At 75.7% G+C, this 56266-nt stretch carries 52 protein-coding genes and 3 pseudogenes (2 of these 55 only partly in view); 30 read left to right on the plus strand and 25 right to left on the minus strand.

Annotation, left to right across the window (positions count from 1 at the left end):
- On the minus strand, positions 1 to 211 hold the start of the coding sequence (locus ACQPX6_RS10885) for a sensor histidine kinase (RefSeq protein WP_433787314.1). The gene continues 947 nt to the left of window position 1, outside the view; only the first 211 of its 1158 coding nucleotides appear in the window; the start codon lies at positions 209 to 211; its stop codon lies beyond the left edge, outside the window.
- Positions 212 to 380: 169 nt separating this feature from the next.
- Between ACQPX6_RS10885 and ACQPX6_RS10890 the strand changes: the two genes are divergently transcribed.
- Both ACQPX6_RS10890 and ACQPX6_RS10895 read left to right on the plus strand, forming a co-directional pair.
- Positions 381 to 926: a hypothetical protein gene (locus tag ACQPX6_RS10890; protein ID WP_433787315.1), complete on the plus strand. Its 546-nt coding sequence runs from the start codon at positions 381 to 383 to the stop codon at positions 924 to 926.
- A complete protein-coding gene (locus ACQPX6_RS10895) occupies positions 923 to 2038 on the plus strand; it encodes an alpha/beta-hydrolase family protein (protein WP_433787316.1) in 1116 nt (371 codons plus the stop codon). The genes ACQPX6_RS10890 and ACQPX6_RS10895 overlap by 4 nt, the downstream gene beginning before the upstream one ends.
- A 450-nt stretch (positions 2039 to 2488) precedes the next feature.
- Here ACQPX6_RS10895 and ACQPX6_RS10900 read toward each other — a convergent pair.
- Positions 2489 to 3130: pseudogene (locus ACQPX6_RS10900) on the minus strand (NAD-dependent epimerase/dehydratase family protein); the annotation flags it as partial.
- Here ACQPX6_RS10900 and ACQPX6_RS10905 point away from each other — a divergent pair.
- Positions 3123 to 3317: a response regulator transcription factor gene (locus tag ACQPX6_RS10905; RefSeq protein WP_433787317.1), complete on the plus strand. Its 195-nt coding sequence runs from the start codon at positions 3123 to 3125 to the stop codon at positions 3315 to 3317. The pseudogene ACQPX6_RS10900 and the gene ACQPX6_RS10905 sit on opposite strands and share 8 nt — an antisense overlap.
- Here the strand turns inward: ACQPX6_RS10905 and ACQPX6_RS10910 are convergent.
- Positions 3314 to 3835 carry an amino-acid N-acetyltransferase gene (locus ACQPX6_RS10910; protein ID WP_433787318.1) on the minus strand — a complete coding sequence of 174 codons (522 nt, stop codon included), beginning with the start codon at positions 3833 to 3835 and terminating at the stop codon, positions 3314 to 3316. The two genes, ACQPX6_RS10905 and ACQPX6_RS10910, sit on opposite strands and share 4 nt — an antisense overlap.
- A gap of 114 nt (positions 3836 to 3949) precedes the next feature.
- On the opposite strand from ACQPX6_RS10910, the gene ACQPX6_RS10915 reads away from it, so the two are divergent.
- The 4 genes and pseudogenes from ACQPX6_RS10915 (at position 3950) to ACQPX6_RS10930 (ending at position 7837) form a co-directional block, all read left to right on the plus strand.
- Positions 3950 to 5449, plus strand: coding sequence for a MiaB/RimO family radical SAM methylthiotransferase (locus ACQPX6_RS10915; protein ID WP_433787319.1), 1500 nt, complete (start codon positions 3950 to 3952; stop codon positions 5447 to 5449).
- Complete coding sequence (gene pgsA / locus ACQPX6_RS10920; RefSeq protein ID WP_433787320.1) at positions 5443 to 6081, plus strand: CDP-diacylglycerol--glycerol-3-phosphate 3-phosphatidyltransferase; 639 nt, start codon at positions 5443 to 5445, stop codon at positions 6079 to 6081. Before ACQPX6_RS10915 ends, pgsA begins: the two co-directional genes overlap by 7 nt.
- 180 nt (positions 6082 to 6261) lie before the next feature.
- A pseudogene (locus ACQPX6_RS10925) lies at positions 6262 to 6478 on the plus strand (helix-turn-helix domain-containing protein); the annotation flags it as partial.
- Positions 6479 to 7003: 525 nt separating this feature from the next.
- Positions 7004 to 7837, plus strand: coding sequence for a PspA/IM30 family protein (locus ACQPX6_RS10930; RefSeq protein WP_433787321.1), 834 nt, complete (start codon positions 7004 to 7006; stop codon positions 7835 to 7837).
- A 73-nt stretch (positions 7838 to 7910) separates the two neighbouring features.
- On the opposite strand, the pseudogene ACQPX6_RS10935 reads toward ACQPX6_RS10930, so the two are convergent.
- Positions 7911 to 8744, minus strand: a pseudogene (locus tag ACQPX6_RS10935) (helix-turn-helix domain-containing protein).
- 50 nt (positions 8745 to 8794) lie between these two features.
- On the opposite strand from ACQPX6_RS10935, the gene ACQPX6_RS10940 reads away from it, so the two are divergent.
- A complete protein-coding gene (locus tag ACQPX6_RS10940) occupies positions 8795 to 9211 on the plus strand; it encodes a DUF2000 family protein (RefSeq protein ID WP_433787322.1) in 417 nt (138 codons plus the stop codon).
- Between the two features lie 102 nt (positions 9212 to 9313).
- Here the strand turns inward: ACQPX6_RS10940 and ACQPX6_RS10945 are convergent, their stop codons facing one another.
- The 5 genes from ACQPX6_RS10945 to ACQPX6_RS10965 all read right to left on the minus strand — a co-directional run bounded on the left by ACQPX6_RS10945 (position 9314) and on the right by ACQPX6_RS10965 (position 15869).
- A complete protein-coding gene (locus ACQPX6_RS10945; RefSeq protein ID WP_433787323.1) occupies positions 9314 to 9952 on the minus strand; it encodes a hypothetical protein in 639 nt (212 codons plus the stop codon).
- A 95-nt stretch (positions 9953 to 10047) separates the two neighbouring features.
- Complete coding sequence (locus tag ACQPX6_RS10950) at positions 10048 to 12780, minus strand: AAA family ATPase (RefSeq protein WP_433787324.1); 2733 nt, start codon at positions 12778 to 12780, stop codon at positions 10048 to 10050.
- 26 nt (positions 12781 to 12806) lie between these two features.
- The gene (locus tag ACQPX6_RS10955; RefSeq protein WP_433787325.1) at positions 12807 to 13703 is read right to left on the minus strand and encodes a DNA-formamidopyrimidine glycosylase family protein; all 897 of its coding nucleotides are present in this window, start codon (positions 13701 to 13703) and stop codon (positions 12807 to 12809) included.
- 50 nt (positions 13704 to 13753) lie between these two features.
- Entirely contained in the window at positions 13754 to 14083 is a 330-nt protein-coding gene (locus ACQPX6_RS10960) for a hypothetical protein (RefSeq protein WP_433787326.1), read from the minus strand.
- A 73-nt stretch (positions 14084 to 14156) separates the two neighbouring features.
- Positions 14157 to 15869: an MFS transporter gene (locus tag ACQPX6_RS10965; protein ID WP_433787327.1), complete on the minus strand. Its 1713-nt coding sequence runs from the start codon at positions 15867 to 15869 to the stop codon at positions 14157 to 14159.
- 117 nt (positions 15870 to 15986) lie between these two features.
- Here ACQPX6_RS10965 and ACQPX6_RS10970 point away from each other — a divergent pair, with 117 nt between their 5' ends.
- The 3 genes from ACQPX6_RS10970 (at position 15987) to ACQPX6_RS10980 (ending at position 19905) form a co-directional block, all read left to right on the plus strand.
- Entirely contained in the window at positions 15987 to 17489 is a 1503-nt protein-coding gene (locus tag ACQPX6_RS10970) for a M28 family peptidase (RefSeq protein ID WP_433787328.1), read from the plus strand.
- A gap of 90 nt (positions 17490 to 17579) precedes the next feature.
- A complete protein-coding gene (locus tag ACQPX6_RS10975) occupies positions 17580 to 18404 on the plus strand; it encodes an IclR family transcriptional regulator (protein WP_433787329.1) in 825 nt (274 codons plus the stop codon).
- Between the two features lie 40 nt (positions 18405 to 18444).
- Positions 18445 to 19905, plus strand: a complete 1461-nt coding sequence (locus ACQPX6_RS10980) for an amino acid permease (protein WP_433787330.1) — start codon at positions 18445 to 18447, stop codon at positions 19903 to 19905.
- On the opposite strand, the gene ACQPX6_RS10985 is transcribed toward ACQPX6_RS10980, so the two are convergent.
- Entirely contained in the window at positions 19880 to 20854 is a 975-nt protein-coding gene (locus ACQPX6_RS10985) for a hypothetical protein (protein ID WP_433787331.1), read from the minus strand. The genes ACQPX6_RS10980 and ACQPX6_RS10985 overlap by 26 nt on opposite strands.
- A gap of 76 nt (positions 20855 to 20930) precedes the next feature.
- Positions 20931 to 25754 (minus strand): ATP-dependent helicase, encoded by a 4824-nt coding sequence (locus tag ACQPX6_RS10990; protein WP_433787332.1) that lies wholly within the window; start codon positions 25752 to 25754, stop codon positions 20931 to 20933.
- A gap of 73 nt (positions 25755 to 25827) precedes the next feature.
- On the opposite strand from ACQPX6_RS10990, the gene ACQPX6_RS10995 reads away from it, so the two are divergent.
- A complete protein-coding gene (locus tag ACQPX6_RS10995) occupies positions 25828 to 27084 on the plus strand; it encodes a patatin-like phospholipase family protein (protein ID WP_433787333.1) in 1257 nt (418 codons plus the stop codon).
- Positions 27081 to 27752, plus strand: coding sequence for a GAP family protein (locus ACQPX6_RS11000; protein ID WP_433787334.1), 672 nt, complete (start codon positions 27081 to 27083; stop codon positions 27750 to 27752). The genes ACQPX6_RS10995 and ACQPX6_RS11000 overlap by 4 nt, the downstream gene beginning before the upstream one ends.
- A 14-nt stretch (positions 27753 to 27766) precedes the next feature.
- Here ACQPX6_RS11000 and ACQPX6_RS11005 read toward each other — a convergent pair whose 3' ends face one another.
- Complete coding sequence (locus tag ACQPX6_RS11005) at positions 27767 to 27895, minus strand: hypothetical protein (protein ID WP_433787335.1); 129 nt, start codon at positions 27893 to 27895, stop codon at positions 27767 to 27769.
- Positions 27896 to 27918: 23 nt separating this feature from the next.
- Between ACQPX6_RS11005 and ACQPX6_RS11010 the strand changes: the two genes are divergently transcribed.
- From ACQPX6_RS11010 to ACQPX6_RS11035, 6 genes are all read left to right on the plus strand, one after another.
- Positions 27919 to 28113, plus strand: coding sequence for a DUF3046 domain-containing protein (locus ACQPX6_RS11010; protein WP_433787336.1), 195 nt, complete (start codon positions 27919 to 27921; stop codon positions 28111 to 28113).
- Between the two features lie 226 nt (positions 28114 to 28339).
- Entirely contained in the window at positions 28340 to 29380 is a 1041-nt protein-coding gene (gene recA / locus ACQPX6_RS11015) for a recombinase RecA (RefSeq protein WP_274193531.1), read from the plus strand.
- An 89-nt stretch (positions 29381 to 29469) separates the two neighbouring features.
- Positions 29470 to 30012, plus strand: coding sequence for a regulatory protein RecX (locus ACQPX6_RS11020; protein ID WP_433787337.1), 543 nt, complete (start codon positions 29470 to 29472; stop codon positions 30010 to 30012).
- Positions 30013 to 30214: 202 nt separating this feature from the next.
- The gene (locus ACQPX6_RS11025) at positions 30215 to 31051 is read left to right on the plus strand and encodes a hypothetical protein (protein ID WP_433787338.1); all 837 of its coding nucleotides are present in this window, start codon (positions 30215 to 30217) and stop codon (positions 31049 to 31051) included.
- Positions 31052 to 31140: 89 nt separating this feature from the next.
- Positions 31141 to 33141: a fumarate reductase/succinate dehydrogenase flavoprotein subunit gene (locus ACQPX6_RS11030; RefSeq protein WP_433788245.1), complete on the plus strand. Its 2001-nt coding sequence runs from the start codon at positions 31141 to 31143 to the stop codon at positions 33139 to 33141.
- A 2-nt stretch (positions 33142 to 33143) separates the two neighbouring features.
- Positions 33144 to 34013, plus strand: a complete 870-nt coding sequence (locus ACQPX6_RS11035) for a succinate dehydrogenase/fumarate reductase iron-sulfur subunit (RefSeq protein ID WP_433787339.1) — start codon at positions 33144 to 33146, stop codon at positions 34011 to 34013.
- Positions 34014 to 34080: 67 nt separating this feature from the next.
- On the opposite strand, the gene ACQPX6_RS11040 is transcribed toward ACQPX6_RS11035, so the two are convergent.
- The 6 genes from ACQPX6_RS11040 to ACQPX6_RS11065 form a co-directional block, all read right to left on the minus strand.
- Positions 34081 to 34524 (minus strand): nuclear transport factor 2 family protein, encoded by a 444-nt coding sequence (locus ACQPX6_RS11040; RefSeq protein WP_433787340.1) that lies wholly within the window; start codon positions 34522 to 34524, stop codon positions 34081 to 34083.
- A 59-nt stretch (positions 34525 to 34583) separates the two neighbouring features.
- A complete protein-coding gene (locus ACQPX6_RS11045) occupies positions 34584 to 35096 on the minus strand; it encodes a GNAT family N-acetyltransferase (RefSeq protein WP_433787341.1) in 513 nt (170 codons plus the stop codon).
- On the minus strand, positions 35093 to 35947 hold the full coding sequence (locus ACQPX6_RS11050) for an amino acid ABC transporter permease (protein ID WP_433787342.1): 855 nt from the start codon (positions 35945 to 35947) through the stop codon (positions 35093 to 35095). The genes ACQPX6_RS11045 and ACQPX6_RS11050 overlap by 4 nt, the downstream gene beginning before the upstream one ends.
- On the minus strand, positions 35944 to 36588 hold the full coding sequence (locus tag ACQPX6_RS11055) for an amino acid ABC transporter permease (RefSeq protein WP_433787343.1): 645 nt from the start codon (positions 36586 to 36588) through the stop codon (positions 35944 to 35946). Before ACQPX6_RS11055 ends, ACQPX6_RS11050 begins: the two co-directional genes overlap by 4 nt.
- Positions 36589 to 36669: 81 nt before the next feature.
- The gene (locus ACQPX6_RS11060; RefSeq protein WP_433787344.1) at positions 36670 to 37566 is read right to left on the minus strand and encodes a glutamate ABC transporter substrate-binding protein; all 897 of its coding nucleotides are present in this window, start codon (positions 37564 to 37566) and stop codon (positions 36670 to 36672) included.
- A 13-nt stretch (positions 37567 to 37579) separates the two neighbouring features.
- A complete protein-coding gene (locus tag ACQPX6_RS11065; protein WP_433788246.1) occupies positions 37580 to 38308 on the minus strand; it encodes an amino acid ABC transporter ATP-binding protein in 729 nt (242 codons plus the stop codon).
- A gap of 160 nt (positions 38309 to 38468) precedes the next feature.
- On the opposite strand from ACQPX6_RS11065, the gene ACQPX6_RS11070 reads away from it, so the two are divergent.
- Both ACQPX6_RS11070 and ACQPX6_RS11075 read left to right on the plus strand, forming a co-directional pair.
- On the plus strand, positions 38469 to 39155 hold the full coding sequence (locus ACQPX6_RS11070; protein ID WP_433787345.1) for a response regulator transcription factor: 687 nt from the start codon (positions 38469 to 38471) through the stop codon (positions 39153 to 39155).
- A 4-nt stretch (positions 39156 to 39159) separates the two neighbouring features.
- Positions 39160 to 40650: a sensor histidine kinase gene (locus tag ACQPX6_RS11075; protein WP_433787346.1), complete on the plus strand. Its 1491-nt coding sequence runs from the start codon at positions 39160 to 39162 to the stop codon at positions 40648 to 40650.
- Here the strand turns inward: ACQPX6_RS11075 and ACQPX6_RS11080 are convergent.
- Complete coding sequence (locus ACQPX6_RS11080) at positions 40626 to 41582, minus strand: TAXI family TRAP transporter solute-binding subunit (RefSeq protein WP_433787347.1); 957 nt, start codon at positions 41580 to 41582, stop codon at positions 40626 to 40628. The two genes, ACQPX6_RS11075 and ACQPX6_RS11080, sit on opposite strands and share 25 nt — an antisense overlap.
- Positions 41583 to 41614: 32 nt before the next feature.
- Between ACQPX6_RS11080 and miaB the strand changes: the two genes are divergently transcribed.
- Positions 41615 to 43171 (plus strand): tRNA (N6-isopentenyl adenosine(37)-C2)-methylthiotransferase MiaB, encoded by a 1557-nt coding sequence (gene miaB, locus ACQPX6_RS11085; RefSeq protein ID WP_433787348.1) that lies wholly within the window; start codon positions 41615 to 41617, stop codon positions 43169 to 43171.
- Positions 43168 to 43620 carry an Rv2732c family membrane protein gene (locus tag ACQPX6_RS11090; protein ID WP_433787349.1) on the plus strand — a complete coding sequence of 151 codons (453 nt, stop codon included), beginning with the start codon at positions 43168 to 43170 and terminating at the stop codon, positions 43618 to 43620. The genes miaB and ACQPX6_RS11090 overlap by 4 nt, the downstream gene beginning before the upstream one ends.
- Here ACQPX6_RS11090 and ACQPX6_RS11095 read toward each other — a convergent pair.
- Positions 43617 to 44969 carry a DUF349 domain-containing protein gene (locus ACQPX6_RS11095; RefSeq protein ID WP_433787350.1) on the minus strand — a complete coding sequence of 451 codons (1353 nt, stop codon included), beginning with the start codon at positions 44967 to 44969 and terminating at the stop codon, positions 43617 to 43619. The two genes, ACQPX6_RS11090 and ACQPX6_RS11095, sit on opposite strands and share 4 nt — an antisense overlap.
- Positions 44970 to 45083: 114 nt before the next feature.
- Between ACQPX6_RS11095 and ACQPX6_RS11100 the strand changes: the two genes are divergently transcribed.
- Positions 45084 to 45797, plus strand: a complete 714-nt coding sequence (locus ACQPX6_RS11100; RefSeq protein WP_433787351.1) for a hypothetical protein — start codon at positions 45084 to 45086, stop codon at positions 45795 to 45797.
- Between the two features lie 2 nt (positions 45798 to 45799).
- Complete coding sequence (gene miaA / locus ACQPX6_RS11105) at positions 45800 to 46741, plus strand: tRNA (adenosine(37)-N6)-dimethylallyltransferase MiaA (RefSeq protein ID WP_433787352.1); 942 nt, start codon at positions 45800 to 45802, stop codon at positions 46739 to 46741.
- On the opposite strand, the gene ACQPX6_RS11110 is transcribed toward miaA, so the two are convergent.
- A complete protein-coding gene (locus ACQPX6_RS11110; RefSeq protein WP_433787353.1) occupies positions 46720 to 48606 on the minus strand; it encodes an MFS transporter in 1887 nt (628 codons plus the stop codon). The two genes, miaA and ACQPX6_RS11110, sit on opposite strands and share 22 nt — an antisense overlap.
- A gap of 53 nt (positions 48607 to 48659) precedes the next feature.
- Positions 48660 to 49265 carry a TetR family transcriptional regulator gene (locus tag ACQPX6_RS11115; protein WP_433787354.1) on the minus strand — a complete coding sequence of 202 codons (606 nt, stop codon included), beginning with the start codon at positions 49263 to 49265 and terminating at the stop codon, positions 48660 to 48662.
- A 98-nt stretch (positions 49266 to 49363) separates the two neighbouring features.
- Here ACQPX6_RS11115 and dapF point away from each other — a divergent pair, with 98 nt between their 5' ends.
- The 3 genes from dapF to ACQPX6_RS11130 are packed head-to-tail and all read left to right on the plus strand — an operon-like array spanning position 49364 to position 52847.
- On the plus strand, positions 49364 to 50203 hold the full coding sequence (dapF, locus tag ACQPX6_RS11120; protein WP_433787355.1) for a diaminopimelate epimerase: 840 nt from the start codon (positions 49364 to 49366) through the stop codon (positions 50201 to 50203).
- Between the two features lie 56 nt (positions 50204 to 50259).
- The gene (hflX, locus tag ACQPX6_RS11125; RefSeq protein WP_433787356.1) at positions 50260 to 51819 is read left to right on the plus strand and encodes a GTPase HflX; all 1560 of its coding nucleotides are present in this window, start codon (positions 50260 to 50262) and stop codon (positions 51817 to 51819) included.
- Between the two features lie 29 nt (positions 51820 to 51848).
- Positions 51849 to 52847: a hypothetical protein gene (locus ACQPX6_RS11130; protein ID WP_433787357.1), complete on the plus strand. Its 999-nt coding sequence runs from the start codon at positions 51849 to 51851 to the stop codon at positions 52845 to 52847.
- A 48-nt stretch (positions 52848 to 52895) separates the two neighbouring features.
- On the opposite strand, the gene ACQPX6_RS11135 is transcribed toward ACQPX6_RS11130, so the two are convergent.
- Both ACQPX6_RS11135 and ACQPX6_RS11140 read right to left on the minus strand, forming a co-directional pair.
- Complete coding sequence (locus tag ACQPX6_RS11135) at positions 52896 to 54071, minus strand: MFS transporter (RefSeq protein ID WP_433787358.1); 1176 nt, start codon at positions 54069 to 54071, stop codon at positions 52896 to 52898.
- Positions 54068 to 54727, minus strand: coding sequence for a FadR/GntR family transcriptional regulator (locus tag ACQPX6_RS11140; protein WP_433787359.1), 660 nt, complete (start codon positions 54725 to 54727; stop codon positions 54068 to 54070). Before ACQPX6_RS11140 ends, ACQPX6_RS11135 begins: the two co-directional genes overlap by 4 nt.
- Positions 54728 to 55121: 394 nt before the next feature.
- Between ACQPX6_RS11140 and ACQPX6_RS11145 the strand changes: the two genes are divergently transcribed.
- Both ACQPX6_RS11145 and ACQPX6_RS11150 read left to right on the plus strand, forming a co-directional pair.
- Positions 55122 to 55250: a hypothetical protein gene (locus ACQPX6_RS11145; RefSeq protein ID WP_433787360.1), complete on the plus strand. Its 129-nt coding sequence runs from the start codon at positions 55122 to 55124 to the stop codon at positions 55248 to 55250.
- A gap of 63 nt (positions 55251 to 55313) precedes the next feature.
- Positions 55314 to 55607, plus strand: a complete 294-nt coding sequence (locus ACQPX6_RS11150; RefSeq protein ID WP_433787361.1) for a hypothetical protein — start codon at positions 55314 to 55316, stop codon at positions 55605 to 55607.
- On the opposite strand, the gene lexA is transcribed toward ACQPX6_RS11150, so the two are convergent.
- A protein-coding gene (gene lexA / locus ACQPX6_RS11155) for a transcriptional repressor LexA (protein WP_433787362.1) crosses the window boundary here: on the minus strand, positions 55538 to 56266 show its 3' portion. 51 nt of this gene lie beyond the right edge of the window; only the last 729 of its 780 coding nucleotides appear in the window; its start codon lies off the right edge, out of view; the stop codon is at positions 55538 to 55540. The genes ACQPX6_RS11150 and lexA overlap by 70 nt on opposite strands.

Below are 56266 nucleotides of genomic sequence, written 5' to 3' on the forward strand. Positions count from 1 at the left end.
GGACGCCGCCGAGGGCCGAGGCCGCCCAGGCGCGCAGCGGGTGCTCGGGGGCGACGAGCACGGGCAGGCACGCGACGAGGGCGACGGGCAGGGCCGTCGCGGGGCTGACGGCCAGCTCGGCGAGCGACGTCGGCCAGGCGATCGCGAGCAGGACGCCGGCCAGGGCGATCCGCCCCGTCAGCGACCACCGGGTCGTCGCGCGCGCAGCCATGGCACCGGAGGTTAGGAGCCGGTGGGCCCCGTGTCGTCACTCCACGGTCCCGGGTGGGGCCTCCCCCCGGGGTACGACGCGGGGCCCGCGGCACCTCCCGGGGTGCGCGACGACGACGGCTCCGCGGCACGACGCCCGGCGACGCCCCCGGCCGCGAGCGTTCCGGCCCGTGACCAGCACCGACGGGCGCCGCCGCGTCCTCGCCGCCCTGACGGGCACCGTCGCCGCGATCCTGCTGCTCAGCGGGGCCGGGCGGCCCACCGTCGCCCAGCACGGCCCCGAGGACCCGGGGTCGGCCCGCGCGGTCGCGGAACTCACCGGCCCCGACCGGGCCGAGGCGACCCTGCCCGCCACGTTCCTCGCCCGGCACCGGGTCGCGCGGGTCGGCGGCAGGCTCCTCGACCCGGCGGGGTCGTGCTCGTCGCCGGTCCCGCTGCCGCCGGCGTTCGACGACGCGTGCCGGGCGCACGACCTCGGCTACGACCTGCTGCGCCACGCCGCCGCCCGCGGCGGGACCCTCGGGCCCTGGGCGCGCGCGGCCCTCGACCGCCGGCTGGCCGACGACCTCGTCGCCGCGTGCGACGCCGGGGCACACCCCGGGCCCTGCCGGGTCCTGGCCGGTGTCGCCGACCTCGCGGTCGCCGCCAACTCGTGGCGGCAGGGCTGGAGCGTCCCGGTGGTCGAGCACGGCCCGTTCGCACGGGAGGCGGCGTGAGCGGGCGCCCGGTGCCCGCCGCGCTGCTGCTGGCGGTGTCCACCGCCCCGCCCGTGCTGCCGCGGGGCCTGGTCACCCAGCTCGCCGAGTCGATGGTGCTCGCGGGCCTGGGCTGGTGGGCGGGCCGGGCGTGGCGGGGTGCGCCGCCGGGGCCGGTGCTGGTCGTCGCCACGGCCGCGTGGGTGGCGGTGACGCTCGGGGGGCAGGACGCCCACCGCGTCGCGCTGGGCATGCCGCCCGTGGGCTGGGTGCCGATGGTGGTGGCCGCGACGGTGATCGTCCTGGTGGCCGGTCGGGGCGGGCGCGGCCGGCGTGTGGTCACCGCCGGGGGCGTGGTGCTCGCGCTGGCGGTGACCGCGGCGGTGGTGCCCGCCGGGGCCTCGCCGCCGTCCCGGCCGTCCCCTCCTGCCGAGGTCGTGACGCCCGCCGTGCGCCCCGTGCACGTCGCCGCCGGACTCGGCCCGGGGACGCCGGCGGGGCGGGCCGACGCCGCGGTGCGCGCGCTCGCGGCGTTCGGCGGCCTCGCGCGGCGGACCCTCGTGGTCGTGGTGCCGACGGGCTCGGGCTGGGTCGACCCCGCGTCGCTCGCCTCGCTCGAGGCGGCCACCGGGGGCGACGTGGCGACGGTGGCGCTGGCCTACGACGACGCTCCCAGCTGGGTGTCGTACCTGACCGCCCGCGACGAGGCCGTCGCCACGACCGGGGCCCTGCTGGCGGCGGTCGCCCGGGCACGCCCGCCCGGGTCACGGGTGCTGCTCCACGGCGAGAGCCTGGGCGCGCTCGCCGGCGCGCAGGCGTGGGCGCGGCACCCCGACCAGGCCGACGGCGCGTTCTGGGTCGGGCCGCCGGCGGACACCCCGACCGCGCCGGTCGCGGCCGACGGGCCGGTCGAGGTGCTCGCGCACCCGACCGACCCGGCCGCGATCTGGTCACCGCGCCTGCTCGTCGCGCCGCCGGACCGCCCCGTGCCGGTGCCGTGGCTGCCGGTGGTCTCGTTCGTGCAGACGTCGGTCGACCTGCTCGGCGCCGTCGGCGCGCCGGCGGGGGTCGGGCACCACTACGGCGCCGAGCAACAGCCCGGCTGGGCGCGCCTGCTGGCGGCCACCGGGTGAGGTCAGCGCACCGTGTCCCGCCACGCCCCGAGGCCCGTGAAGCGGGGCCGCCAGCCCAGCTCCTCCTTGGCGCGGGTGGTGTCCATGATCGCTGGGTAGGTCGTCGCCGCGACCCACTGCAGCGGCAGGGGCAGGGGCAGCGTCATCGCCGCGCGCGAGGGCACCTCGGCCACCTCGGCGGGCAGCTCCAGCACGCGGGGCCCCGAGCTCGCGCGCGAGCTGGGCGAGGGTCACCACGCCGTCGCCGGCGACGTTGTAGGGCCCGGGCGGGCCGTCGCCGAGCGCGCACCGCAGCAGCGCCGCGCCGACGTCGTCGTGGTGGACGAGCTGGAGCGGGAAGGCCGGCACGGCCAGCGGCAGCCCCAGGCGGGCGTACGTCGTGGCCGCGGCGACCAGGCGGCGGCCGAGGGCGGCGAGCGGGCCGGGCAGGGGCAGCTTGGCGCCCTCGAGGTCGGGCCCGACGACCCCGCTCGGGCGGACCACGTGCACCTCGACCTCGGGGTGGTGCGCGGACTCCTCGGCCAGCAGCTGCTCGCTGCGCGCCTTGTCGCGGGCGTAGAAGAACGGGTCGTCGACGCCGAGCGGGTGGCTCTCGGGGATGCCGATCGGGTTGCGGTCGGAGAAGCCGTAGGCGGCCAGGGACGAGGCGTAGACGAACCGGCGCGCGCCGGCGGCGACCGCGGCGCGGAAGGCGCCGCGGGCGCCCTCGGCGTTCACGGTGTGCACCGAGCCGGGGTTGATGGTGCCGGTGATGTCGTACGCGAGGTGCACGACGACGTCGGCGCCGCGGAACGCCGTCGCGAGGCTGTCGGGGTCGCGGACGTCACCGCGGCGGTGCTCAGCGCGGCGGTCGACGCCGGAGCCGCTGTCGGGGTGCCGGGACACCCCGACGACGCCGTCGACGCGGGCGTCGTCGACCAGCAGCGGCACCAGGCCGCTGCCGACGGTGCCGGTCGCGCCGGTGACGGCGACGGTGACGCGGGACGCCTCGCGGTCGGGACGGTCGGTGGGGCGGTCGGCGTGCAGGACGGTGGTCTGTTCGGACACCGGGTCGGTTACCCGCGCGTCCTGGCACGATGCGCGCGTGGGCATCCGGGTGCTGCTGGTGGACGACCAGCCGATCGTCCGGACCGGTTTCCGCACGGTGCTCAGCGCCACCGGCGGGTTCGACGTGGTGGGGGAGGCGGGCGACGGCCCGGCCGGGTTGGTGTGGCCGGGCGTGATCGCCCACGCCGTCAACAACGCGCTGGTCTTCGGCCTCGCCGCGGCCCTGCTCTAGAGGTCCAGCAGCATGCGGGTGTTGCCGAGCGTGTTCGGCTTCACGTACGCGAGGTCGAGGAACTCCGCGACGCCCTCGTCGGCCGACTGCATCATCTCGGCGTAGACCTCGGGCGTCACCGGCGAGCCCTCGATCTCGCGGAAGCCGTGCCGGGTGAAGAACGACACCTCGAACGTCAGCACGAAGACGCTGCGCAGGCCCAGCGCGCGGGCCTGGGCGAGCAGCTCGTGCACGAGGCCGTGCCCGACGCCCGCGCCCCGCATCCGGGGGTCGACGGCGATCGTGCGGATCTCGGCGAGGTCCTCCCACAGCACGTGGAGGGCCCCGCAGCCCACGACGTCGCGCCCGCGCACCGCGACCCGGAACTCCTGGACGGTCTCGTACAGGGTCACCAGGGGCTTGCGCAGCAGGATGTTGTCGTCGGCGAACGAGTCGACCAGGGACTTGATGCCGCGGACGTCCGCCGTCCGCGCACGCCGCAGCAGCACGGGCGCCGCGGTCTCGGGCGCGTAGCTCACGGGAGGCTGCACCGGACGCTCACGGGAGCGGAGGGTAGGCCAGGCCCCGGGCGATACGCTGGGCGAGTGGTAGACCGTTCCCCCCGCTCCCGCGAGCACCCGAAGGTCGCCCTGGTGACCCTGGGGTGTGCCCGCAACGACGTGGACTCGGAGGAGCTGGCCGGACGGCTCGCCGCCGAGGGCTGGGACGTCGCCGCCTCGGCGGACGGGGCGGAGGGGGACGCCGACGTCGTCGTCGTCAACACCTGCACGTTCGTCGAGCAGGCGAAGAAGGACTCGGTCGACGCCGTCCTCGCCGCGGGCGGCGGCTCCCCCGGCGGAGCCAAGGTCGTCGCGGTGGGCTGCATGGCCGAGCGCTACGGCGCCGAGCTGGCCGAGGCCCTGCCCGAGGCGGCCGCGGTGCTCGGCTTCGACCACTACGGCGACCTGCCGTCCCGCCTCGACGACGTCCTGGCCGGGCGGCCGCTGGCGTCGCACACGCCCACCGACCGCCGCACGCTGCTGCCGATCAGCCCGGTGAAGCGCCCCGAGGCCGTCGAGCGCGGCAGCATCCCCGGCCACGAGTGGCTGCCCGAGGTGCCCCGGCAGCGGCTCGACGACGCCCCGGTGGCGCCGCTGAAGCTCGCCTCGGGGTGCGACCGGCGCTGCAGCTTCTGCGCGATCCCGTCCTTCCGCGGGGCCTTCGTCTCGCGCGACCCGCGGGACGTCGTCGCCGAGGCCGCCTGGCTCGCCGACCACGGTGTGGCCGAGGTGCTGCTGGTCAGCGAGAACTCCACGTCGTACGGCAAGGACATCGACGCCCGTGGGGCCGCCGGCGGCGCGCTCGAGCGCCTGCTGGGCGAGCTGGCCGCGGTGCCCGGGATGCGCCGGGTCCGCGTCTCCTACCTGCAGCCGGCCGAGGTCCGCCCGCCGCTGCTGCGCGCCATCGCCGCCACGCCGCGCGTCGCCTCGTACTTCGACCTGTCGTTCCAGCACGCCAGCGCCCCGGTGCTGCGCCGGATGCGGCGCTTCGGGTCCCGCGAGACGTTCCTGGCGCTCTGCCGCGAGATCCGCGCCCTCGACCCCGAGGCCGGCATCCGCTCCAACGTCATCGTCGGCTTCCCGGGCGAGACCGAGGACGACCTGGCCGAGCTCGAGGCCTTCCTCGCCGAGGCCGAGCTCGACGCCGTCGGGGTGTTCGGCTACTCCGACGAGGACGGCACCGAGGCCCTCGACCTGCCCGACAAGGTCGACACCGCCGAGATCGCCGCCCGCGTCGAGCGCATCACCCGCCTCGCCGAGCACGTCGCGGAGGACCGCGCTGCCCGGCGGGTGGGCACCACCGTCGAGGTGCTGGTCGAACGGGGCGAGGACGCCGACGACGAGGCCGAGGACGGGCACTGGGTCGGCCGTGCCGCGCACCAGGGCCCCGAGGTCGACGGCGAGTGCCGTCTCGTCGGCGACGACGACCTGCTCGAGGGTCTGGCGCCGGGCGTGTTGGTCACCGGGCGCGTCGTCGACGCCGAGGGCGTCGACCTCGTGGTCGAGGCGCTCGCGGTGGTCGACGACACCGGGGCCGACGCCGCCGACGGGCAGCACGTCGGCGCGACGCCGGTCGGCGCGGGAGCGTGGTGACCACCCCCGGCCGCCCGGCCGGCCCGGCGTCCCCCGGTCCGGCCACCGGGCCCGGGGCCGTGGTGGCGCCCGTCCCGCTGGTCAACGTGGCCAACGGGCTGACCGTCGTGCGGCTCGTGCTCGTCCCCGTCTTCCTCGTCGTGCTGTTCGTCGACTCCGGGCAGAGCCCCGTGTGGCGGTGGGCGGCCTTCGCCGTGTTCGCGATCGCGTCGCTCACCGACACCTTCGACGGCGACCTCGCGCGCCGCTGGGGGCTGGTCACCGACTTCGGCAAGATCGCCGACCCCATCGCGGACAAGGCGCTCACCGGCGCCGCGCTGGTGGGGCTGTCGATGCTCGGCGAGCTGGCGTGGTGGATCACCCTCACCATCGCCGCCCGCGAGCTGGGGGTGACCCTGCTGCGGTTCTGGGTGCTGCGCCACGGGGTCATCCCCGCCAGCCGCGGCGGCAAGATCAAGACGGCGCTGCAGACCCTCGCCCTGGGCCTCGCGATCATGCCGCTGCCCTACTTCTTCCGGCCCGGGGTGGGCGTGCTGATGGTCGCCGCGGTCGTGGTCACGGTCGTCACCGGCGCCGACTACCTGGTGCGGGCCCTGCGCCTGCGCGCCCGGGCGCGCGCCACGGCGGCCTGAACCGGGCCGGATCCCCGCAGCCGGATCTCGTGGGGCTCGTTCACCGTCGGCGAACGGGACGGGGTCCGCGTCGCCGTCGCCGATCGATCGACGTCGGTACGGTGGACGGACACGGTCGTCGACGCCCGGTCCAGGGCGTCGCCCAGGTGGGGACCCACGACCGGTGCTGGGAGGTGTGGCATGTCGCTGCTGTTGCGCGAGGCCATCGGCGGGACGATCCGCCGTGCCCGGACCGCGCGGCGCCGCACGCTGCGCGACGTCTCGCGGGAGGCCCGGGTCAGCCTCGGCTACCTCTCGGAGGTCGAGCGGGGTCGCAAGGAGCCGTCCAGCGAGCTGCTCGCCGCCATCTGCGAGGCGCTGGCCCTGCCGCTGTCCGAGCTGCTCGACGAGGTCGCCGACGAGATGCGCCCGGTGCCGCGCCCGGTCCCGGCCGGGGTGGCGGTCGCCCGCCGCTTCGGCGTCGAGCCCGGCGGGCCCGACGTGGACGACGCGCTGCGCTCGGCCGTCGAGGAGGCCTTCGAGCCGGACACCACGCCGTCCGCCGCGGGCGACGGCGCCGGCGCGTCGGCGAGCATGTCCGCGACCCTCCCGACGCCGCCGGAGCCCGCCGAGCCGGCCGCGCCGCGCACGGTCGCGCTGCCCGAGCCCGAGGGCGCCCCGGTCCACGACGACGGCGAGGAGGTCGTGGCGCCGGTCGAGGCCGCCACCCCCGTGCGCCTCGTCGGTCTGGTCACCGTCCCGTCGGTCCCGGCCGGCGGCGTGGGCTCCGGCCCGGTGGTGCGCGCCGCCGCGTGATCGGCGTGATCAGCCTGATCGGCGGGTCGGTGGAAGCCTCCGCGGGGAGGTGAGACCATGGACGGCGAGACCAGGCGCGGTCGTCGCCGCCTGAGCCGTATCGACGTCACGAGTTGGGCGGGAGCAGATGGCCAACCCCTTCGTCAAGGCCTGGCGGTACTTCCTGGCCGCGTTCTCTTCGAAGATCGATGAGCACGCGGACCCGAAGGTGCAGATCCAGCAGGCCATCGAGGACGCGCAGCGCCAGCACCAGGCGCTGTCGCAGCAGGCCGCGTCGGTGATCGGCAACCAGCGGCAGCTGGAGATGAAGCTGAACCGGCAGCTGGCCGACATCGAGAAGCTGCAGGCCTCGGCGCGCCAGGCGCTGGTGATGTCCGACGACGCGCGCTCCAAGGGCGACGAGGAGTCGGCCCGGCGCTACGAGCAGAGCGCCGAGCAGTTCGCGTCGCAGCTGGTCACCGCGGAGCAGAACATCGAGGACCTCAAGACGCTGCACGACCAGTCGATCGGCGCGGCCCAGCAGGCCAAGCAGGCGGTGGAGCGCAACGCGCAGGTCCTCCAGACCAAGATCGCTGAGCGCACCAAGCTCCTCAGCCAGCTCGAGCAGGCCAAGATGCAGGAGCAGGTCTCCGCGTCGCTGCGCTCGATGAGCGAGGTCGCGGCGCCGGGCAACACCCCGTCGCTCGACGAGGTGCGCGACAAGATCGAGCGGCGCTACTCCACGGCGCTCGGGCAGGCGGAGCTCGCGCAGAACAGCGTGCAGGGCCGCATGCTCGAGGTGGAGCAGTCCACCCGCGACTTCGCGGGCAAGAGCCGCCTCGACCAGATCCGGGCCTCCATGGGTCAGGGCAGCACGCAGATCCCGGCGGGGCAGGCGGCCCAGCCGCAGGCCCAGCCCCAGGCGCAGCCGGCGCCGCCGCAGCAGCAACCGACCCAGCAGCAGGCCCCGCGCCAGTACTGAGGTCCGCCGACCGGTCGACCCGAGGCCGCCCGTCCCCGCTGGGGGCGGGCGGCCTCGGTGCGTGTGGGGTCCCTCAGTCCGTCGAGGCCCGGCCGCTGCTCGCGAAGCGACCCGGTGTCGTGCCGGTGACGCGGCGGAAGTGCCGGGTCAGGTGCGACTGGTCGTGGAAGCCCGCCGCGCCCGCCACCTCGGCCGCGGGCATGCCGCCGAGCACGAGCCGTCGCGCGACGTCGACCCGTCGGCCGGTGACGTAGCGGTGGGGCGGCAGCCCGAACTCGGCGCTGAACGCCCGCACGAGGTGCGTGGGGTGGGCGTGGAGCACGCAGGCGGCCTCGTCGAGCCCCACGGCCCCGGGCAGGCGGGCGTCGAGGAGGTCCCGCAGCCGATGGGCGAGCCCGCGGTCGCGCGGCGGACCGGGGCGGTGCTCGTCCCCGAGGTGCGCCGCCAGCCGCTCGGTGATGAACGCCAGCCGGCTCTGCGCCGCCAGCTCCTCGCCGGCGTGGTCGAGCACCCGGTGCAGCTGGTCGACGCGGCGCCGCAGCACGGGGTCGTCGAGGGCCGGGGTGTCGACGGCGCGGCCGGTCAGCTCCCGCGGGCCCAGGGCGGCGTCGTCGAGGTAGACGACCCCCTATCGGCGTGCTCCTCTCATCTGGAACCCACCGGGCCGCGCCGAGCGCCCGTCGTGGGCCACGTGCGGCGGGAGCAGCGTCACCTACGTGGGCAGGGCTCCGTGCTCGTGGCGGTCGAGGTCGTAGCGCACCGCGCCGGCCTCGACGAGGAGCAGCGTCCACGCGTCGTGGGTGTGCGACGGGTAGGCGTGCTCGGTGAACCGTGCGTGGAACACCTCGGTGATCCCCGGCACCGCGGGACGCCAGGCGCGCACCTCCTCGCGGGGGCCGCCCTCCATGCCAGGAACGTACAAGACCGCGGCGGCCCCGCCCGGCGACGCTCGTGGACGTGAGCAGCGCATTCGAGACCAAGATCGCCGTGGTGCTGCGGGACGACCTGGCCGGCTGGCAGGCCCTCAACGTCACCGCGTTCCTCGTCAGCGGCATCACCGCCGCGACCCCCGAGCTGGTCGGCGAGCCCTACGCCGACGCGGACGGCACCGCCTACCTGCCGATGCTCGGGCAGCCGGTGATGGTCTTCGCGGGCGACGCCGGCGGCCTGCGCGCCGCGCACGGGCGGGCCCTCGGACGGGGGCTGCGGATCGCGGTGTTCACCGGCGACCTCTTCGCCACCGGGAACGACGCCGACAACCGCGCCGCCGTCGCCAAGGTGGCGCGCGACGACCTCGACCTCGTCGGGATCGCCGTCCACGGCCCGCGCAACGCGGTCGACAAGATCGTGAAGGGCGCGCGGATGCACCCGTAGGTCAGGTGGGTCGAGGTGCTGTGTCGTGCGAACCCGATCCGACGGTCCTCGCGCGACCTCGACGGGACCGGCCCCACCCGGGGCCGGTCCCGACGGCGGACGTCACGGCCGGACCATCCCCGCCGGCACGTCGGCGGCCGCGACCTCCCACCGGTCGCTGCGATCGGGCGGCGACAGCAGGGCCGGGTCCTCGTCCTCCTCGAGCACCAGGGCGTTCACGGCCGGGGGCACCGCGTCGAGGGTCGCGGGGTCGTTCGCCAGGTGCAGCACGCGCATCGACCGGGCCAGGCGGTCCCAGAGCACCAGCAGCCGCACCGTCCCGGGCAGCGCCCGCACCGCGGGCAGGATCCGTCCGCGGTGGAACCGGTCGGTGGCGGCCCGGGCCGCGTCCGTCAGCGGCCCGTCGAACACCACGACGTCGGCGACGTCCGGCGCGGCGGCGTCCGCGGCCCCGGCCTCGTCGTCGGTCACCTCGTAGATCGCGTCCTCCTCGATCGTCACCGGTCGGGGACCGCCGCCCGACGCGGCGCGCGTCCGCTCCGAGGACAGGCGGGCGTCCTCCTCGGTGGACCAGAGGGTCACGAGGGCCCGCAACGCGGACGGGCCGGAGACGAGGTAGTACGCGCCGCTGTAGCCGGCGTGGCGGCGCAGGATGTCGGAGAGCTCGCGGCGGGCGGCTTCGGAGTCGTCGGTGCCGGGCACCGGGCGCATGGTCTGGAAACGGGCGAACACGGCGTTCACGTCCTCTCGGAGGGGGTGGCGATGCACCTGAAGAGCCTGGTCGGGACCGCGCGCGCAGACCTCCGTGCTGGTACGGAGATGTCGGTACGCAGCACTCAGGGACGCGCGTCCGCGGCCCACGCCGCGAGCTGCGTGCGGTTCTGCAGGCCGAGCTTCGCGAGGGCGTTGCGGACGTGGCTCTCGACGGTCCGCTCGCTGATCACCAGCCGGGCGGCGACGTCGCGGTTCGCGAGCCCGGTGGCCACCAGGGCGACGGTCTCGCGCTCGCGGGCGGTCAGGGCGCCGGCGCCCGGGCCCAGGCCGGTGAGCTCGGCGAGCAGGGCGGAGGCCTCCCGCTCGGTGGGGCGAAGCGCCAGGCGCCGGGCGGTGCGCAGCGACTCCTCGAGGACGCCGCGCGCCCGGTCCCGATCGCCGGTGCCGCCCCGCAGCGCCAGCGCCCGGCCCAGCTCCAGGCCGGAGCGCGCCAGGCCCGGCATCGCCCCGAGACGCCGGTCCGACGTCACGGCCTGGTCGGCGAGCCGGACGGCCTCGTCCCGCTCGTCGAGGTGCCCGGCGGCGACGGCGGCGAAGCGGGCCACCGGTCCGGGGCAGCCGGTGGAGCTGTCGCAGCGCAGCGCGGTGTGCGGCCGCATGTCGTCGAGGGCGACCCGTAGCACCTCGCTGTCGCCGAACGCGGCGGCCAGCTCGCTCCCGCAGCACACCAGGGCCCGCCACCGGGCCCCGTGCGGCACGGCGAACAGCAGCGGGCGGAGCTCGTCGTACAGCGTGCGGGCGAACTCCTCGTCCCCGCGGTGCAGGAAGGCGACGCCGCCGGTCGCCCAGAAGATCGGCAGGCTCCGGCTGCGCGCGATCATCTCCTGGTCGGGCCGCCACGCCGCGAGCGTCCCCAGATCGCGGTGCAGGAGCCCGACGAAGCCCTCGTACATCGCGTCGGCCATCGGGTCCTGGCTGCGCCGACCGAGATCGCGGAAGCGCCGGGCCAGGGCGAAGGCGTCGTCGAACCGGCCCACGAGGTGCGCGCGCGCCGCCCGTGCCCGCAGCTCGTGCCAGCGGGCGAGGGTGCCGCCGACCTGGTCGGCGACCGCGCCGAGGGCCTCGGTGGCCGCGTCCACGACGTCCACGGCGCCGAGCTCGAAGGCGTCCTCGATGCGCCAGACGTGGCCCCAGACCAGGGCCTCCGGCCGGCCCGCGGCCTCGCCCAGCGCGATGGTCCGGCGGCCGACCGCGAGGCGCTCGGCGACGAGCTCCGGCCCGCCGCACACCTCGTGGCGCGCGTGCAGGGCGTGCAGCACGGCGTCGACGCCGCCGGGGTCGTCCTCGTGCCGGTCGGCCATGGCCAGCGCTCGCGCCGAGACCTCGGTGGCCTCCGCGAGCCGCCCGCCCGCCGCCACGACCATCGCCTCCTGGGCCAGCACGCGGGCGTGCCGCGCCGAGTCCTCCGCCCCGAGCAGCGTGCGGGCGCGCCGCACCAGGCCGCCGATCCGGCTCGCGGTCACGTCGGGGCCGATGCCGCGCACGACGACGGCCGCCGCCGCGGCGAGGTCCGGGCGGTGCTCGGCCTCGGCGACGTCGAGGACCCCGCCCGCCTCGTCGAGGGCGTCCACGACGCGGTCCGCGCGCAGGAGCGCCTCGGCCCGCGCGAGCCGCACCTCGGCGCGGGCGACCGGGTCGTCGGTGACCCCCACGGCCCGCCGGTACCAGTCGGCGGCCTCATCGGGCGCCCGGCGCGCGGCCGCCGCCTCCGCCGCGACCCGGCACGCCGCCGCGGCCGCGGCGCGCCCGGCGGGGGTGTCGGCCGCGGCGAGGCGGTGGCCCGCCACCTCGCCCGCCCGGGTGGTGGGCAGGGCGTCGGCGAGCCGCCGGTGCTCGGCCAGGCGCCGCGCGGCGGGAAGGGCGTCACGGCACGCGGCGCGCACCAGCGCGTGCGACCACCGCACCCGCCCCGCGTCCCGCGGGTCCTCGGCGAGCAGTCCCGTCGCGAGCACCTCGGCGAGGGCGGTGTCCCCGTGCCCGGTGAGGAGGTCCCGCTCCACCTCGTCGCCGGCCACGGCGGCCGTCGCGACGAGCTCCCGGGCCGCCCCGGTGAGCGCCGCGACCCGGCGCTGCACGAGCGGGGCCACCGCGGGCTCCCGGACGTCGGCGGCGCGCAGCAGCTCGCGCAGGTGCAGGGGATGGCCGGCGCTGACCCGCAGGAGCACGTCGACCGCGGCGTCGTCGGGGTCGGCGCCGTCGCGCCGTCGCAGCAGCTCGCGGACGGTGTCGCGCCCGAGCCGGCCGAGGTGCAGGACGGTCGGCACCTCCGCGTCGAGCCCGTCCGGGACGGGCTCGCGGGTCGTGGCGACGAGCAGCAGCGCCGGTCCGCGGGGTGCGACCACCTCCCGCGCCACGTGCCGCAGGAGGGCCAGCGACGCGTCGTCGGCGGCGTGCACGTCCTCGACGGCCACGACGAGCCCGTCCCCGGCGGCCGCGGCGAGGGCGTCGGCGGCGTCGGCGACCGCCCGGAACCGGGCGCGGGCGTCGGTGGTCTCCGGCACGGCCCCGAGGTCGAGCACCGCCGGGTCGAGGCCCCGCCCGCGGGCGGCCGGGCTGCCGAGCAGGCGGGTCCAGGGCCAGAAGGCCGGGGTGCCGAGGTCGGCGCTCGCCCGGCCGAGCAGGGCGGGCACCCCCCGGCGTTCCGCCGCGTCGAGCAGCGCCCCGAGCAGCGTCGACTTCCCGATCCCCGCCTCACCGGCCACCAGAACGGCGCCGCCGTGGCCCGCGCACGCGTCGTCCAGCGCGGAGACGAGCACGGCCGTCTCGTGCTCGCGGCCGGGCGGCACCGGGTCCATCGAGGCAGTGTGGCGAAGAACGGCCGTCAGCCGTAGCGCGAGCGCCGCCCCGTCTGCTGCTGGGGCCGGCGGCCGCCGCGGCGCGCCAGGGGCGGGTGGGGACCGGGCTGGCAGGTGGGGCAGAAGTAGGCGAGGCGGTCCTCGCGGTCGGGCGACCCCCTATCGGCGTGCTGTGTCTCTGCCTGCCCCGCGGTGCGCACCACGTCGCGGCAGCGCCGGCAGGCGCGCCCGGTGCGCTCGAACACCCAGTGCTGGGCGCCCTCGCCGAGGTCGCCGGTGGTCGACTGCTCGGGGCGCCAGGCGTTGCGTTCCAGCAGCTTGCGGGCCCACGCGACGGTGTCGTGGACCTGCTGGTCCGTCAGGTCGCCCACCGGCGTCCAGGGCGAGACGCCGAGCAGGAAGCAGATCTCGGCCTTGTAGAGGTTGCCGACGCCACAGGCCACGCGCTGGTCGAGCAGCGCGGTCCCCAGCTCGCGTTCGGGCTCGGCACGCAGGCGGCGCTCCACCTCGGCGGCGTCGTCGGGGCCCCAGCCACCGCCGAGGAGGTCGGGGCCGAGGTGCCCGACCCAGGTGTCCTCGCGCTCGGTGGGCAGCAGGTCGAGGTCGTGGAGGCGGAAGCCGACGGCGACCCGCTCGGGGACCTCGAGGATCGCGCGCACCTGGTGGTCCGCCCCGCGCCATGGTCGCCCCGGGCGGTACAGGTGCCACGAGCCGTCCATCCGGAAGTGGCTGTGCAGGCTGGTGCCGTCGTCGAAGCGGGTGAACAGGTGCTTGCCGACGCTGACGACCTCCAGCACCGTGCGCCCCGCCAGGTCGTGCTGCACGAGCCGCGGGTGCCGCAGCTCCCCGCGCGTCAGCTCCTGACCGGCCAGCGCGTCGTGGAGGCGCCGGCCGGCGAGGAAGACGGTGTCACCCTCCGGCACCCCACCATCGTCCCGCACACCGGCCGTCGCGGCCGCTCGGTCGCGGCCGATCAGTCGTCGGGCCGGCCCGACTGTCCGGCCGGGGCGGCGGGGGCGTGGTGGGTGACGCGGTCGCGGGGGTCGCCGGCGACGTCGACGGGCGCGAGCGCCGTGGCGAGGCGTTCGCGCAGGGCGCTGAGGTCGCGGGTGTGGGGGTCGCGCGGGTCGGTCGTCGCGCGGTCGACGCTCTGGAGCACGTCGACGAGCTGCTCCACGAGCGCCCGGGCCTCGGCGCCCAGCAGCGCGAGGTCGTCGGCGTCGGGCGTCCGGGTCACCGTGCCCGCCCGCAGCGCCGAGATGGCCTGTCGCACGGCCACCACCGTGGTGTCGTCGGCGGACATCGCCCCTCCGTCCCTCGTCGCTCGGTGCGCGTGAGGGGTGCCACGTCCGCGCGGGGGCGCAAACGAGGAGGAGTCAGCGCTCGGTGGGCAGGAGCACCACGGGGCGGTCGAGCGTGTCCTGGCCGGGGACGACGTGCACCGCGGCCGGCTGGGCGCCCGCGAGGCCGGCGATCAGCAGGACGGGCCGGCGCGCGCCGGGGTCGGCGGCGAACGCGCCGTCGGGATCGACGGGGCTCACCGACAGCTGGCGGCCGTCGAGGTCGACGAGGGTCACCCGCGCGCCGGCCGCCGGGGCGCCGTGGTCGTGCAGCACCCGGCCCCGGAGCAGGGCGGGCCCGGGCTCGTCGACCTCCTCGACCTCCCCCTCCTCGCCGTCCGACTCCGGCAGCGACGGCACCCACAGGCTGACCAGCAGCGCGAGGACGGCGCAGCCCGCCGCGACGAGCAGCGTGGTGCGCAGCGCCGCGAGCGAGGGCACGAGCGTGCCCTCGACCGGCACCGTCGACGCGGAGAGCACCACCGCGGCCAGCGCGGAGGCGGACGAGGTGCCGATCGAGCGCATGAGGGTGTTGAGGCCGTTGGCCGCGGCCGTGCGGGTGGTGGGCACCGCCCGCATGATCAGCGCGGGCAGGGCGCCGTAGGCCAGGGCGACGCCGGCGCCGATCACCGAGATGACGACGGCGATCTGCCAGGCCGCGCTGAGCAGCACGGTGCCCCCGGCGTAGGCCACCGCGATGACCACGAGGCCCACACGCAGCGACGTCCGCGGCCCGGCCTTCGCCGAGATCCGGGCCGTCACCGGCGACATCAGCATCATGACCAGGCCGTTGGGCGCCAGCGTGAGCCCGGCCATCAGCAGGCTCAGGCCGAGCCCGTGCCCGGAGGCGAGCGGCGCGGAGAGCAGCTGCGGGAACACGACCATGCCGGTGAACATGGCGACGCCCACCGGGATGGAGATCAGGTTGGGCAGCAGCACCGCGCGGCGGGCGTTGAGCCGCAGGTCGACCAGCGGGTCGGTGGTGCGCAGCTCGTAGGCGCCCCACGCGAGCAGCGCCACCACCGCGACGCCCGCGGAGCCGAGGGTCGCGGCGCTGGTCCAGCCCCACTCGCTGCCCTTGGACACGGCGAGCAGCAGGCCGATGAGGCCGACGGACAGGCCCACCGCCCCGACGCCGTCGAAGCCCCCGCCGGAGCGGGTGGTCGACTCGGGGATCACGAGCCCGACGAGCACGAGGCCCGCGAGCCCCAGCCCGCCGGCGACCCAGAACAGGGCGTGCCAGTCGGCGAGCTCGACGATCACGGCCGACAGGGGCAGGCCCAGGCCGCCGCCGATCCCGAGCGTCGCGCTCATCAGGGCGATGCCCGAGCCCAGGCGGGCGACCGGCAGCGTGTCGCGCATGAGGCTGATGCCCAGCGGCACCGCGCTCACCGCGACGCCCTGCAGCGCGCGCCCGACGAGCACCGGCAGCAGCGCGTTCGTCACGGCGCACAGCACCGACCCGGCGACGAGCAGCCCCATCGTCGCGAGCAGGACGCGGCGCTTGCCGACCATGTCGCCGAGGCGCCCGGCGATCGGCGTCGCCACCGCGCCCGCGAGCAGCGTCGCGGTGATGACCCAGGACGCCGTGGCCGTGGACGTGTCGAGCAGCCGGGGCAGCTGGGGGATCACGGGCACGACGAGCGTCATGCACAGCGACGCGACGAGGCCGACCGAGGACAGGACCGCGACGACGAGGGCCGGGCGGGGTGCGGCCTGCCGGGCCGTGGGGACACCGGCGTGCGGCACGCACACTCCTCGGGCTCGGCAGTTCGTTGTCTGTGCCAACCAACTGTAACCGGACGGGGCGGCGACGGGGGAGGTCCGGCGCTGTTCGTCACGGTCGATCAGCTACCGTCCGTGAGCATGATCACGTCTCGCCGGGACGCCCGGGTCCTCGTGGCCCTCGCCGTCGCCGGGTTCCTCGTGCTCGCGGGCTGCGGCGGCGCGCAAGGAGCTCCGCCGGCGCCGTCGCCCGTCGCGGCGCCACCCGGCGCCGACCCGGGGCTGGCGCGGCGGCTGGCCGAGCAGGTCACCGGCGACGCGGCGTTCGCGCGGCTGGAGGAGCTGCAGCGGATCGCCGACGCGAACGGCGCCAACCGCGCCTCCGGGCAGCCGGGCTACGACGCGAGCGTCGAGTACGTCGCGGGGGAGTTGCGCCGCGCCGGCTTCACGGTCGAGACGCCGAGCTTCCCGTTCGACACCTTCGCGGTCGACGCCCAGACGCTGGTCCTCGGTGGCGCCCCGGGGCCGGTGGTCACCGCGCTGACCTACTCGCCGGCCACCCCGCCCGGTGGGGTCACCGCGCCCCTGGTCGTGGCCCCGGACGCGCCGGGCGACCCGACCCCGGGCTGCGAGGCCACCGACTACACGAACCTGCCCGCCCGCGGCGCCGTGGTGCTCGTGCGCCGCGGCGCCTGCACGTTCACGCAGAAGCAGCAGGTCGCGGCCGACGTCGGGGCCGCCGCGGTGCTGGTCGGCAACAACGCGCCCGGCCCCCTGGGCGGGACCCTCGGGTCGGTGGCCGAGGGCCGCCTGCCCACCGGCGGGCTGGTGCAGGCCGACTTCGACGCGCTGCTCGCGCGGGCGGGGACGCCGGCCACCCTGACGCTGGCCACGCGCTCGGCCACGATCACCACGCGCAACGTCATCGCCCAGACCACGACCGGGCGTCCCGACGAGGTCGTCATGAGCGGCGCTCACCTCGACTCGGTGGCCGCGGGCCCGGGGATCAACGACAACGGCTCCGGGTCGTCCGCCCAGCTCGAGCTGGCGATGCGTCTCGGTGGCGCCCCGCCGGTGACGAACGCCGTGCGCTTCGCCTGGTGGGGCGCCGAGGAGGTCGGGCTGCTCGGGTCGACGGCCTACGTGGCCGGCCTGTCGCCCGAGGCACGCCGCGACATCGCGGTGCTCATCAACTCCGACATGCTCGCCTCGCCCAACGCGGCCTACCTCGTCTACGACGGCGACGACTCCGACCGCCAGGGCGCCCCGCCCGGGCCCGGGGGCTCGGACGGCATCGAGCGCACGCTGGCGGCCGCGCTGGCGGCCACCGGGGTTCAGCCACGCGGGACCGACTTCGACGGCCGCTCCGACTACGGGCCGTTCATCCGGGCGGGCATCCCGGCCGGCGGGTTCTTCACCGGGGCCGAGGACATCAAGACCCCGGAGGAGGCCGCCCTCTGGGGCGGGCAGGCCGGGGTGGCCTACGACCGCTGCTACCACCAGGCCTGCGACACCACCGCCAACATCGACCGCGTCGCCCTCGACCGGATGCTCGACGCCCTCGCCGTCGGCGTCGGCACCTACGCGGTGGACCTCGGCGGCCCGAACGGCGTCCCGACCCGGGAGCAGCGCCAGACGCGCTGAGCGCGTTAGGGTTGCGCGCTCCGCAACCCGGGCGGTGCGGCTGACCCCGCTGCCGGGACGGGGCCGCGGCGACGGGGAGGATGCCGGGCGATGGCGCGCAGCGACGGCGACGGTGACGGCAGCACCGACGGCACCGGCACCGGCTCCCGCGAACCCGCCCTCGTCCGCTCGGTCGACCGGGCCGTGACGGCGCTCGAGGTGGTCGCCGCGCGCGGCGAGGTCGGCATCACCGAGCTCGCCGAGGAGCTCGGGGTGCACAAGTCGACGGCGTCGCGCCTGGTCGCGGCGCTGGCGCGACGCGGGATGCTCGAGCAGCAGGGCGACCGCGGGCGCATCTCGCTGGGCTTCGGCGTCGTGCGGCTCGCGGCGTCGGCCACCGGGCGGATGGACCTCGCCCGCCTCGGCCAGCCGACGTGCCAGCAGCTCGCGGAGGAGGTCGGCGAGACCGTCAACCTCGCGGTCCACGACGGCGAGGCGGCCATCAACGTCGCCCAGGAGTTCGGCACCTCGTCGGTGACGACGCGCAACTGGGTCGGGCGGCGGACCCCGCTACACGCCACGTCGGCCGGCAAGGTCCTGCTCGCCTACATGGGCGACGCCGAGCGCCGCGCGTTCCTGCGCCGGCGCCTGCCCCGCTACACCGACGCGACGATCACCGAGGCCGGCGCGCTGCGGACCGAGCTCGCCCGGGTGGTCGACGAGGGCCACGCCCGCTCGTTCGAGGAGCTCGAGGTCGGCCTGCACGCCGTGGCCGTGCCGGTGTGGGGGCAGGGCGGCGACGTCGTCGCGGCGCTCAGCGCCGCCGGCCCGTCCTACCGGTTGCCGCGCCGCCGGGCCCGGGCCATCGTCCCCGACCTGCGCGCGGCCGCCGAGGACCTCTCCACCCGGCTGGGCTGGATCTCCGGGACCGACTAGCGGATGTGAAATCCGCGTCTGGCTGTCCGAGGATGGGCGCATGACGTCCACGTCGCCCCGCTCGGGGCTCGCGGCCCTCTTCCGGCGCAAGCCCGTCGAGGAGATCGACGAGGGGCACGGCACGACGGGCTCCGGCTTGGCGAAGACGCTGACCCTGCGCCAGCTCACCGCGATCGGCGTCGGCGGCATCATCGGCGCCGGCATCTTCTCGCTCGCCGGGCAGGTGGCCAACGAGACCGCCGGGCCGGCGGTGGTGCTGTCGTTCCTCGTGGCGGGGATCGCGAGCGCGGCGGCGGCGTTCTCGTACGCCGAGTTCGCCGGGCTCATCCCGCGGGCCGGGTCCGCGTACACCTACGGCTACGTGGTGCTCGGCGAGCTCGTCGGCTGGCTGATCGGCTGGGACCTGCTGCTCGAGTACACGGCGATCGTGGCCGTCGTCGCGATCGGCATCTCGGGCTACTTCAACGACCTGCTCGGCTTCCTCGGCCTGTCGTTGCCCGAGTGGATGCTCGGCGCGCCGGGGACCGAGTCCGACGGGGTGCCGCCCGGAACGCACAAGGTGGACCTGTTCGCGATGCTGCTGTGCCTGCTCATCGCGTTCGTGCTCAACCGCGGCATGCGCAACGCCGCGCGCGCCGAGACCGCGCTCGTCTACTTCAAGGTCGCCGTCGTTCTGCTGGTCGTGGTCGTCGGCGCCTTCTCCATCGACACCGGCAACTACAGCCCGTTCGCCCCGTTCGGGCTCGCCGGGGTGTTCACCGGGGCCGCGACCGTCTTCTTCGCGGTGTTCGGCTACGACGCGATGAGCACCGCCGCCGAGGAGTCGCAGGACTCCCAGAAGCACATGCCCAAGGCGATCCTCTACTCACTGGCGATCTCGATGGTGCTCTACGTGATGGCCTGCCTCGTGCTCACCGGGATGGTCGACTACACGCAGATCGACAGCGAGGCGGCGTTCTCGCAGGCCTTCGCCGACGTCGGGCTCCCGCTGGTGGGCCTGATCGTCGCGGTCGGCGCCATCCTCGGCATCCTCACCGTGCTGTTCACGTTCCTCATGGGCGCGACCCGCGTCGGCTACGCGATGAGCCGCGACGGCCTGCTGCCGCCGTGGTTCTCGAAGACCAGCGAGAAGCACCGGGTGCCCAACCGCATCACCTGGGTGCTCGGCGTCGCCGCCGCCCTCATCGCGGGCTTCCTGCCCATCGGCGAGGCCGCCGAGCTGACGAACATCGGCATCCTGCTGGCCTTCGTCGTCGTGTGCATCGCCGTGGTCGTCCTGCGCTACCGGCGTCCCGACCTGCCGCGATCGTTCCGGACGCCCGGCATGCCCGTGGTCCCGATCATCGGGGTGGTCTTCTCGCTCTGGTTGATCACGTTCCTCGACCCCGTGACGTGGCTGCGCTTCGCGGTCTGGTTCGTGATCGGGCTCGTGTTCTACCTGGTCTACGGGCGGCGGAAGTCGAAGCTGGCCGACGTCACTCCAGGTCGGGATGGTCCTTGACCCACCACAGGAACGCACGGGCGTGGTCGAGGTCGACGAACCGGTCGCCGATGAGCTCGACGAGCAGGTCGTTGCTCCAGTAGGCGAGCCGCCCGATGGTCTGCGACGTCGTCTCGGGCGCCGGCAGCTCGAGGCCGAAGACCCGGCGCGCGATCTCGCGCTTGCCGCCGGCCGGGCTGGTGTAGATCAGGATCGGCAGGAAGTGCTCCGGCTCGGCGACGCAGAGCACCCGGGTGAGCATCGCCTCGCGGAACCCGGGCATCGCCGGCGGCTCGTCGGAGGTGATCAGCTCGGTGAGCCGGTCCTCCGGCGCGGGCGGGTCCTCGCCGCGCAGCAGGTGCTCGACGACGCCGCGGAAGGCCTCGGCCGCCCGCTGGTTGCCCAGGTTCTTCCACTCGTCGTTGAACCGGCTCATGTTGCCGGGCCGGGCGACGACCTTGCTGTTGGCGAAGTCCTTCAGCGCCGTCGGCTGGACGTACGGCAGGTTGTCGGCCTCGAAGGCCTGCCGGTAGACGTCGCGGTAGCGCCCGGCCTCCTCCTCGGGGTGGGGGAAGTCCCGGAGGAACTCGCGGCGCAGCCCCTCGATCACCCGCCAGCGCTCCGGGGTCACCGCGTCCGCCGTCGCCGTGAACCGGCGCCGTGCGCTCTCGACGTCCTCGAGGGCGCGCCGCGGCGCCACCGGGCCCCGGGTGCCCGCGGTCCGGCCCGCCGAGCGCGTCGCCGTGGAGCCGGCGGCCGCCCGGCCCGGGGTGGTCCGGGGAGGAGCGGTCCGGCTCGTGCTGCGCGTGCGCGTGAGCTGGCTGGCCGCCCGCGGCGAGACCGGCTTGGCGCCGAGGACCCACTCGTGGCCGCAGCTCGTGCAGCGCATCATGTTGCGGCCGTCGTCGGCCATGCCGAGGTACTCGGCCGCGGTCTGCTCGCACGTGGGGCACGCCAGCGCCAAGGCCACTCCCTGCTCGTCCGGTGCTCGTGTCGACGCCCAGCCTGCCGTGCCCCCGCCCGGACCGCGTGTCGGGGCCCGGCTCTCACGCCCGCAGGCGCAGCCCCTTCGGGCTGTGGCGGAAGCCGGCGCCGGTGAGGACCTCGCCGAGGACGCCGTCGAGCGCGCCCGAGCCGTCGGCCTTCTCCACCGCGATGCTGCCCAGCCAGCCCTCGCGCACGGCGGTGGCCAGCGCGGACGCGGCGGCGGTGAGGACGTCGTGGTCGGTGGTGAAGCTCAGCAGCGACTTGCCGCCGCGCTCGACGTAGATCGCCGGCTCGCCGTCGGCGAGCACGACGAGCGCGCCGGCCTTGCGGCCCGGGCGGTGGGCGCTGGTGCCGCCGTCCTGGCCGACCGTCGGCGGGAAGTCCAGCGCGGCGCCCCAGGGCTGGGCGGGGTCGGTGGCCGCGAGGACCAGGGCCTTCACCCCGCCGCCGGTGTCCTCGGGACGCGACTCGGCCCGGAGCCGGTCGATGGCCCCGGGCACCGCGAACTGCGCCGCGCCCAGGCCCTCGATGACGTACCCGCGCCGGGCCCGGCCGGACTCCTCCATCGCCCGCAGCACCGGGTAGATGCCCGAGAACCCGCCGGTGGCGCGCTCGGTGTCCAGCGCGCCGCGGGTGAGCACGCCGTGGCGCTCGAGGAACGACTCGGTGCGGGCCTGCGCGCGGCGGGTGGCGTCGGTCTCGCGCGCCGGCACCCCCGACCAGCGCCCGGCGGCCGTGGGCGGGCCGGTGCGCGAGGGCATCGGCGCGCGCCCGAGGCGGGCGTAGCGCCCCCGCGAGGGCGTGCGGCGCTGCCGGTGCGCACCGCCCCGCGAGCCGCCGGAGCCCCGGGACCCACCGCCGGTGACCAGCGCGCGGACCGGGGCGAGCGTGTCGTTGGTGGCGAGCCCGGCCCACACGAGGTCCCACAGCGCCGCGACGAGCGTGGCGTCGTCGGGCAGGTTGATCTCCCGGGACGTCTCGGTCGCGCCGTCCTCGCGCAGCGCGGCGTGGGTGCGCTCGCCGAGCTGGCGGAAGAACAGCGCGCCGCCCGCCTCGAGCGTGGTGAGCAGCGCCCGGTGCAGCGGGGTGTCGACGAGGTCGGGCTCCGGGTCGGGCAGCAGGAGGTCTGCGAGGTCGGTGGGCGCCATGGCCAGCCAGCCGTCGCCGCCGGCGAGCGTGCCGCAGCCGGTCCAGGTGACCTCGCCGGCGCTGGTGAGCTCGTCGAGCAGGGCGGGGGAGTAGCCGGGCAGGCGCGCCGGGAGCACGAGGCTCTCGAGCGCGCTGGCGGGGATGGGCGCGCCCGCGAGCTGCTCGACCACGCCGAGCACGTCGTCGGGGCCCGGCGCGCGGCGGATTCGACCGTGATTCGCGTTCCGCGCGGCAGCTCCGCTGCGCTGCGTGCCGCCTGCCACCCCGTGCCAGGCCGGCAGGAAGCGCCCCAGCGCCGCCGGCTCGACGGGCTCGACCTCGGCGCGCAGGCGGGCCAGCGAGCCCCGGCGCAGCCGGCGCAGGACCTCGGCGTCGCAGACGTCCTGCCCGCCGGCGGGCAGGTCGGCGGGCACCCCGGGCAGGGGCGGGGACCCGTCGGGCCGCAGCTCGCCGCGCACGAGGCGCCCCGAGGACACGAGCCGGTCGAGCACGCCGCCGACGACGGCGACGCCGAGCCCGAAGCGGTGCGCCGCGGCGAGGACGGGGAAGGGCCCTCGGGTGCGGGCGAAGCGGGCGAGCAGGTCACCCAGCGGGTCGGCCACGGGCTCGGTGAACGCCTCGGGCACCCCGACCGGCAGGCCCGCGCCGAGGGCGTCGCGGAAGCGTCCGGCGTCCTCGATGGCGATCCAGCGCTCCTCGCCGGCGACGCGCACGCGGATCGCGCGGCGCGCGGCCTCGAGCTCGGCGAGCCACTCCTCGCGCACGCCCCGGGCCGCGGCCTCCGCGGTGGTCAGGTCGCCGACGAAGCGCAGCAGGTCGGCGGTGCCCTCCATGTCGCGCACGTGGCGCTCGGGGTCGGTGCGCTGGAGCTGGCCCTCGATCTCGGCGAGGACCTCGGCGTCGAGCAGCTCGCGGATCGCCTCGGAGCCCAGCAGCTCGGCGAGCAGCGTGGAGTCGAGCGAGAGCGCGGCGGCCCGGCGCTCGGCCAGCGGCGCGTCGAGCTCGTAGAGGAACATCCCGACGTAGCCGAACATCAGGGTGCGCGCGAACGGCGACGCGCTGGCGGTGGCCACGTCGACCACCTGCACCGCGCGCGAGCGCACGTCGCGCATCAGCGCCGCGAGCCCGGGGACGTCGTAGACGTCCTGCAGGACCTCGCGCATCGTCTCGAGCACCACCGGGAACTGCTCGAACCGGCTGGCCACGCTGAGCAGCTGGGCGGCCTTCTGGCGCTGCTGCCACAGCGGCGTGCGCCGCGTCGGGTCGCGCCGCGGCAGCAGCAGCGAGCGCGCCGCGCACTCGCGGAACCGGGCGGCGAACAACGCGGAGTTGCTGACCTCGGCGGTGACCACCTGTTCGACCTCGTCGGGGTCGAGCAGCACGTCCTCGGCGGTGGGCATGATCTCCTCGCCCGCGTCGTCGAGGGCGTCGGGCAGGCGCAGCACGATGCCGTCGTCGGCGCTGGCCGCCGACACCTCCAGGCCCCGGGTCTCGCGGAACCGGGCGGCGATCGCCAGGGCCCACGGCGCGTTGACCTGCGCGCCGAAGGGCGAGTGCACGACGAGGCGCCAGTCGCCCAGCTCGTCGCGGAAGCGCTCGACGACGATCGTGCGGTCGCTGGGGACGTGGCGCGTGGACTCCTTCTGCTCGCGCAGGTAGGCGAGCAGGTTGACCGAGGCGTTGGTGTCGAGCCCGGCGGCCGCGGTACGCGCCTGGGCCGCCTCGTCGTCGGCCGCGGCGACCTCGCGCACGAACGCGCCCAGCGCCCGCCCGAGCTCGAGCGGGCGGCCCGGCGCGTCGCCCTTCCAGAACGGCATGCGCGCGGGCACCCCGGGCGCGGGCTCGGCGACGACGCGGTCGCGAGTGATGTCGAGGACCCGCCAGCTGGTGGAGCCGAGCAGGAAGGTGTCACCGACGCGGGACTCGTAGACCATCTCCTCGTCGAGCTCGCCCACCCGCGAGCCCCCGGTGCCGCCCTCGCCGGAGCCGGGCGTGACTACCGTGTAGAGCCCGCGGTCGGGGATCGTGCCGCCGCTGGTGACCGCCAGGCGCTGGGCGCCGGGGCGCCCGGCCAGCTGGTCGGTGACGCGGTCCCAGGTGATGCGCGGGCGCAGCTCGCCGAAGTCGTCGCTGGGGTAGCGCCCGGCGAGCATGTCGAGCACCGCGCCGAGCGCGGAGTCGGGCAGCCCCGCGAACGGGGCGGCCCGGCGCACGAGCGCGGTCAGGTCGGCGACCGACCACGCGTCCATCGCCGTCATGGCCACGACGTGCTGGGCCAGCACGTCCAGCGGGTTGCGCGGGTAGTGCATCGCCTCGATCAGGCCGCCGGCCATGCGCTCGGCCACCACGGCGCACGAGACGAGGTCGCCGCGGTACTTGGGGAACACCACGCCCTCGCTGACGGCGCCCACCTGGTGGCCCGCGCGCCCGACGCGCTGCAGCCCGCTGGCCACCGACGGCGGCGCCTCGACCTGCACGACGAGGTCGACCGCGCCCATGTCGATGCCGAGCTCGAGGCTCGAGGTGGCGACGACGCACGGGAGCTGCCCGGACCTCAGCGCCTCCTCCACCAGCGTGCGCTGGGTGCGGCTCATCGAGCCGTGGTGGGCGCGGGCGACGATCACCTCGGCCGGCTCGGCGACCCCGGACTGGCCCACCGCCTCGGCGGGGTAGGGGCCGATCACCGGGGCGAGCTCGTCGGCCTCGTCGTCCGTCGGCTCCGGACGGTCGTCCGGGTCGTCCAGCTCGACCGGCGCCCCCTCCGCCGCGGCGTGCGCCCGCTCGGTGGCCAGCTCGTTGATGCGCGCGGTGAGCCGCTCGGCGAGCCGCCGGGAGTTGGCGAACACGATGGTCGAGCGGTGCTCGCCGACGAGGTCGAGCACGCGCTCCTGCACCGCCGGCCAGATCGACGCCCGCTGGGCCGCCCCGGCCGCCGAGCCCTCGACCTCCTCCTCGACGCCCGGCCCCGCGCCGTTGCCGCCGCCGTCGAGCGCAGCCATGTCCTCGACCGGCACCTCGACGCGGACCTGCACCGACTTGCTCGAGCCCGGCGCCACGACCCGCACCGGGCGCCCGCCGCCCAGGAACGCCGACACCTCGTCGATCGGGCGCACCGTGGCCGAGAGCCCGATGCGCTGGGCCGGCGCGTCGAGCAGCGCGTCGAGGCGCTCGAGGCTCAGCGCGAGGTGCGCCCCGCGCTTCGACGCGAGGACGGCGTGCACCTCGTCGACGATCACGGTGTCGACCCCGCGCAGCGACTCGCGCGCCGCCGACGTCAGCAGCAGGAACAGCGACTCGGGCGTGGTGACGAGGATGTCCGGCGGCGTGCGGTTGAAGCTGCGGCGCTCGTCGGCGGGGGTGTCGCCGGTGCGCGACCCGACGGTGACGTCCGGCTCGGGCAGGCCGAGGCGGACCGCGGCCTGGCGCAGCCCCGTGAGCGGCGAGCGCAGGTTGCGCTGCACGTCGACGGTCAGCGCCTTCATCGGCGAGACGTAGAGGACCCGGCAGCGGCGCGTGGCCTGCTCGGGCGGCGGCGTGGTGGCCAGCCGGTCGAGCGCCCAGAGGAACGCCGCCAGCGTCTTGCCCGACCCGGTGGGGGCGACGACCAGCGCGTGCTGGCCGTCGGCGACCGCCTCCCACGCGCCCTCCTGCGCCGGCGTGGCGCCCGCGAACGCGCCGGTGAACCAGTCGCGCGTCGCGGGGGAGAAGCGGTCGAGGACATCCACGGCTCCCATGGTGCCCTGCACCCCCGACAGCGACCTGCCGGAGACCCTTCCCGCATGCCGGATTCGTCCCTAGCGTGATCGGATGCGGATCGCGCTCGCCTGCCAGGGCGGCGGCAGCCACTCGGCGTTCACGGCCGGGGTCCTCGAGCGCTGGCAGCGCGACGGGGCTCTCGACGCCCGCGAGGTGGTGGCCGTCAGCGGCACCTCCGGCGGGGCGATCAACGCGCTGCTGGTCTGGACCGCGCTGAGGGAGAAGCGGCCCGAGGAGATCCCGGCGCGCCTCGAGGCGTTCTGGGAGGACAACGCGGCCCGCTCGCCGGTCGAGCGCCTGGGCAACGCGGTGCTCGTCGGGGCCGGCGTCGCGCAGAGCCTCGGCCTCGCCCCGCCGCTGAACCCCTACCTGGTGCCCCCGCCGTTCGACGGCCGCGCCGAGTTCCGCCGGCTCCTCGAGCGCCACGTCGACTTCGACGCGCTCACCGTCGACACCGACGCGCGCCACCCGCGGCTCGTGCTCGGCGCCGTCGACGTGCGCAGCGGCGCCTTCCGCGCGTTCGACAGCCGCCGCGACCGGATCACCGCCGACACCGTGCTCGCCTCGGCGGCCATCCCGACCCTGTTCCGCGCCGTGCACGTCGAGGGCGGCGCCTACTGGGACGGCCTGTTCTCGCAGAACCCGCCGATCGCCCCGCTGCTCGACGACGACCCCGACGAGCTGTGGGTCGTGCAGATCAACCCCCGCCGCCGCGACGACGAGCCGCGCACCACGCTCGACATCGCCGACCGCCGCGACGAGCTCGCCGGCAACCTCTCGCTGTACCAGGAGCTGGCCGCCGTCGCGCGCATCGACCGGCTGCTCGAGACGGGCGCGCTCGGCCCGGACAGCGGCTACCGCCAGGTGCTGGTCCGCGTGCTGGAGCTGGCGCGCTCCCTGTCGACGGGCCTGCTCGGGGCGGCGTCGAAGGGCAACCGGGACGTGGCGTTCCTGCGCGACCTGCGCCGCCGCGGCCGCGCGGAGGCCGGCACGTTCCTCGCCGCGCTGCGCTTCGAACGGGCCTGGACCGACGGCGACGTCGACGCCCTGCGCGCGCTGCTCGCGGAGGTGACGGTGGAGGTCGAGGCCCCGTTCGCGCCGTCCGGCGACGACCCGGCCCTCCTGCTCGCCACCGGGGTGGCCCGCGACGTGACCGGTCGGCAGACGGTCGGCGCGGAGGTCACGTGGCCGGTGCGCACGCGGCCGGACGGCGGCGGTGCCCCGGCCGACGGGACGCTGACCGCGACGTTCGTCGGCGAGCTGCTCGTCGCCGTGCACCTCGGACCGGTGGTCGAGGACGGGGTGTGAGCCCGGAGGCGCTCGCCCTCGGCCTGCTCGGCGCCGTCCGGGGCGTGCCGCTGGCGATCGTCTACGCCCTGCTGCTCAGCGAGCAGCCCCGCCGCCTGCTGCTGACCTACATCGGTGCGGGCCTCGCGGTGACCCTCGGCGTCGGCGTCGCCGTGGTGACCTGGCTGCACGCGAGCTCCCGGAGCAGCGAGGCCACCGCCGGGCGCCTCGTCCTCGACCTCGTCCTGGGGGTCGTCGCGATCGTGTGGGCGGGGCTGCGCCTCGCGGGGCGGGAGCCGCGGCGGCGCCGGACCCGGGCGGCGGGGAGCACCGTGCTGCCCGCCGCCCTCGACCGCCGGCTCCGCGCGCCCACGGTGCCCCTGGTCGCCGCCGCGGGCGTCGCCACGAACCTGCCCGGGCTCTACTACCTCGCCGCCCTGGTCGCGATCCTGCAGACGCACCCGAGCGCGCTCGGCGGCTCGGCGCAGGTGCTGGTCTACGCCCTGCTGCGCTTCGCGCTCCCGCTGGCCGCGCTCGTCCTCGTGGTGCTGCGCCCCGACCGCACGGACGAGGTCGTCCGGGGCGTGCACGCGTGGGGACGGCGGCACGCGCGCCTGCTCGTGGCGCTGCTCGTCGGCGGGGTCGGGCTCTACCTCGCGGTCAAGGGCGCGACCGGGCTCCTCGGCTGACGCGGGGTGGGGCTTCAGCGGTCCCGGTTCCGGAACCACCAGCGCAGCAGCACGACGAGCGCCGCGACCAGCCCGAGGAGTGCGACGATCGTGCCGATCGTGCCGCCGGCGGGACCGAGCGCGGTGGCGGCCAGGACGTCCACGCCCCGAGGTTATCGTGGCGCCCGTGCGGCTGACCCACTTCCGCCGGCTCATGGACGACGAGTTCGGTGCCGTGCGCGCCGGCTCGATCGCCCGCGACCACGTCTTCGGCGCGCTGGGCGGGCGCACCGTCGAGCAGGCCCTCGAGGACGGTGAGGAGCCCCGCGAGGTGTGGCGCGCGGTGTGCACCGAGTTCGAGGTCCCCGCGGAACGGCGCTGAGCAGACGCCGGCCGACCCGACACGCCGGTCGGCGACCGGGGCTCGGGATCGAACACGTGTTCGTCTACCCTGCTCCGTACGGTCGCTGTGCGGCGTCAGCGTCGCCACCGTCCGTCCACAACCGTTCCGTTCCTCCACAGGGCGGCCGGTCCGGCACGACCGTTGTCGGACCCCCCGCCTAGCGTCGGCGCCAGAAAGTCGACCCCTGACTCCGAGGTGGCACCCCATGGCACAGGCACCGGATCGCGACAAGGCGCTGGAGCTCGCGCTCGCGCAGATCGACAAGCAGTTCGGCAAGGGCTCGATCATGCGTCTGGGCGACGACGGCCGGGCGCCGGTCAACGTCATCCCGACCGGGTCGATCGCCCTCGACGTGGCGCTCGGCGTCGGCGGGCTGCCCCGCGGGCGCGTGGTCGAGATCTACGGCCCGGAGTCCTCGGGCAAGACGACGGTCACGCTGCACGCGGTGGCCAACGCCCAGGCCCAGGGCGGCATCGCGGCGTTCATCGACGCCGAGCACGCGCTGGACCCGGAGTACGCCAAGGCCCTCGGGGTCGACACCGACGCGCTGCTGGTCTCGCAGCCCGACACCGGTGAGCAGGCGCTCGAGATCATGGACATGCTGATCCGCTCGAACGCGCTGGACGTCATCGTGGTCGACTCGGTGGCCGCCCTCGTGCCGCGCGCCGAGATCGAGGGCGACATGGGCGACAGCCACGTCGGCCTGCAGGCCCGCCTCATGAGCCAGGCGCTGCGCAAGATCACCGGTGCGCTCCACGCCTCGGGCACCACGGCGATCTTCATCAACCAGCTGCGCGAGAAGGTCGGCGTCATGTTCGGCTCGCCGGAGACCACCACGGGTGGCAAGGCGCTGAAGTTCTACGCCTCGGTCCGGCTCGACATCCGCCGCATCGAGACGCTCAAGGACGGCGCCGACGCGGTGGGCAACCGCACGCGCGTCAAGGTCGTGAAGAACAAGGTCGCCCCGCCGTTCAAGCAGGCCGAGTTCGACATGATCTACGGCAGCGGCATCTCCAAGGAGGGCTCGCTGATCGACATGGGCGTCGAGCAGGCGATCGTGCGCAAGTCGGGCGCCTGGTACACGTACGAGGGCGACCAGCTGGGACAGGGCAAGGAGAACGCCCGCAAGTTCCTGCGCGAGAACCCCGACGTCGCCGACGAGATCGAGAAGCGCATCAAGGAGAAGCTCGGCATCGGGGCGAAGCTCGACGCCGAGGCGCCCGCCGCGGCGCCCGTCGACTTCTGAGTCGGGTGGGCTTCGGCGAGAGGGGTTGGCGGCGCCGGTCGTCGCGGGGGCGCGCTCCCGAGCCGCCCGACCCGGGCGACACCGAACCGGTGCCCGACGCCGACCCCGAGTCGGTGGCGCGCACCATCTGCCTGAACATGCTCACCACGCGCGCCCGGTCCCGGTCCGAGCTGTCCGACGCGCTCGCGCGCAAGGACGTCGACGACGAAGTGGCCGCGCGCGTGCTCGACCGGCTGGTCGCGGTCGGGCTCGTCGACGACGCGGCGTTCGCCGAGCAGTGGGTGTCCTCGCGGCACCGCCACCAGGGCCTCGGCAAGCGTGCCCTGGCCGGCGAGCTGCACCGCAAGGGCGTCGACCGCGAGACGGCCACCACGGCGATCGACGAGATCGGCCGCGACGACGAGTGGGTGCGCGCCCGCGCACTGGTCGACCGCCGGCTGCCCTCGCTCGCCCGCTACGACGACGCGGTCGCCGCACGGCGCCTCGTGGGGATGCTCGCGCGCAAGGGCTACGACGGCGGAGTCGCCTACGGTGTGGTCCGCGAGGCGCTCGCCGAGCGCCCGGCGCCGGACGGCGGCGACGCCGACGACGGGGCGCTCGACGGGCTGCTCGAGGCCGCCGACCACGAGTGAGCGCGGTGGATCACCCGACGTGGCCATCGTCACGCCCCGCCACCCCGTGACCCGGGCGACATGGACGTTTGACGCGTCGTAGTGTGCGGCGCACCACAGGGCGTGACCTGCCGGGTCCCGCGTCGGCCGCCGCACCGTTCTCCGGACGGGCGGCCGTGACCCCGGCGAAGGCGCCGTCACCGCAGACGAGGACCGGGGTGCCGTGACCACCACACACGACTCCGGGACGTACCGGCCGCCGGCGCCGGGTCGCCCCGACATCCGACAGCGCACCCTGCGCAAGGACCGCTGGTGGCTGCCGCCGCTGGTCAACGCGCTGGGGCTCGCCACGTTCGTCGTCTACGCGACGATCCGCTCGTTCTGGGGCTCGGCGTACTACGTCGCCGAGTACCACTACCTCTCGCCGTTCTACTCGCCGTGCCTCTCGGAGTCGTGCGTCCCGGGGGCGAGCCACTTCGGGCAGCTCCTGCCGCCGTTCCCGGTGTGGATCCCGCTGGCGATCATCGGGCTGCCGTTCCTCCTCGGCTTCCGCGTGACCTGCTACTACTACCGGAAGTCCTACTACCGGGCGTTCTGGGCGTCGCCGCCCGCGTGCGCGGTGGCCGAGCCGCACTCCACCTACTCGGGGGAGACGCGCTTCCCGCTGATCCTGCAGAACGCGCACCGCTACTTCTTCTACGTCGCGTTCCTGATCTCGGTCATCAACACCTACGACATGGTGCTCGCGTTCCAGAGCACCGACCCGGTCACCGAGGTGACGTCGTTCGGGATCGGCCTGGGCACGCTGATCCTGCTGGTCAACGTCATCGGGCTGTGGCTCTACACGCTGTCGTGCCACTCGTGCCGCCACATCACCGGCGGACGGCTCAAGCACTTCTCGAAGCACCCGGTGCGGTACAGAATCTGGACGACGCTCTCGAAACTGAACACCCGGCACATGCAGTTCGCCTGGCTGACCATCGGCACGCTGATCCTCACCGACTTCTACATCATGCTCGTGGCCAGCGGCACGATCTCCGACCTGCGGATCGTGAACTGATGGCCGGCGAGCGCGGGGACCGCGGAGAGGAGCCGGCCGTGACGAGCCCGGAGGACAACGCCGAGGGGATGTCCCCGGCCGAGGGGACGATGGCGCACGACGCCGTCACCGACGAGGCGGGCACAACGTCGGAGGCCCCCGTCACCCACCACACCTACGACGTCCTCGTCATCGGGGCCGGCGGGGCGGGGCTGCGGGCGGCCATCGAGGCCCGGCTGCGGGGCAAGCGCGTCGCGATCATCTGCAAGTCGCTGTTCGGCAAGGCCCACACGGTCATGGCCGAGGGCGGCATCGCGGCGTCGATGGGCAACGCGAACCCGAACGACAACTGGGAGGTCCACTTCCGCGACACCATGCGCGGGGGGAAGTTCCTCAACAACTGGCGCATGGCCGAGCTGCACGCCAAGGAGGCGCCGCAGCGGGTGTGGGAGTTGGAGACCTACGGTGCGCTGTTCGACCGCACGCCCGAGGGCAAGATCAGCCAGCGCAACTTCGGCGGGCACCAGTTCCCGCGGCTGGCCCACGTCGGCGACCGCACCGGCCTCGAGCTCATCCGCACCCTGCAGCAGAAGATCGTCTCGCTGCAGCAGGAGGACTTCGCCCGCACCGGCGACTACGAGTCCGACCTCGCGGTCTTCCACGAGTACACGATCACCGAGCTGCTCAAGGACGGCGACCGCATCGCCGGGGCGTTCGGCTACCGCCGTCCCACCGGCGAGCTGGTGTGCTTCCACTCCGCGGCGGTCGTCCTGGCCACGGGCGGGGTCGGCAAGTCGTTCAAGGTCACCAGCAACTCCTGGGAGTACACCGGCGACGGCCACGCGCTGGCTCTGCGCGCCGGCGCGAAGCTGCTGAACATGGAGTTCGTCCAGTTCCACCCCACGGGGATGGTCTGGCCGCCCAGCGTCAAGGGCATCCTCGTGACCGAGTCGGTCCGGGGTGACGGCGGCGTCCTCAAGAACTCCGAGGGCGAGCGCTTCATGTTCAACTACATCCCCGAGGTGTTCCGCGAGCAGTACGCCACCAGCGAGGACGAGGGCGACCGCTGGTACACCGACGCGGACAACAACCGCCGCCCGCCGGAGCTGCTGCCGCGCGACGAGGTCGCCCGCGCGATCAACAACGAGGTCAAGGAGGGCCGCGGCTCCCCGGCCGGCGGCGTCTACCTCGACGTCTCCAGCCGCATGCCGGCCGCCGAGATCACCCGGCGGCTGCCGTCGATGTACCACCAGTTCAAGGAGCTGGCGGACGTCGACATCACCGCGGGGCCCATGGAGGTCGGGCCGACCTGCCACTACGTGATGGGCGGCGTCGAGGTCGAGCCCGACACGGCCGCCTCGGCGGTGCCCGGGCTCTTCGCCGCGGGCGAGGTCGCGGGCGGCATGCACGGCTCCAACCGGCTCGGCGGCAACTCGCTGTCCGATCTGCTGGTGTTCGGCTGCCGCGCCGGGGCCGGGGCCTCGGCGTACCTGGACGGGCTCACCGAGCAGCCGGCGGTGAGCGACGCGTCGGTCACCTCGGCCCGCGAGGACGTCGAGCGCCCGATCGTCAACTCGGGTGGCGAGAACGCCTACACGGTGCACCAGGAACTGCAGCAGACGATGAACGACCTCGTCGGCATCATCCGCAAGGCCGACGAGATGGAGCTGGCGCTCAAGAAGCTCCACGAGCTCAAGGACCGGATCCCGCGGGTCGCGGTCGACGGGCGCCGGGCCTACAACCCGGGATGGCACCTCGCGCTCGACCTGCGCAACATGCTCATGGTCAGCGAGTGCATCGCGAAGGCCGCGCTCGAGCGGCAGGAGAGCCGGGGCGGCCACACCCGCGACGACTACCCGACGATGGACGAGAGCTGGCGCCAGGAGCTGCTCGTCCTCTCGCTGCGCGACGACGAGGTGAAGCTCGAGCACCAGGGCCAGCCGGCCATGCGCTCGGACCTGTTCGACCTCTTCGAGCTCGACGAGCTGAAGAAGTACTACACGGGCGACGAGCTCGGCGGGCACCGCTCGGACGCGCCGCCGCGGCAGTCCCGCGGCACCGAGGACTCGGGCGGCGACCCGGGCGGCGAGATCACCGGAGGGGGAGCGTAGGCATGGGCTACCAGGCGGAGTTCAAGGTCTGGCGCGGCGACGCCACCGGTGGCGACTTCGTCGACTACCGCGTCGACGTCGAGGAGGGCGAGGTCGTCCTCGACATCATGCACCGGCTCCAGGCCACCCAGGCCGGGGACATGGCGGTGCGCTGGAACTGCAAGGCCGGCAAGTGCGGGTCGTGCAGCGCGGAGGTCAACGGCCGCCCGCGGCTGATGTGCATGACGCGGATGTCGACGTTCACCGAGGACGAGACGATCACGGTCGCGCCGATCCGGACCTTCCCGGTGATCCGCGACCTCGTCACCGACGTCGACTTCAACTACCAGAAGGCCCGCGAGGTCCCGGCGTTCGCGCCGCCGGAGGACCTCGCGCCCGGCGAGTACCGGATGGCGCAGGTCGACGTCGACCGGCCGCAGGAGTTCCGCAAGTGCATCGAGTGCTTCCTCTGCCAGAACGTCTGCCACGTGGTGCGTGACCACGAGGAGAACAAGGAGGCCTTCGCGGGCCCCCGCTACCTCATGCGGATCGCCGAGCTGGACATGCACCCGCTCGACGTGCGCAACCGCAAGGAGGACGCGCAGGAGGAGCACGGCCTCGGCTACTGCAACATCACCAAGTGCTGCACCGAGGTCTGCCCCGAGCACATCAAGATCACCGACAACGCGCTGATCCCCATGAAGGAGCGCGTCGTCGACCGCAAGTACGACCCGCTGGTGTGGCTCGGCAAGAAGATCTTCAAGCGGCAGGAGCTGGAGCAGCGCGGCGCCACCGGCGCCCGCTCGCTCGACGACCCCGGGCCCGACAACGGCTCGGCCCTGCCCGCGGACGAGATCGAGCACATCGAGCAGCGCGGCGGCGCCCAGGCCTGAGCGCCCCCGTCGTCCCCGTCGGCCCGGGTCCGCAGCGGCGGTTCCCGGGCCGACGTTCGTCCGCGGGTCAGCCGGCGGCGTGCAGCGCCTCCGGCCCGCCGACGGCCGCCCAGAACCGCTCGTTGGCGGCGCGGTCGCGGTCGTAGATCTCCAGGCGCGCCCACTGCCCGTCCCGCATCGCGATCACGTAGACCGCCTGGTTGTCGAAGACGGCGTCGCCCCGGCGGCCGGTCTCGTGGACCAGCATCACCACGCGGTCCTCGTCCCCGTAGAGCCCGACCACCTCCTGGGCGAAGGTGCCGCCGAAGAACGTGAGCCACGCCCCGTAGAAGGCGAAGAAGGCGTCCTTGCCGACGATCTCGTGCAGGTCGGCGGCGCCGTTGTCGTGGTTGATCATGACGAAGTCGGCGGGGAGCATCGCGTCGAACGGCTCGATCTCGCCCCGCTGGGCGGCGGCGAACGCCGTCCGCGTGGCGGTGACGTTCGGGTGCTCGGAGAGGGTGCTGGTCATGGTCGGAGACGCTAGGAACCGGAGCAGCGGCGAACATCTGCCGATCGGCAGACCCGGGGCTACAGGTCCCGGCGCATCGCGACCCGCGGCCACCGGTCCAGCCCGCGCGCGATCTCGGCGCGGCGGACCGCCCGCAGGCCGGGCCCGAGCTCGTCGTCGGTCAGGGGGCGGAACCCCAGCCGCGCGTAGTACGGCCCGTTCCACGGCACGTCGACGAACGTGGTCAGGGTGACCGCCTCCCGGTCCGCGGCGGTGGCGCGCTGGACCAGGTCCTCGACGAGCCGACGGCCGAGGCCGCGGCGCGCCCAGCGCGGGTGCACCGACACCTGCTCGAGGTGGGCGTCGCCGTCGACCACGTCGTCCATGAGGTAGGCGGCCGGGTGCCCGTCGGTCTCCAGCACCCACAGGCCACCGCGGTCGAGCGCACCGTCGAGCACGACCGTCGAGGGCGGGGTGTCGTCGGCGATCGGGTCCATCCCGAGGTCGCGGAACGGCGCGCCGGCCGCGACCTCGATCGCCCGGAGGGTCTCGAGCTCGTCGGGGCGCGCCGGCCGGATCGTCCCGCCCGTCACGTCCCGTCGGGCCGCTCGATCGCGACCGCGATGACAGCCGGGTTGCGCCGCGAGCGCCGCTCGAGCCAGGACGCGATGGCCGAGAGCAGCAGGCACAGGCCGATGTAGATCGCCGCGACGACGAGCGCCACCGGGATCAGCGGCGAGTTCAGCGTGGCGTTCGAGCCCAGGTACTGGGCCTGGAACAGCAGCTCGGGGTACGTGATGAGGAACCCGAGCGCGGTGTCCTTGAGCAGGACCACGAGCTGGCTGACGATCGAGGGCAGCATGGAGCGCACGGCCTGGGGGAGCAGCACGAACCGCATGACGCCGGACTTGCGCATCCCGAGCGCGTAGGCGGCCTCGGACTGCCCCCGCGGCACCGCCAGCACGCCGGCCCGGAAGATCTCGGCGAGGACCGCGCCGTTGTAGAGCATCAGCCCCAGCACCACGGCCGTGAACGTCGAGACGTTCACGCCGGCCGAGGGCAGGCCGTAGTAGAAGAGGAACATCAGCACGACCAGCGGCACGGCCCGGAAGAGCTCGACGACCCCGCTCGACACCGACCGCAGGAAGCGGTGGTCCGAGAGCCGGCCCAGTGCGAGCAGCGCGCCGAGCACCAGCGCCAGGACCGCGCCGACGCCGAAGGCCCGCAGCGTGTTCCACAGCCCGTCGAGGATCGCCAGCTGCACGTTCTCGTAGAGGATCCAGGTCCACACCCGGGCGTCGAGCTGCCCGGTGGCCGCGAGGCGCCAGACGAGCACCGCGACCAGCGCCAGGACGACGGCGAGCGTGACGGCGCCGGCCAGGGTGTTGCGGGCCCGCGCGCGCGGCCCGGGGACGTCGAAGAGGACCGCGGTCGGGGCGCTCATCGCGTCACGCTCCAGCGCTTCTCGAGCCGGCGCTGCAGCACCGTGAGGGGGATGACGAGCACGATGAAGCCCAGCGCGACCCACAGGAGGGCGACCAGCGTCGAGCCGCCCCGCTCGTTGACCGCGCGGTAGAACCCGCCGGCCTCGAAGACCGAGAAGCCGGCCGCGACGGTCGTGTTCTTGAGCAGCGCGATCTGCACGCTGGTCAGCGGCGGCATGACCGAGCGCACCGCCTGGGGCAGCACGACGAGCGTGAGGGTCTGGGTGAAGCCGAGCCCGAGCGCGCGGGCGGCCTCGGCCTGGCCCTCGGACACGGTGCTGATGCCGCCGCGCACGGTCTCGCACACGAACGCGGCGGTGTAGAGCGAGAGCCCGATGACGGCCAGCAGGAAGAACGGCAGGTAGAAGAAGAGCTTGGTGAACCCGAGAGCGAAGAAGAACAGCACGAGGGTCAGCGGGGTGTTGCGCAGCAGGGTCACGTAGGCCGTGCCGGTCGCGCGCATCGCGGGCACCGGGCTGACGCGCATCGCCGCGAGGAGGGTGCCGAGGATCAGCGAGGCGATCGCCGAGACCACGAACAGCCCGATGGTGCCGCCGAAGCGGGTCAGGAACTCGCCGAGGTTGCCGAACAGGACGTCCAACGGGTGCCTCCTCCGTCGGCCCGTGAGCGCCTTCCCGTGCCCTGGCACGGGAAGGCGCTCACGAGCGCGAAGCGCAAACGCCTAGTAGCGCTCGATGGGCGGGGGCTGGGGCGCCGGGGTGCCCGAGCGGCCCAGCGTCTCGTTGTAGAGCCGCGTCCAGGTGCCGTCGTTCTCAGCGGCCTGGAGCAGGTCGTCGACCTTGTTGCGCAGGGCGGCGTCGTCACGGTTCATACCGATGCCGTAGGGCTCCTCCGAGAAGGTCTGGCCGACGACCTTGAGCTGGTCGGGGGTCTGGGCCGCGTAGCCCTGCAGGATCGCGTTGTCCGTGGTCACGGCGTCGACCTGGCCGCCGCGCAGCGCGTCGACGCACTGCGAGTAGTTCTGGAACTCGACCACGTTCTGGGTCAGGTTCTGCTGGCGCACCCGCTGGATCGGCGTCGACCCGGTGGCCGAGCAGACCCGCTTGCCCTGCAGGGTCTGCGGACCGGTGATCGTCGTGTCGTCGGCGCGGACGAGCAGGTCCTGGCCGGCGACGAAGTACGGGCCGGCGAAGCCCACGCGCTGCTTGCGGGCGTCGTTGATCGTGTAGGTGCCGACGTAGAGGTCGACGTCGCCGCGGGAGATCGCGTCCTCGCGGGCGGCCGACGGGATGACCCGGTAGTCGATCTGCTCGGGACCGAAGCCCAGGCCGGCGGCGACCATGCGGCCGATCTCGATGTCGAAGCCGGTGTACTGCCCGGTGGTCGGGTCCTGGATGCCGAGGCCCGGCTGGTCGTTCTTCACGCCGAGCACCAGGCGGCCGCGCTGCTGCATCGCGGTGAACGTCGGGGAGCCGGGCACCTGCACGTTCTGGGCGACCGGCACGCCGGCCACGGGCTGGCCGCCGGGGCTGCCCTCGCGGCCGCAGGCGGCGCCGAAGGCCAGCGCGACGACCGCGAGGAGGACGCCGAGGGTCCGGACAGAGACGACGCGTCTCATGCGGCTCTCCGATCTAGTGGGTGAGGATCTTGCCGAGGAAGTCGCGGGCCCGTTCGGTGGCGGGTCGGGAGAAGAAGCTGTCGGGCGTCGTGTCCTCGACGATCTCGCCGTCGGCCATGAACACCACGCGGTGCGCGGCACGGCGGGCGAAGCCCATCTCGTGGGTCACCACGACCATCGTCATGCCGTCCTTCGCGAGGCCCGCCATGACGTCGATGACCTCGCCGACCATCTCCGGGTCGAGCGCCGAGGTGGGCTCGTCGAACAGCATCACCTTGGGCTCCATCGCCAGCGCGCGGGCGATGGCCACGCGCTGCTGCTGGCCGCCCGAGAGCTGCGCGGGGTACTTCTGCGACTGCTCACCGATGCCGACCCGGTCGAGCAGGGCGCGCGCCCGCTCCTGCGCCTCGGCCTTCGGCACCCCGCGCACCCGCGTCGGCGCGAGCACGACGTTGTCGAGGATCGTCAGGTGCGCGAACAGGTTGAACTGCTGGAACACCATGCCCACGTCGGCGCGCAGCTTCGCGAGGTCCTTGCCCTCCGCGGGCAGCGCGACGCCGTCGATCTCCACGGTGCCGCTGTCGATCGGTTCGAGGCGGTTGATCGCCCGGCACAGCGTCGACTTGCCCGAGCCCGAGGGCCCGAGCACCACCACGACCTCGCCGCGCGCGACCTCGAGGTCGATGTCGCGCAGCACGTGCAGGTCGCCGAAGTGCTTGTCCACCCCGGCCATGCGCACCATCGGGGGCGCTCCCGCCCCCACGGTCTCGTTGCTCATGTCCGCCGGTCCTCCGCTCGTCCGCCGATCCCGGTGCTGCGGAAGGTGCCAGCGTGGTCACCGGGCGTCCACGCTCTTGAGGAAGACTTAGGGTTCGCCCCGGCGGGGGCGGGAGGTGATCGGCGTGCGGGTGCTCGTGGTGGAGGACGACGACCGCGTCGCCGCGGCCCTGCACGCCGCGCTGGCCCGCCACGAGATCCAGGTCGACCGGGTCAGCCACGGCCTCGCGGTGCTGCCCCGCCTGGCCGGGGCGGACGTCGTGCTGCTCGACCTCGGACTGCCCGACATCGACGGGCTGGAGGTCTGTCGCCGCATCCGCGAGGCCGGCGACGTCCCGGTGATCGTCGTCAGCGCCCGCGGCCGCGTCGACGAGCGCATCGCCGGGCTGCACCACGGCGCCGACGACTACCTGGTCAAGCCCTACGACGTCGGCGAGCTCGTCGCCCGCATCCACGCCGTGCGCCGCCGCCGCGGGGCGACCGGGCCGCACGCCGTCCCGGACCCGGTGACGACGGTGGGCGACGACGTCGTGCTCGACCGCGCCCGCCACGTCGTCACCGTCGACGGGGCGGCCGTGGCGCTCTCCCGCAAGGAGTTCGCCGTCCTCGCGCTGCTCGCCGACGCGGACGGCGCGGTGTGCACGCGCGACCGGCTGGTGGCCGAGGTGTGGGGCCGCCGCTGGCCCGGCGCCGACCGCACGCTCGACGTCCACGTCGCCACGCTGCGCACGAAGCTCGGCCGGCCCGGCATGGTGGCCACGGTCCGCGGCGTCGGCTACCGGCTGGTGCCCACCCGCCACGACGGGGCGTGACGGGGTGCGGACCCGGCTGCTCGTCGTGTTCTCGGTCCTGGCCGGGCTGCTGGTCCTCGGGCTCGGCGTGCCGCTGGCCGCGGCGTCGGCGTCCGCGGCGACGTCGCGGCTGTTCGCCGACCGCCTGGGCGACACCACGCGCTTCGCGGCACTGGCGCAGCGGGCGGTCAGCGACGACGACCCGGGCGCGCTCGCTGCGGAGCTCGGGCGCTACGACGAGCTCTACGGCATCGCCGCCGTCGTGCTCGACCGCGACGGCCGGGTGCTCGCGGCGTCGCGCCCGGACGTGCCCGACGCGACCCAGCGCCGGGTGCAGCTCGCCCTCGCGGGCCAGCGCTCGGAGCCGCCGGGCACCGTGTGGCCCTGGGACCGCGACCCGCTGCTGCTCGCCGAGCCCGTGCTGGTCGGCGGCGAGGTCCGCGGGGCCGCGGTGACCGTCTCGCCGACCGCGCCCGCGCACGCCGAGACGCTGCGCGCGTGGGGCGTGCTCGCGCTCGCCGGGCTCGTGGCCCTCGGCGGCGCCGCGGCGCTCGCGCTGCCGCTGGTGCGGTGGATCCTCGCCCCGGTGGAGAGCCTCGACGCGGGCACCGCGCAGGTGGCGGCCGCGGTGCGCGCCGGACGGGCGCCCCGCCCCGTCGGCGACGGCCGGGGCCCGCCGGAGCTGCGGCGCCTGAGCCGCCACTTCGACCAGATGGCCGCGGGGGTGACCCACGCGCTGGAGTCGCAGCGGTCGTTCGTCGCCGACGCGGGCCACCAGCTGCGCAACCCGCTGACCGCCCTGCGGCTGCGCCTGCACAACGTCGCGGCGGCGATGGCGGCGCCCGACGCCCGGGTGGACGACGACCTGCGCGAGGAGCACGGCGCCGCGCTGGAGGAGACCGACCGCCTCGCCGCGGTCCTCGACGCCCTGCTCGCGCTCGCCCGGGCCGAGGGACGCCGCCCGCACCCGGTGCCGATGCCGGTCGACCCGGTGATCGACGAGCGCGTCGACGCCTGGGGCGTGCTCGTCGAGCACGAGGGCCTGCACCTGCGCCGCCGCGGGCCGGGCGGTCTCGTCGCGCGCTCGGACGTCGACGCGGTGGAGGCCGTGCTGGACGCGGTCCTGGACAACGCCGTGAAGTACGCCCCGCCGGGCACCGAGGTCGAGCTCTCGACCGCCCGCGTCGAGGGGTGGGTGGAGATCGCGGTGCGCGACCACGGCCGCGGCCTCGACCCCGCCGAGCTGGAGCGGGCCACCGACCGGTTCTGGCGCTCGCCGTCGCGGCACGGCGACGGCCACGACGGCACGGGCCTCGGGCTCGCGATCGCGGCGCGCTCGGCGGAGCGGGCGGGCGGCGAGCTGCTCCTGCAGCTGCCCGAGGACGGCGGGCTGCGCGTGGTGCTGCGGCTGCCGCCGGCGACCCTGCACGAGGCCGAGGGGGAGCGCGCGGACGCGGCGGCGGGCGCGGCGCCCGACGAGCGGACCGGGGTTCAGAGCCCCTTGGACGTCCGGTAGGCCGCGACCGCGCCGGGGTGCAGCGCGACGGGCTGCGTCCCGATCGCCGAGCGCGGGTCGATGACGCGGCCCGCGGGGTCGGCGGCGGCGAGGGTCTCGCGGCCCTCGAGCATCACCCGGGTCAACGACTCGGCCAGTGCGGGTGCCATGTCCGCGGTGACCAGCAGGACGTTGCGCACCGACGCGGTGCTGACGGGGTCGGTGAGCCCGTAGGTGCCGGCGGGCACCGTGGTGACGTCGTAGACGGGGTAGAGGCTGCGCAGCCGCACGGTCTCCTCGCCGAGGTCGAGCAGGCGCACGGGACGGGTGTGGGCGAGCTGGTCGACGCCCACGGTGGGGACGCCGCCGGACCAGAAGAAGGCGTCGATCTCGTCGCGCTCGAGGGCGGCCACCGAGTCGGCGAGCCCGAGCATCACCGCGCGCAGGTCCCGCTCGGCGGTCAGGCCCACCGTGGCGAGCAGGCGCGGGGCGATGACCAGCACCCCGGAGTTGCGGGCGCCCACCGAGACGCGACGCCCGGCGAGGTCGGCGAGGCGGCGGACCGGCGACTCCGCGGGCACCACGACGTGGATCGCGTCGTCGTGCACGCGCGCCAGGGCCTGCAGCGGGTGCCGGGGGCGGGCGCCGTCGACCGCCCCGTCGACCGCGACGTCGGCGGCGCAGAACGCGACGCGGGCGCGCCCGGAGACGAGCATGCCGACGTTGTCGACCGAGCCCTCGGTGGCCAGCACGCCCGTGGCGACGCCGGGGTCGGCGGCCCACAGCGCGGCCAGGGCGTCGCCGAGGCGCCGGTAGACGCCCTGCGGGCCGCCGGTGGCCACGACGACGGGCGCCTCCCCGGCGCCCGGCCCGCCACAGCCCACGACGCCCGCCCCGGCCAGCGCCAGGGCGCCGCCGAGCAGCGTGCGCCGGGAGACCACCACGCCCGGCATCGTGACACCCCGGGCGCCTACCCTGGGGCTCGATGACCGCAGGAGACGTAGCGCAGCGGAGCTCGACCGATCGGGGTGCCCGCCGCCCCCGCTTCCACATCCGCACCCATGGGTGCCAGATGAACGTGCACGACTCCGAGCGCCTGGCCGGGGTGCTCGAGGAGGCGGGCTACGAGCACACCCCCGACGTCGACGGCGCCGACCTCGTCGTGTTCAACACCTGCGCGGTGCGCGAGAACGCCGACAACAAGCTCTACGGCCAGCTCGGGCGCCTCGCGCCGGCGAAGGCCGAGCGTCCGGGGATGCAGATCGCGGTCGGCGGGTGCCTGGCGCAGAAGGACCGCGAGACGGTGGTCCGGCGCGCCCCGTGGGTGGACGTCGTGTTCGGCACCCACAACACCGGGTCGCTGCCCGCGCTGCTCGAGCGCGCCCGGCACAACGGCGAGGCCCAGGTCGAGATCCTCGAGGCGCTCGAGACGTTCCCGTCGCACCTGCCCGCGCGCCGCGAGTCCGCCTACGCCGGCTGGGTGTCGATCTCGGTGGGCTGCAACAACACCTGCACCTTCTGCATCGTCCCCTCGCTGCGCGGCAAGGAGGTCGACCGGCGGCCGGGGGAGATCCTCGCCGAGGTCGAGGCGCTGGTCGCCGAGGGCGTGCTCGAGGTGACGCTGCTGGGCCAGAACGTCAACGCCTACGGGGTCTCGTTCGACGACCGGGTCAGCGGGCGCACCGCGTTCGCCGACCTGCTGCGCGCCTGCGGGGACATCGAGGGTCTCGAGCGGGTGCGCTTCACCAGCCCGCACCCCCGCGACTTCACCACCGACGTCATCACGACCATGGCCGAGACCCCGAACGTCTGCCCGCAGCTGCACATGCCGCTGCAGTCGGGCTCGGACCGGGTGCTCAAGGCCATGCGCCGCTCGTACCGCGCGCGGCGCTACCTCGACATCGTCGACGAGGTGCGCGCCGCGATGCCCGAGGCGGCGCTGACCACCGACATCATCGTCGGCTTCCCCGGCGAGACCGAGGAGGACTTCCAGGGGACGCTCGACGTCGTCGCGGCGTCCCGGTTCTCGCAGGCGTTCACGTTCCAGTACTCGCCGCGCCCGGGCACGCCGGCGGCGACGCTGCCCGACCAGGTGCCCAAGGCCGTGGTCCAGGAGCGCTACGACCGGCTCACCGCGCTCCAGGAGGAGATCTCGCTGGAGCTCAACCGGGAGCAGGTCGGCCGCGAGCTCGAGCTGGTCGTCTCCACCGGTGAGGGCCGCAAGGACACCGCGACGCGGCGCATGAGCGGGCGGGCCCGCGACGGTCGCCTCGTGCACTTCACACCGGCGGGGACCACGGAGGACATCCGGCCCGGTGATGTCGTCACCGTGCGCGCGACCTACGGCGCCCCGCACCACGTCGTCGCCGACGGCGACGTCCTGACCCACCGCCGCACCCGCGCCGGCGACGCCCACGCCGCCGGGCAGCGCCCGACGACGCCGCGCACCACCGGGCTCGGGCTGCCGACGCTCGGCCCGCCGGCCCCGGCGCCCGCCGCCGCGCCCGGCTGCTCGGCCACCCTGCAGGAGGTTTCGCCGTGACCGATCCGCACACCCCCGGCGGTGTGGACCACGACACGCGCCCGCCCGGGGCCGGCGCCCGCGTCGACTTCGGTCCCGGCGCGCTCGTCGCGGCCGTGGCCGTGCTCGTCCTGCTGCTGGCCGCCGTCCTGCCCTGGACGGGGCTGGGCGCCTCGGGCTGGGAGGTCGTCCTCGGCCGCCCCGGCGTCACCGGGCTGCCCCGGCTCTTCGGCTCGCTCGCCGTGGTCTTCGGGGTGGTCGGCACGGCCGTCGCCCTGCTCACGGGCCGCTGGCCAGCGGTGTTCGTCACGGCCGCGGGGTGCGCGGTCACGTCGGTGACCGGGCTGTGGGCCGTGTGGTCGCAGAACACCTCGGCGGGCGACGGCCCGGGCGCCGGGCTCTTCCTCGCCCTGCTCGCGATGATCGTGCTCGCGGCCCGCTGGGCGGGCTACGCCTTCTCGCGCAGCTAGCGCGTGGCCTGCTCCGCCGCCGCGAGCCACTCGCGCCACTGCGCGGCCTGGCGCTCGGCCTCCTGGGCGCGGCGGTGGTCGCCCGCGGCCTCGGCCTTGGCCGCCTGGGCCTCGAAGCCCTCGACGCGCGCGCGGAACTGGGCGACCCGGGCCTCGGTCTCGGGGTCGACGGCCTGCCAGCGGCGGTCCACCGCCGCCCGCACCCGGTCCTCGACCTCCTTGAGGCGCGCCGAGAACTCCCGCACGCGCTCGCGCGGCACCTTGCCGAGGGCGTCCCAGCGCTCCTGCACGTCGCGCAGCGCCGCCCGGGCCGCGTCGACGTCGGCGAGGTCGATGCGCGCGGCCTCGGCGAGCAGCGCCTCCTTGGCCTGCGCGTTGCCCTCGAACTCGGCGTCGCGCGCCGAGAAGGTCTCCGAGCGCCGCGAGAAGAACGTGTCCTGCGCGCCGCGGAAGCGCGCCCACAGCGCGTCGTCGGCGTCCTTGCTCGTGCGCCCGGCGGCCTTCCACTCGGCCATGAGCTCCTTGTAGCGCCCGGCGGTGGGACCCCAGTCGGTGGAGTCGGTCAGCGCCTCGGCCTCGGCGACCAGCTCCTCCTTGCGGGTCTTGGCCGCGGAACGGGCGCGGTCGAGCTCGGCGAAGTGGGCTCCGCGGCGGCGGGCGAAGGTCTCGCGGGCGCGGGAGAAGCGCTTCCACAGCGCGTCGTCGGTCTTGCGGTCGATGCCCTTGACCGCCTTCCACTCCTCGATCATGGTCGAGAAGCGGTCGCCGGCGTGCTTCCAGCGGGTGGTCTCCTCGGCCAGCGCCTCGGCCTCGGCGATGAGGGCCTCCTTGCGGGCCACCGCGTCGTCGCGGGCCCCCGCGCGGGCGGTGCGCTCGGCGTCCTCGGCCCGCTCCGCGGCGACCACGACGGCGTCGAGGCGGGCGGCGAGCCCGACGAGGTCGCCGACGACGGCGGCGTCGACGAGGCGCTCGCGCAGGGCGGTGGCGCTGCGCAGGGTGGCGCGGGCGTCGCCGCGGCCGGTGGCGAGGCGCCGCACGAGCAGGTCGACCTCGGTGCGCAGGTCGTCGAAACGCACGGCGTAGTGCGCGAGCCCCTCCTGCGGGTCGCCGGCCTGCCACGAGCCGACGCTGCGCTCGCCGTCGGCGGTGCGGACGTAGACGGTGCCGTCCTCGTCGACCCGGCCCCAGCGCGCCGGGTCGGTGGCGGCCGACGCGACGGAGGGGATCGTGGCCGGCGGCTCGGGCGCGGGTGCGGGCTCGGTCGCGACCGGCTCGGCCAGTGGTGCCGGCGGGGCGGGCACCACCCGGTCGGCCTCGTCCACCCCGGCCGGAGCCTGTTCGTCGGACATCGGCCCCGACACCTCCCGCTCCTCCGGTGCGGGCATTCAAGCAGGTGGGACGCGCGCGGAGGAACTCCCCACGGGCGACGGCAGGCGCCCACACCTCCGGTTAGCCTCGGTGCAGTGATCGCGACGGCGGCGGTGGTGCCCCACCCGCCCCTGCTGGTGCCCGAGCTCGCGGGCGCGGCCGCCGCGGAGACCACCGCCCTGCGCGTGGCGTGCCGCGACGTCGCGGCGCGGCTCGCGATGGCGGGCGACCGGTGGGTCGCGGTGGGCGCCGGGCCGGTCGCGTCGCACCACCGGTCGGACGCCTGCGGCACGTTCGCGGGCTTCGGCGCCGACGTGCGGGTCGCCCTGGGCCCGGACGCCGACCCCTCGGCCGCGCCCGACCGCGAGCTCGCCCTGCCCGTGCTCGTCGCCGGCTGGCTGCGGGCCCAGGCCGGCGCGGCGGGCGAACGGGTGCGGATCGAGGCCCACGTCCTGCCCGCCGACACCCCGCCCGCCGAGGCGCGCCGGGTGGGGGCGGAGCTGGCGGCCGGCGAGGACGCGGTGCTGCTCGTGCTGGGCGACGGCGCCGCCACCCACACCCCCCGCGCCCCGGGCGCCTTCGACGAGCGCGCCGCCGGCTGGGACCGCGCCGTCGCGGCTGCCCTCGCCACCGGGGACGCGGACGTGCTCGCGGGTCTCGACGCAGGCCTGGCCGACGCGCTGCTGGCGGGCGGCCGCGTGCCGTGGCAGGTGCTGGCGGGTGCGGTGCCCCGCCCGTCGTCGGCGCGGCTGGAGCACACGTCGGCGCCCTTCGGGGTGGCCTACCACGTGGCGGTGTGGGGGCGCTGATCGTGACCCGTCCGATCGCCCTCGTCGGCCCCACCGCGACCGGCAAGTCCGACCTGGCGCTCGACCTCGCGGAGGCGCTGGCGGCACGGGGTCCGGGCGCGGAGGTCGTCAACGCCGACGCCATGCAGCTCTACCGCGGGATGGACATCGGCACCGCGAAGCTGCCGCCCGACGCGCGCCGCGGCGTGCCCCACCACCTGCTCGACGTCCTCGACGTCACCGAGACCGCCACCGTGGCCGCCTACCAGCGCGACGCCCGCGCCGCGGTGGACGCGGCCCGGGCGGGAGGCCGGGTGCCGCTGGTGGTCGGGGGCTCCGGGCTCTACGTGCAGGCGGTGCTCGACGACCTGCGGTTCCCGGGCACCGACCCCGCCCTGCGCGCCCGGCTCGACGCCGAGCTCGCGGTCGCCGGTCCCGCCGCGCTGCACGCCCGCCTCGCCGACCGCGACCCGGACGCCGCCCGCGACATCCTCGCCAGCAACGGGCGGCGGATCGTCCGGGCGCTCGAGGTCGTCGAGCTCACCGGGCAGTCGTTCGCGGCGAGCCTGCCCCGCCCCGGCGCGCCCCGCCACGACGCCCTGCTCGTCGGCCTGGACCGCGACACCGCCGTGCTCGACGCGCGCATCGAGACCCGGGTCGACGCGATGCTCGCGGCGGGCCTGGTCGACGAGGTGCGGGCGCTCGCCGCCCGGGGCCTGCGCGGCGGCGCGACGGCGTCGCGGGCGGTGGGCTACCGCGAGGTGCTCGAGCACCTCGACGGCGCGATCGACCTCGACGAGGCCCGGCGGCGCACCGTGGTGGCCACGCGGCGGCTGGTGCGCCGGCAGCGCTCCTGGTTCCGCCGTGACGACCGCGTCCACTGGCTCGACGCCGCCGCCCCGGACCTCGTCGCGACCGTGCTCGCGGCGTGGGGTGACGAGCCTCAGGAGCCGGCGACCGGCTGACCGGCCCGGCGGGTGTGGCGGCCGGCATCGAGGGCCGCGTCCGTGAGCACCACGTCCCGGTACTGCGGGCCGGTGGCCCCGCCGAGCGCCTCGACGTGCGGCGTCCCCCGCCACTGCACCACCAGCAGGTGCGGCTGCCCCGGCGCCGTCGCGGGCACCGTGTAGCGCCCCTGGTCGTCGGCGACCGTGCGGCCGAGCTGGCGTCCGCCGGCGTCGACCAGGGTCAGCACGGCACCGGGTGCGGGCCGGCCGCCGTGGCGGACGGTGCCCGCGAGGGCGGGGCGGCGCACGGGCGCGGTGGCCGGAGCGGTCCCGGCGTCCGGCAGCGCGGGCTGCTCGTCCTCGAGGTCGATGGTGTGGCGCAGCGGGACCTCGCGCAGGAACACGATCGCGACGAGGGCGATCAGCGCCAGCGGCGCGGCCACGAGGAACAGGGTGGCGATGGAGTCGCCGTAGGCGGTCTCGATCACCGTGCGGACCGGGGCGGGCAGCGCGGCGAGGTCCGGGATCCGGCCACCGGACGACGAGGTGGCCGAGGCCGGGATGCCGAGGCGGGACAGGCCGTCGCTGATCGAGCTCGTGACCTGGGTGCTCAGCAGCGCGCCGAGCGCGGCCACACCGGCGGCGCCGCCCAGCGAGCGGAAGAACGCGACGGTGGAGCTGGCCGCGCCCATCTCGCTCATCGCGACCTGGTTCTGCACCGCGAGCACGAGGTTCTGCTGCGTGGCGCCGACGCCCACGCCGACCATCGCCATGAACACCGCGAGCAGGGGGTAGGGCACCGTCGAGCTGACGACGAGGCCCTCGCCGAGCAGCCCCGCGGTCAGCAGGACGCCGCCGCCGACGAGGTAGGGCTTCCACCGGCCGTAGCGGGTGATCAGCTGGCCGACGACCGTCGAGGCGAGGAACAGTCCGGCGATCATGGGCAGGGTCAGCAGGCCGGCCTCGGTCGCCGACGCGCCGCGGGCGAGCTGGAAGAACTGGCTGAGGAACACCGTCGAGCCGAACATCGCGACGCCGACGAAGAGCCCGGCCACCGTGGCCAGGGCGACGGTGGGGTTGCGGAACAGGTGCAGCGGCACGATCGGCTCGCGCACCCGCGACTCGACGACCACGGCCAGCACGAGGGCGACGGCGCCGCCCCCGACCCAGGCCAGCGAGGTCCACGAGCCCCAGGCGAACTGGTGGCCGGCCAGCGAGGTCCAGATCAGGATCGCGGAGACGCCGGCGGCGATGAGGACCGCGCCGAGGTAGTCGATGTGCACCTCGCGCTTGACCGTCGGCACGGTCAGCGTGCGCTGCAGGACGACCAGCGCGACGACGGCGATCGGGACGGTGACGTAGAAGCACCAGCGCCAGCCGATGGAGTCGACGATGACGCCGCCGATCAGCGGCCCGCCGACGGTGGCGACCGCCATGATCGCGCCGAGGTAGCCGGAGTACCGCCCGCGCTCGCGCGGCGGAATGATCGCGGCGATCACGACCTGGGCCAGCGCCATGAGCCCGCCCATGCCGAGGCCCTGGATCACGCGGAAGCCGATGAGCTCGGCGGTGCTCGTCGTGAGCCCGCAGAGCATCGAGCCGACGACGAAGAGCCCGATGGCGAGCTGCACGAGCAGCTTCTTGGAGAAGAGGTCGGCGAGCTTGCCCCAGATCGGGGTCGACGCCGTCATCGCCAGCAGCGACGCGGTGACCACCCACGTGTACTGGGCCTGCGTCCCGCCGAGGTCGGCGAGGATCCGGGGCAGGGCGTTCGACACGATCGTCGAGGACAGGATGGCCACGAACAGGGCCATGAGCAGGCCCGACAGGGCGACCAGCACGTAGCGGGTGGCCGGCGCGGCGGTGGGGGCGGGTGCGGACACGGCGGACGGCTCCGGGGGAGAGCAGGGGTGGGGGCGCGGGGTGCGGGCGGGCGTCAGGGGGGCGGCGCGGGCGGGCGGCCGAGACCGGTCTCGAGCAGGTCGAGGGCCTCGTCGAGCCAGGCGACCAGGTCGGTGGCGCCGTCGGAGGCCAGCCAGCGGGTGGTCGCGGTGCGCGTGGCGGACATGACCGCGGCGGCGGTGAGCGCGGGGTAGAGGTCGTCGGCGGCGAGGCCGGTCCGCTCGGCGATCACGGCCGCGAACTGCTGCTCCATCGCGGCGTACGCGGCGAGCTGGTGGGGGACCAGCGCCGGGTTGGCGCGCACGAGGCGCACCTGGCGGACCCAGTCTCGCGCCCGGGCGTCGGCGCCCTCGACCATCTCGCGCACGACGGCGCGCACCGAGACGAGCACCGGCTCGTCGGCGGGGCGGGCGGCGAGGCGCTCGGCCGTGGCGCGGGCACGCTCGACGTCGGCGGCCACGACGGCCTCCTCCTTGGAGGAGAAGTAGTTGAAGAACGTCCGCGGGGAGACGTCGGCGGCCTCGGCGATCTGCTCGACGGTGACCCCGTCGAGGCCGTGGCGGACCGCCAGCTCCAGCGCGGCCGCGCCCAGGGCGTGCCGGGTCCGCAGCTTCTTGCGCTCGCGCAGTCCCGTGGTCACGGCGACGACGCTACGCCTGAACTTGCAGTCCGTGCATCTTTGCCGAGCGTGCTGTTCTGCAGATCACGCAGTGTTCGGCTCGGCGATAGAGTGGGCCCGTGGAGTTCGTCAAGGGCCACGGCACCGAGAACGACTTCGTCGTGCTGCCCGACCCCGACGGCGAGATCGAGCTCGACGCGGACGACGGGGCGCTGGTGCGCGCGCTGTGCCACCGCCGGCGGGGCATCGGGGCCGACGGGGTGCTGCGCGTGGCGCGCACCGACACGCCGGTCGCCCTCGCCGCGGGGATCGACGCCTCGGCGGCGACCTGGTTCATGGACTACCGCAACGCCGACGGCTCGCTGGCCGAGATGTGCGGCAACGGGATCCGGGTGTTCGCCCGCCACCTCGTCGGCGCGGGCCTCGTCGCCCCCGGCACCCACCCCGTCGCCACCCGCGCCGGCACCCGTTGGGTCACCGTCGACCACACCGGCCCCGTCACCGTCGACATGGGCCCGGCCGTGCTCGGGCCGGGCTCGACGACGCACGTCGCCGGCGTGGAGCTCGAGGGCGTCGCGGTGGACGTCGGCAACCCGCACCTCGCGTGCGTCACCACCCGCCCCCTCGACGCCTTCGACCTCGCGCCCCCGCCCACGTACGACGCCTCGCTCTTCCCGCACGGGGTCAACGTCGAGGTGCTCACGCCGCTGCACGACGGGGCCGTGACCCTGCGGGTGCACGAGCGCGGGTCGGGCGAGACCCGCTCGTGCGGCACCGGGACCGTCGCGGGCGCGGTCGCCGCGCTGGCGGCCGCGGGCCGGGGGACGGGCGCGGTCACCGTCCACACGCCGGGCGGCACGCTGGTGGTCGGCGTCGACGGGGCCACCACCACGCTCACCGGCCCCGCCGAGCTCGTCGCCCGGGGCACCTGGGGCGCGCCCGTGCCCGTCGCGCTCTGAGCCCCCCGTCTCGCGGTGGTTTCCCCGTTGCTGCTCGTGGGACCATGGAGAGCAACATGACAGGACCCGCAGCGCACGAACCCCGTTCCACGACCCCGCCGGCGTTCGCCCCGGCGCACCGTCGTCGTGACCGCAGCAGCGACATCCGGCTCGACGCCGACGGCTTCGCGATCGAGCCCGACATCGAGCCCGACGCCGACGCCGAGCCCGGTCGCGACGAGCCCACCGGAGGCGCCCTCGACCTCGAGGAGCGCTCGTCGCTCCGGCGCGTCCCGGGACTCACCGGCGCGTCCACCGAGCTCACCGACGTCACCGAGGTCGAGTACCGCCAGCTGCGCCTCGAGCGCGTCGTGCTCATCGGGGTGTGGACCCAGGGCACCGCGCGCGAGGCCGACGCGTCGCTCGTCGAGCTGGCCCGCCTCGCCGAGACCGCGGGCTCCGAGGTGCTCGACGGCCTCGTCCAGCGCCGCCAGAATCCCGATCCCGCCACGTTCGTCGGCTCGGGCAAGGTCGCCGAGCTGCGCGAGACCGTGCAGGCCACCGGCGCCGACACCGTCATCGCCGACGGCGAGCTCTCGCCCGGGCAGCTCCGTCAGCTCGAGGAGAAGCTCAAGGTCAAGGTCATCGACCGCACCGCGCTGATCCTCGACATCTTCGCCCAGCACGCGCGCTCCAAGGAGGGCAAGGCCCAGGTCGAGCTCGCCCAGCTGCGCTACTTCCTGCCCCGCCTGCGCGGCTGGGGCGAGTCGCTGTCCCGCCAGGGCGGCGGCGCCGGCGGCTCCGGGGGCGGCGGGGTCGGGACCCGTGGTCCCGGCGAGACCAAGCTCGAGACCGACCGCCGGCGCATCCACCGGCGCATCGCGAAGCTCCGGCGCGAGATCGAGGCCATGTCGACGATCCGCGACACCAAGCGCGGACGCCGGCAGGCGCGGTCGGTGCCGTCGGCCGCGATCGCCGGCTACACCAACGCCGGCAAGTCCAGCATCCTCAACGCCATCACCGACGCCGGCGTCCTGGTCCAGGACGCGCTGTTCGCGACGCTGGACCCGACGACGCGGCGCTGGGAGACCGGCGACGGGCGCGAGGTCACGCTGACCGACACCGTCGGCTTCGTGCGCCACCTGCCCCACCAGCTCGTCGACGCCTTCCGCTCGACGCTCGAGGAGGTGGGCGGCGCCGACCTGCTCGTCCACGTCGTCGACGGCGCCGACCCGGCGGCCCAGGACCAGATCGCGGCGGTGCGCGAGGTGCTCGCCGGGCTCGACACGCCGGCGCCGCCGGAGCTGCTCGTCGTGAACAAGGTCGACGCCGCCGAGCCCATGGCGATCGCGCAGCTGCGCGCGGCCCTGCCCGGCGCGGTGTTCGTGTCCGCGCGCACCGGCGAGGGCCTCGACCGGCTGCGGGCGCGCCTGGCCGAGGAGCTCCCGCACCCCGACGTCGAGCTCGAGGTCGTGCTGCCCTACACCGAGGGCGCGCTCGTGGCGCGGGCCCACGGCGAGGGCGAGGTGCTCGGCGAGCGGCACACCGAGGACGGCACCGTGCTGCACGCGCGGGTCTCCGAGGAGCTCGCGGCCTCGATGCGGCGGTCGGCGGTCGACCCCGCCTCCGTGTCCTGAACCGGCTGGCGGCGCTCGTCCTGCTGGTCGTGGTCGGGCTGGGTGTCCCGGTGCCCGCGTCCGCCGACCCGCAGGTGCGCTGCACGCTCGACGACCCGCGGCTCGCCGAGGTCTCGGGACTGGTCGACGGCCCCGAGGGCCTGCAGGTGGTCAACGACAGCGGCAACCCGAGCACGGTCTTCCGCCTCGACGCCGACTGCGCCGCGGTCGGGCTGCGCGCGGTGCCGATCGACGGGCGCGACGTCGAGGACCTCGCCCGCAGCGCCGACGACACCCTGTGGCTGGCGGACACCGGCGACAACGCGCGCCGGCGCTCGTCGGTGGCGGTGCTGCGCATCGACCCCGACGGCGGCGAGGTGATCACGCGCCTCGCCTACCCCGACGGCGCCCACGACGCCGAGTCGCTGCTGATGCCGGGCGACGACCGCCCGGTGATCGTCACCAAGGACCTGGGCGGGCGCAGCGGCGTGTACGTCGCCGACGAGCCGGCGGGGGAGGAGCCGGCGCTCGAGCCGCGCCCGCTGCGCCGGGCCGGCGAGGTCCTGGTGCCCGGCGAGGCCCTGACCAGCGTCGGGGCCGGCACCTTCACCGGCGGCGCGATCTCCGCCGACGGGCGGGTCGTCGCCCTGCGGACCTACACCGACGCCTGGCTCTACGCCGCGCCGGGCGGGACGGCGCGCGCCGAGGACGTCGTCGCCGCGCTGGCCGGCCCGCCGGTGCGCGTGCCGCTGCCCGGCGAGACCCAGGGCGAGGCCATCGCGTTCACCCCGGACGGGAGCCTGCTCTCGGCCGGCGAGACCCCGGTCGGCAGCGAGCCGGCCGCCGTGCGCGTGGTGCCGAACGCCGTGGGCCTGGTCGGCGGGACCCCGGCGGGCCCGGTCGCGGCGCCGGCCCCCGCCGAGGGTGCCGACCGTGCCGACCGTGCCGAGTCCGGCCTCCCGGGCCCGCTGCTCACCCTCGGCGCCGTGGTCGCGGGCGTGGTGCTCGTCGGCGCCGTCGTGGCGCTGGCGCGGCGCCGGCGTCCCTGACCTCCCGCAGCGAACGGCCTATCGGCGTGCTCCTCTGAATTGCTGCTTCTACGCGCGCGAACTCCCCGTTCGCGCGTCGTCCGGGGCCGTCGGCGGGTCCACGAGCGCGAGGGCGAGCAGCCCCGCGAGCACGGGACACACGAGCAGGACGGCCAAGGCGACGGTCGTGCCCGCCTGGTCGGCGAGCGCCCCGAGCGCCGGCGACGCCAGGCCACCGGCGCTCACCGCGAGCCCGAGGGTGATCGCCGCCGCGAAGCCCAGGTGGTGCGGGAGGTAGGCCTGCCCGAGCGTCGTGTGCACCGGGACGGGCACGCCCAGCGCCGCCCCGAGCGCCGCCGTCGCCACGAGCGCGGTCACCGGGGACGGCGCGAGCAGCGTCGCGGCGAGCAGCGGGAGTGCCGCGACGTAGGAGCCGCGCAGCACCGCCGTCCGCCCGAACCGGCGGGTGAGCGCGCTGCTCGCGATCGTCGCCACCGCGCCGCTGCCGGTGAACACCCCGAGCGTCGTCGCGGCGAGCGCGGGCCCGAACCCGAAACGGATCGCCAGGTGCACGGCGAGGAACGTGCTCAGCCCGTAGAAGAGCACCGAGCGGGTGACGACGACACCGGTGAGCCACCCGAAGCGTCGCCAGTCGTCGGTGCCGCTGACCTCGCGGGACGGCGCCGCGTCGGCGGCGACCGCCGGGCCGGGTCGCCGCCGGGGCACGAGGGCGACGACGGCGGCGCCCACCGCGGGCAGCGCGAGCAGCGGGGTCGCGGTCAGCCCCAGCCCGCCGACGACGACGCCGACGAGCGCCGGGCCGGCCGCGAACCCGGCGAGCCCGCCGACGGTGAACCACCCCATGCCGCGGTCACCGGTGCCCGTGAGGTGCACGGCCCGCGCCGCCTCGGGGTGGTAGGCCGCGACGCCGAGGCCGGAGAGCAGCACCGCGGCCCAGGTCGCCGCGTACGAGTCGACGAGGCCGACGGCGCCGACGCCGACCGCGGCGGTGAGCATCCCGATCACCCGCAGACCGGGGACGCGCCGGCGGTCGGCGAGCACCCCGAACACCGGCTGCGCCACCGACGACAGCACGGTCGCGGCCAGCACGATCCCGCCGGCCCGGGTGAGGTCCCACCCGCGCACGGCGACGAGCGCGGGCACGAGTGCCGGGACCGCCCCCTGGTAGAGGTCGTCCACCCCGTGCTCGACGGCGAGCGCCATCGCCCGGCGCCGCCCGCTCACGCGCGGTCCCCGAGCAGCTCGCGCAGCTCCGCCTCGCACGCGTCGAGGTAGGCGCGCGTGGCGTCCGCGGCGGCGTCCGGGTCGCCGCAGGCGACGGCGGCGACGAGCGCCTCGTGCTCGTCGTCGGTGTCGACGCCCGAGTCCGGGTCGGCGCTCTGGTGGGTGAACGTGTCGTGCACCCCGTCGGCGAGGGCGTCGAACACCCGCAGCAGCACGGGGTTGTGGGTCGCGGCCACCACGGCGCGGTGCAGCGCGAGGTCGGCGGCCGCCCACTCGCCGACCGCGCCGCGGGTGCGCGCCGCCCGCCGCGCGGCGGCCGCGTCCTCGATCGCGGCGAGGTCGTCGTCGGTGCGCCGGGACGCCGCCAGCCGGGCCGCCTCGATCTCGGGGCCGCGCCGCGCCTCGTAGACGTCGCGGGCCCGTGACCGCTCGAGGCGCAGCGCCCAGGCGTCGGTCCCGGGGTCCGCGACGAACGTGCCCCGGCCCTGCGCCACCTCGAGCAGGCCGCGGTGGGCCAGGGCCTGCACCGCCTCGCGCACCGTGGAGCGCCCGACCTCGAGCTCGCCGGCGAGCTCGGCCACTGAGGGCAGGCGGTGACCCGGGGGCCACTCGCCGCTCGTGACGGGCGCCGTGAGGGCGTCGATCACCTGCTCCACCAGCCCACCTCGCCGGATCGCACGCAACTTCTTCTCCTCAGGTCATCAGATGACCTGCACGGTACGCGTGCGTTCGTCGGCGCGGCGCGGCGTGCTCGCCCCCGGCGCCGGAGGACCGCCTCATCGACGACTCGCTCGTCGTCGTCGGCCCGGCGGGCGGGGTGCCCGCGGGCCGCTCGGCGATGACGTGGCGCGAGGTCGCCGAGCACCCGCTGGTCGGGCTCGAACCCGGCGGGCCGCTCGCGCTCACCCTCGAGGCCATCCTCGGCGAGCACGCCCCCGTCGCCCGCTACCGGGGCCGGCGCGGTCGACCTGCGCACGGTCGTGGACCTCACCGCCGCCGGCGTCGGGCTCGCGGTGGTGCCGCGCCACGTCGTCGATCCACCCGTGGCCTGTGTGCGCGCTCGACGAGCCGTTCGCCCGGCGCACGCTCGCGCTGCGCCACGGTGCCCGGCCGGACCCCGGGGTCGACGACCTCGCCGAGCACCTGCGCCGGGCCGCGGCGGAGCCGTCGGTGGAGTGAGCCTCCGTCCTGGACAGAGGCTGACTTCGGGGATCGCGCATGGTGCGGGGCGAGGCTCGGGGCATGGCGCACCACGACCGGACTGGGGCGTCGCCCGACGCCGCCCTGCACCGCGCGCTGGGGGTGCTGCTGACGCCCCTCGTGGTCGGCGCCGGGCTGCTGGCCGCACACGGCGGGGCCGGGCGGGTCTGCCGGTTCGCGGTGCTGCTCGCCGTGCTGGTCGGGGCCGGGATCGTCGTGGGCGCCGGGGTGCGTCGTCCCGTGGCGCGGCCCCGTCGGAGCCGGCCTCAGAGCCGGCGCAGCACCGCCACGACCTTGCCGAGCACGGTGGCGTCCTCACCGGGGATGGGCTCGTAGTCCGGGTTGTGGGGGAGCAGCCACACCCGGCCGTCCTTGCGCTTGAACGTCTTGACCGTCGCCTCGCCGTCGATCATCGCCGCGACGATCTCGCCGTTGTCGGCCACCGGCTGCTGGCGCACGACCACCCAGTCGCCGTCGGTGATGGCGGCGTCGACCATCGAGTCGCCCGCGACCCGCAGCAGGAACAGCGACCCCTCGCCGACGAGCTCGCGGGGCAGCGGGAAGACGTCCTCCACGGCCTGCTCGGCGAGGATCGGCCCGCCGGCGGCGATGCGGCCGACGACGGGGACGAAGGTGGGCGCCGGGCGGTCGGCGCGGATCTCCGCCGTGTGGTCGGAGCCGTCGCCGATGCCCTCGAGCTCCTCGGGGAGGCGGACGTCGAGGGCGCGCGGGCGGTTGGGGTCGCGGCGCAGGTAGCCCTTCTTCTCCAGCGTGCGCATCTGGTGCGCCACCGACGACGTCGACGTCAGGCCGACGGCGTCGCCGATCTCGCGGACGCTCGGCGGGTAGCCGTGGCGCTCGACGTGGTCGCGGATGACCTCGAGCACCTTGCGCTGCCGCGGCGTCAGTCCGGGCGAGGCGTCCGCGTCGGCCGGCTCGGGGAAGGGGTGCACCCGTGCGGGTGTCACCGGCGCCACCGCCTCGGCCACGTCGGA

This window comes from Actinomycetospora sp. CA-101289 (genome assembly GCF_050955895.1).
In the GTDB taxonomy this organism is placed as follows: Bacteria; Actinomycetota; Actinomycetes; order Mycobacteriales; family Pseudonocardiaceae; genus Actinomycetospora.

Coding starts and splice junctions, on each gene's coding strand:
- ACQPX6_RS10930 (WP_433787321.1), top strand. CDS start 7,004: ATGGCCAACCCCTTCGTCAAGGCCTGGCGGTACTTCCTGGCCGCGTTC.
- ACQPX6_RS10950 (WP_433787324.1), bottom strand. CDS start 12,780: ATGGACCCGGTGCCGCCCGGCCGCGAGCACGAGACGGCCGTGCTCGTC.
- ACQPX6_RS10960 (WP_433787326.1), bottom strand. CDS start 14,083: ATGTCCGCCGACGACACCACGGTGGTGGCCGTGCGACAGGCCATCTCG.
- ACQPX6_RS10970 (WP_433787328.1), top strand. CDS start 15,987: ATGATCACGTCTCGCCGGGACGCCCGGGTCCTCGTGGCCCTCGCCGTC.
- ACQPX6_RS10975 (WP_433787329.1), top strand. CDS start 17,580: ATGGCGCGCAGCGACGGCGACGGTGACGGCAGCACCGACGGCACCGGC.
- ACQPX6_RS10980 (WP_433787330.1), top strand. CDS start 18,445: ATGACGTCCACGTCGCCCCGCTCGGGGCTCGCGGCCCTCTTCCGGCGC.
- ACQPX6_RS10990 (WP_433787332.1), bottom strand. CDS start 25,754: ATGGGAGCCGTGGATGTCCTCGACCGCTTCTCCCCCGCGACGCGCGAC.
- ACQPX6_RS10995 (WP_433787333.1), top strand. CDS start 25,828: ATGCGGATCGCGCTCGCCTGCCAGGGCGGCGGCAGCCACTCGGCGTTC.
- recA (WP_274193531.1), top strand. CDS start 28,340: ATGGCACAGGCACCGGATCGCGACAAGGCGCTGGAGCTCGCGCTCGCG.
- ACQPX6_RS11030 (WP_433788245.1), top strand. CDS start 31,141: ATGGCGCACGACGCCGTCACCGACGAGGCGGGCACAACGTCGGAGGCC.
- ACQPX6_RS11035 (WP_433787339.1), top strand. CDS start 33,144: ATGGGCTACCAGGCGGAGTTCAAGGTCTGGCGCGGCGACGCCACCGGT.
- ACQPX6_RS11040 (WP_433787340.1), bottom strand. CDS start 34,524: ATGACCAGCACCCTCTCCGAGCACCCGAACGTCACCGCCACGCGGACG.
- ACQPX6_RS11050 (WP_433787342.1), bottom strand. CDS start 35,947: ATGAGCGCCCCGACCGCGGTCCTCTTCGACGTCCCCGGGCCGCGCGCG.
- ACQPX6_RS11060 (WP_433787344.1), bottom strand. CDS start 37,566: ATGAGACGCGTCGTCTCTGTCCGGACCCTCGGCGTCCTCCTCGCGGTC.
- ACQPX6_RS11065 (WP_433788246.1), bottom strand. CDS start 38,308: ATGGTGCGCATGGCCGGGGTGGACAAGCACTTCGGCGACCTGCACGTG.
- ACQPX6_RS11080 (WP_433787347.1), bottom strand. CDS start 41,582: ATGCCGGGCGTGGTGGTCTCCCGGCGCACGCTGCTCGGCGGCGCCCTG.
- miaB (WP_433787348.1), top strand. CDS start 41,615: ATGACCGCAGGAGACGTAGCGCAGCGGAGCTCGACCGATCGGGGTGCC.
- ACQPX6_RS11095 (WP_433787350.1), bottom strand. CDS start 44,969: ATGTCCGACGAACAGGCTCCGGCCGGGGTGGACGAGGCCGACCGGGTG.
- hflX (WP_433787356.1), top strand. CDS start 50,260: ATGACAGGACCCGCAGCGCACGAACCCCGTTCCACGACCCCGCCGGCG.
- ACQPX6_RS11150 (WP_433787361.1), top strand. CDS start 55,314: ATGGCGCACCACGACCGGACTGGGGCGTCGCCCGACGCCGCCCTGCAC.